Annotated in this window: 50 protein-coding genes (2 of these 50 cut by a window edge); 20 read left to right on the top strand and 30 right to left on the bottom strand. The window is 36.2% G+C overall.

The window, feature by feature from the left end; all coding sequences use genetic code 11:
* Positions 1-1,735, bottom strand: the 5' portion of a protein-coding gene (locus FH036_RS18030) for a (Fe-S)-binding protein (RefSeq protein WP_001086786.1). It extends 377 nt beyond the left edge of the window; 1,735 of the gene's 2,112 nt are visible here — the first part of the coding sequence; its start codon is at positions 1,733-1,735; its stop codon lies off the left edge, out of view.
* 306 nt (positions 1,736-2,041) lie between these two features.
* On the opposite strand from FH036_RS18030, the gene cls reads away from it, so the two are divergent.
* The 3 genes from cls (at position 2,042) to FH036_RS18015 (ending at position 7,028) form a co-directional block, all read left to right on the top strand.
* Positions 2,042-3,235: a cardiolipin synthase gene (gene cls, locus FH036_RS18025; RefSeq protein WP_070807230.1), complete on the top strand. Its 1,194-nt coding sequence runs from the start codon at positions 2,042-2,044 to the stop codon at positions 3,233-3,235.
* Between the two features lie 32 nt (positions 3,236-3,267).
* Positions 3,268-4,221 (top strand): UV DNA damage repair endonuclease UvsE, encoded by a 954-nt coding sequence (gene uvsE, locus FH036_RS18020; RefSeq protein WP_000605892.1) that lies wholly within the window; start codon positions 3,268-3,270, stop codon positions 4,219-4,221.
* Between the two features lie 128 nt (positions 4,222-4,349).
* Complete coding sequence (locus tag FH036_RS18015; protein ID WP_139896047.1) at positions 4,350-7,028, top strand: DUF4084 domain-containing protein; 2,679 nt, start codon at positions 4,350-4,352, stop codon at positions 7,026-7,028.
* Between the two features lie 17 nt (positions 7,029-7,045).
* Here FH036_RS18015 and papR read toward each other — a convergent pair whose 3' ends face one another.
* A complete protein-coding gene (gene papR / locus FH036_RS18010) occupies positions 7,046-7,192 on the bottom strand; it encodes a quorum-sensing peptide PapR (protein WP_000734741.1) in 147 nt (48 codons plus the stop codon).
* Positions 7,193-7,280: 88 nt separating this feature from the next.
* Positions 7,281-8,138, bottom strand: coding sequence for a transcriptional regulator PlcR (plcR, locus tag FH036_RS18005; RefSeq protein WP_000542922.1), 858 nt, complete (start codon positions 8,136-8,138; stop codon positions 7,281-7,283).
* A gap of 415 nt (positions 8,139-8,553) precedes the next feature.
* Between plcR and FH036_RS17995 the strand changes: the two genes are divergently transcribed.
* Positions 8,554-8,877, top strand: coding sequence for a bacillolysin (locus FH036_RS17995; RefSeq protein ID WP_139896052.1), 324 nt, complete (start codon positions 8,554-8,556; stop codon positions 8,875-8,877).
* A gap of 12 nt (positions 8,878-8,889) precedes the next feature.
* Here FH036_RS17995 and FH036_RS17990 read toward each other — a convergent pair whose 3' ends face one another.
* From FH036_RS17990 to FH036_RS17975, 4 genes are read right to left on the bottom strand one after another with little or no spacing between them, the layout of a single operon-like run.
* On the bottom strand, positions 8,890-9,492 hold the full coding sequence (locus tag FH036_RS17990; RefSeq protein WP_098670904.1) for a response regulator transcription factor: 603 nt from the start codon (positions 9,490-9,492) through the stop codon (positions 8,890-8,892).
* Entirely contained in the window at positions 9,489-10,619 is a 1,131-nt protein-coding gene (locus FH036_RS17985) for a sensor histidine kinase (RefSeq protein WP_139896046.1), read from the bottom strand. The genes FH036_RS17990 and FH036_RS17985 overlap by 4 nt, the downstream gene beginning before the upstream one ends.
* Positions 10,620-11,354 (bottom strand): ABC transporter permease, encoded by a 735-nt coding sequence (locus FH036_RS17980; RefSeq protein WP_061131882.1) that lies wholly within the window; start codon positions 11,352-11,354, stop codon positions 10,620-10,622.
* Entirely contained in the window at positions 11,351-12,253 is a 903-nt protein-coding gene (locus FH036_RS17975; protein WP_139896045.1) for an ABC transporter ATP-binding protein, read from the bottom strand. Before FH036_RS17975 ends, FH036_RS17980 begins: the two co-directional genes overlap by 4 nt.
* A 158-nt stretch (positions 12,254-12,411) precedes the next feature.
* Here FH036_RS17975 and map point away from each other — a divergent pair, with 158 nt between their 5' ends.
* From map to FH036_RS17955, 4 genes are all read left to right on the top strand, one after another.
* Positions 12,412-13,206, top strand: coding sequence for a type I methionyl aminopeptidase (gene map / locus FH036_RS17970; RefSeq protein ID WP_139896044.1), 795 nt, complete (start codon positions 12,412-12,414; stop codon positions 13,204-13,206).
* A 726-nt stretch (positions 13,207-13,932) separates the two neighbouring features.
* Positions 13,933-24,222, top strand: a complete 10,290-nt coding sequence (locus tag FH036_RS17965) for a SpaA isopeptide-forming pilin-related protein (RefSeq protein WP_139896043.1) — start codon at positions 13,933-13,935, stop codon at positions 24,220-24,222.
* Positions 24,223-24,712: 490 nt separating this feature from the next.
* A complete protein-coding gene (locus tag FH036_RS17960; protein ID WP_070807236.1) occupies positions 24,713-26,113 on the top strand; it encodes a M28 family metallopeptidase in 1,401 nt (466 codons plus the stop codon).
* A gap of 146 nt (positions 26,114-26,259) precedes the next feature.
* Positions 26,260-26,634: a hypothetical protein gene (locus FH036_RS17955; RefSeq protein WP_000738205.1), complete on the top strand. Its 375-nt coding sequence runs from the start codon at positions 26,260-26,262 to the stop codon at positions 26,632-26,634.
* Positions 26,635-26,659: 25 nt separating this feature from the next.
* On the opposite strand, the gene FH036_RS17950 is transcribed toward FH036_RS17955, so the two are convergent.
* From FH036_RS17950 to FH036_RS17930, 5 genes are all read right to left on the bottom strand, one after another.
* Positions 26,660-27,331, bottom strand: a complete 672-nt coding sequence (locus tag FH036_RS17950; protein ID WP_000568889.1) for a hypothetical protein — start codon at positions 27,329-27,331, stop codon at positions 26,660-26,662.
* Complete coding sequence (locus FH036_RS17945) at positions 27,315-27,629, bottom strand: anti-sigma factor (protein ID WP_139896042.1); 315 nt, start codon at positions 27,627-27,629, stop codon at positions 27,315-27,317. Before FH036_RS17945 ends, FH036_RS17950 begins: the two co-directional genes overlap by 17 nt.
* Positions 27,610-28,143 carry an RNA polymerase sigma factor gene (locus FH036_RS17940; protein ID WP_001980638.1) on the bottom strand — a complete coding sequence of 178 codons (534 nt, stop codon included), beginning with the start codon at positions 28,141-28,143 and terminating at the stop codon, positions 27,610-27,612. Before FH036_RS17940 ends, FH036_RS17945 begins: the two co-directional genes overlap by 20 nt.
* A gap of 398 nt (positions 28,144-28,541) precedes the next feature.
* A complete protein-coding gene (gene argS, locus FH036_RS17935) occupies positions 28,542-30,212 on the bottom strand; it encodes an arginine--tRNA ligase (RefSeq protein ID WP_001086449.1) in 1,671 nt (556 codons plus the stop codon).
* Positions 30,212-30,649, bottom strand: a complete 438-nt coding sequence (locus FH036_RS17930; protein ID WP_000414868.1) for a YwiB family protein — start codon at positions 30,647-30,649, stop codon at positions 30,212-30,214. The genes argS and FH036_RS17930 overlap by 1 nt, the downstream gene beginning before the upstream one ends.
* Positions 30,650-30,851: 202 nt before the next feature.
* Between FH036_RS17930 and FH036_RS17925 the strand changes: the two genes are divergently transcribed.
* Complete coding sequence (locus tag FH036_RS17925; protein ID WP_139896041.1) at positions 30,852-31,838, top strand: S66 family peptidase; 987 nt, start codon at positions 30,852-30,854, stop codon at positions 31,836-31,838.
* Positions 31,839-31,872: 34 nt separating this feature from the next.
* On the opposite strand, the gene FH036_RS17920 is transcribed toward FH036_RS17925, so the two are convergent.
* On the bottom strand, positions 31,873-32,235 hold the full coding sequence (locus FH036_RS17920; protein WP_016719024.1) for a YxeA family protein: 363 nt from the start codon (positions 32,233-32,235) through the stop codon (positions 31,873-31,875).
* Between the two features lie 224 nt (positions 32,236-32,459).
* Between FH036_RS17920 and FH036_RS17915 the strand changes: the two genes are divergently transcribed.
* Positions 32,460-33,497, top strand: a complete 1,038-nt coding sequence (locus FH036_RS17915; RefSeq protein ID WP_000996323.1) for a PTS sugar transporter subunit IIC — start codon at positions 32,460-32,462, stop codon at positions 33,495-33,497.
* A gap of 349 nt (positions 33,498-33,846) precedes the next feature.
* Here FH036_RS17915 and speB read toward each other — a convergent pair whose 3' ends face one another.
* The 4 genes from speB to FH036_RS17895 form a co-directional block, all read right to left on the bottom strand.
* Positions 33,847-34,719, bottom strand: coding sequence for an agmatinase (speB, locus tag FH036_RS17910; RefSeq protein WP_001209831.1), 873 nt, complete (start codon positions 34,717-34,719; stop codon positions 33,847-33,849).
* 217 nt (positions 34,720-34,936) lie between these two features.
* A complete protein-coding gene (gene speE / locus FH036_RS17905) occupies positions 34,937-35,764 on the bottom strand; it encodes a polyamine aminopropyltransferase (RefSeq protein WP_000424698.1) in 828 nt (275 codons plus the stop codon).
* Between the two features lie 164 nt (positions 35,765-35,928).
* A complete protein-coding gene (locus tag FH036_RS17900) occupies positions 35,929-37,092 on the bottom strand; it encodes an MFS transporter (protein ID WP_000444219.1) in 1,164 nt (387 codons plus the stop codon).
* A gap of 5 nt (positions 37,093-37,097) precedes the next feature.
* A complete protein-coding gene (locus FH036_RS17895) occupies positions 37,098-37,505 on the bottom strand; it encodes a MerR family transcriptional regulator (protein ID WP_000276568.1) in 408 nt (135 codons plus the stop codon).
* Between the two features lie 152 nt (positions 37,506-37,657).
* Here FH036_RS17895 and FH036_RS17890 point away from each other — a divergent pair, with 152 nt between their 5' ends.
* Together FH036_RS17890 and FH036_RS17885 are read left to right on the top strand one after the other, a co-directional pair.
* Positions 37,658-38,383 (top strand): glycerophosphodiester phosphodiesterase, encoded by a 726-nt coding sequence (locus FH036_RS17890; protein ID WP_139896040.1) that lies wholly within the window; start codon positions 37,658-37,660, stop codon positions 38,381-38,383.
* 99 nt (positions 38,384-38,482) lie between these two features.
* Positions 38,483-40,534, top strand: coding sequence for a transglycosylase domain-containing protein (locus FH036_RS17885; RefSeq protein ID WP_138320658.1), 2,052 nt, complete (start codon positions 38,483-38,485; stop codon positions 40,532-40,534).
* Between the two features lie 203 nt (positions 40,535-40,737).
* Here FH036_RS17885 and FH036_RS17880 read toward each other — a convergent pair whose 3' ends face one another.
* Both FH036_RS17880 and FH036_RS17875 read right to left on the bottom strand, forming a co-directional pair.
* Positions 40,738-41,247: a YwhD family protein gene (locus FH036_RS17880; RefSeq protein WP_000136688.1), complete on the bottom strand. Its 510-nt coding sequence runs from the start codon at positions 41,245-41,247 to the stop codon at positions 40,738-40,740.
* A gap of 25 nt (positions 41,248-41,272) precedes the next feature.
* Positions 41,273-41,947, bottom strand: a complete 675-nt coding sequence (locus FH036_RS17875; protein WP_044791900.1) for a site-2 protease family protein — start codon at positions 41,945-41,947, stop codon at positions 41,273-41,275.
* Between the two features lie 111 nt (positions 41,948-42,058).
* Between FH036_RS17875 and FH036_RS17870 the strand changes: the two genes are divergently transcribed.
* Positions 42,059-42,244 (top strand): 2-hydroxymuconate tautomerase, encoded by a 186-nt coding sequence (locus FH036_RS17870; protein WP_001147171.1) that lies wholly within the window; start codon positions 42,059-42,061, stop codon positions 42,242-42,244.
* A gap of 39 nt (positions 42,245-42,283) precedes the next feature.
* Here FH036_RS17870 and FH036_RS17865 read toward each other — a convergent pair whose 3' ends face one another.
* From FH036_RS17865 to FH036_RS17840, 6 genes are all read right to left on the bottom strand, one after another.
* Entirely contained in the window at positions 42,284-43,588 is a 1,305-nt protein-coding gene (locus tag FH036_RS17865) for an HD domain-containing protein (protein ID WP_000262739.1), read from the bottom strand.
* Between the two features lie 144 nt (positions 43,589-43,732).
* The gene (locus FH036_RS17860; RefSeq protein ID WP_000787739.1) at positions 43,733-44,677 is read right to left on the bottom strand and encodes an ABC transporter substrate-binding protein; all 945 of its coding nucleotides are present in this window, start codon (positions 44,675-44,677) and stop codon (positions 43,733-43,735) included.
* Between the two features lie 197 nt (positions 44,678-44,874).
* Positions 44,875-45,687 carry an ABC transporter ATP-binding protein gene (locus FH036_RS17855; RefSeq protein WP_000212064.1) on the bottom strand — a complete coding sequence of 271 codons (813 nt, stop codon included), beginning with the start codon at positions 45,685-45,687 and terminating at the stop codon, positions 44,875-44,877.
* A 15-nt stretch (positions 45,688-45,702) separates the two neighbouring features.
* A complete protein-coding gene (locus FH036_RS17850) occupies positions 45,703-46,719 on the bottom strand; it encodes a FecCD family ABC transporter permease (RefSeq protein ID WP_001260491.1) in 1,017 nt (338 codons plus the stop codon).
* Positions 46,716-47,771, bottom strand: a complete 1,056-nt coding sequence (locus tag FH036_RS17845) for a FecCD family ABC transporter permease (protein WP_000388276.1) — start codon at positions 47,769-47,771, stop codon at positions 46,716-46,718. Before FH036_RS17845 ends, FH036_RS17850 begins: the two co-directional genes overlap by 4 nt.
* 319 nt (positions 47,772-48,090) lie before the next feature.
* Positions 48,091-48,315, bottom strand: coding sequence for a YuzB family protein (locus FH036_RS17840; RefSeq protein ID WP_000526077.1), 225 nt, complete (start codon positions 48,313-48,315; stop codon positions 48,091-48,093).
* 387 nt (positions 48,316-48,702) lie between these two features.
* On the opposite strand from FH036_RS17840, the gene FH036_RS17835 reads away from it, so the two are divergent.
* Positions 48,703-49,395: an RsfA family transcriptional regulator gene (locus FH036_RS17835; protein ID WP_139896039.1), complete on the top strand. Its 693-nt coding sequence runs from the start codon at positions 48,703-48,705 to the stop codon at positions 49,393-49,395.
* Between the two features lie 28 nt (positions 49,396-49,423).
* Here FH036_RS17835 and FH036_RS17830 read toward each other — a convergent pair whose 3' ends face one another.
* A complete protein-coding gene (locus tag FH036_RS17830; protein ID WP_139896038.1) occupies positions 49,424-50,014 on the bottom strand; it encodes a lipoprotein BA_5634 family protein in 591 nt (196 codons plus the stop codon).
* Between the two features lie 165 nt (positions 50,015-50,179).
* Here FH036_RS17830 and lipL point away from each other — a divergent pair, with 165 nt between their 5' ends.
* The gene (lipL, locus tag FH036_RS17825) at positions 50,180-51,025 is read left to right on the top strand and encodes an octanoyl-[GcvH]:protein N-octanoyltransferase (protein WP_000071956.1); all 846 of its coding nucleotides are present in this window, start codon (positions 50,180-50,182) and stop codon (positions 51,023-51,025) included.
* A gap of 48 nt (positions 51,026-51,073) precedes the next feature.
* Here lipL and pta read toward each other — a convergent pair whose 3' ends face one another.
* The gene (pta, locus tag FH036_RS17820) at positions 51,074-52,045 is read right to left on the bottom strand and encodes a phosphate acetyltransferase (protein ID WP_000067214.1); all 972 of its coding nucleotides are present in this window, start codon (positions 52,043-52,045) and stop codon (positions 51,074-51,076) included.
* Between the two features lie 254 nt (positions 52,046-52,299).
* On the opposite strand from pta, the gene hemQ reads away from it, so the two are divergent.
* The 4 genes from hemQ to gerQ all read left to right on the top strand — a co-directional run bounded on the left by hemQ (position 52,300) and on the right by gerQ (position 55,717).
* On the top strand, positions 52,300-53,043 hold the full coding sequence (hemQ, locus tag FH036_RS17815) for a hydrogen peroxide-dependent heme synthase (RefSeq protein WP_001287585.1): 744 nt from the start codon (positions 52,300-52,302) through the stop codon (positions 53,041-53,043).
* A gap of 345 nt (positions 53,044-53,388) precedes the next feature.
* Positions 53,389-54,666 carry a serine hydrolase gene (locus tag FH036_RS17810; RefSeq protein ID WP_179192333.1) on the top strand — a complete coding sequence of 426 codons (1,278 nt, stop codon included), beginning with the start codon at positions 53,389-53,391 and terminating at the stop codon, positions 54,664-54,666.
* Positions 54,667-54,841: 175 nt separating this feature from the next.
* Positions 54,842-55,264, top strand: a complete 423-nt coding sequence (gene cwlJ, locus FH036_RS17805; protein WP_000538156.1) for a cell wall hydrolase CwlJ — start codon at positions 54,842-54,844, stop codon at positions 55,262-55,264.
* A 27-nt stretch (positions 55,265-55,291) separates the two neighbouring features.
* Complete coding sequence (gene gerQ / locus FH036_RS17800) at positions 55,292-55,717, top strand: spore coat protein GerQ (RefSeq protein WP_139896037.1); 426 nt, start codon at positions 55,292-55,294, stop codon at positions 55,715-55,717.
* 29 nt (positions 55,718-55,746) lie between these two features.
* Here gerQ and FH036_RS17795 read toward each other — a convergent pair whose 3' ends face one another.
* The 3 genes from FH036_RS17795 to FH036_RS17785 all read right to left on the bottom strand — a co-directional run bounded on the left by FH036_RS17795 (position 55,747) and on the right by FH036_RS17785 (position 57,463).
* Positions 55,747-56,115, bottom strand: coding sequence for a DUF423 domain-containing protein (locus FH036_RS17795; protein ID WP_000688322.1), 369 nt, complete (start codon positions 56,113-56,115; stop codon positions 55,747-55,749).
* 64 nt (positions 56,116-56,179) lie between these two features.
* A complete protein-coding gene (locus FH036_RS17790) occupies positions 56,180-56,464 on the bottom strand; it encodes a YwdI family protein (protein WP_001167356.1) in 285 nt (94 codons plus the stop codon).
* 6 nt (positions 56,465-56,470) lie between these two features.
* Positions 56,471-57,463 (bottom strand): potassium channel family protein, encoded by a 993-nt coding sequence (locus FH036_RS17785; protein ID WP_000994000.1) that lies wholly within the window; start codon positions 57,461-57,463, stop codon positions 56,471-56,473.
* Between the two features lie 95 nt (positions 57,464-57,558).
* Here FH036_RS17785 and FH036_RS17780 point away from each other — a divergent pair, with 95 nt between their 5' ends.
* Positions 57,559-57,671 carry the start of a purine/pyrimidine permease gene (locus FH036_RS17780; RefSeq protein ID WP_044791896.1) on the top strand. 1,171 nt of this gene lie beyond the right edge of the window, so the window shows 113 of its 1,284 coding nt (coding positions 1-113); it begins with the start codon at positions 57,559-57,561; the stop codon falls past the right edge of the window.

The raw sequence follows: 57,671 nt of genomic DNA, 5'->3' as shown, positions 1-57,671 counted from the left end.
CAATAGCGTGAACCGGTTTTAAGCGTCCTTCTTTCACCCACTGAGCTAACAGTTCTGTATGATGATAGACTTCTGCTTGCAAGCCAAAGTCCGGATACTCATTTTTAAATGTGTTATAAGCATGAGGGTCAATCGTAACGATTTTCTTCACTCCTGCTTTTTCAAATTCCTCGATATTTTTTGTCGCCATCTCTTGGAAGACAAATTCATTTCCAAGGCGGCGCGGTGTATCTCCAGAGTTCTTTTCCTTATTACCGAGTATCGCAAATGAAATGCCTGCTTCGTTCATCAACTTCGCAAACGATATCGCAATCTTCTGACTACGATTATCATATGATCCCATTGAACCAACCCAGAATAAATATTCGAACTCCTCGCCAGCTTTCGATTTTTCTTTTACAGTTGGAACCGTTACTTCATCATCACCTTGGCGCCAAGTTTCACGCTCTTTACGGTTTAGACCCCACGGATTCCCTTGACGCTCGATGTTTGTCATCGCACGTTGCGCTTCCGCATCCATTTTTCCTTCTGTTAAAACGAGATAGCGGCGTAAATCAATAATTTTATCAACGTGCTCATTCATAACCGGACACTGATCCTCACAGTTACGACACGTTGTACAAGCCCAAATCTCTTCTTCTGTAATAATATCTCCGATTAAACTTGGATCGTAAGCGAGTGTTGCAGCCGCTGATTCTTGTTGCCCTTTCCCAGCCGCCATCATCGCTAACTGATTTCCTTGTGTATTATTAAAAGCAACTACTGGAACCCAAGGCGCTTTTGATGTTACTGCTGCTCCTTTGTCAGTTAAATGATCGCGAAGTTTTAAAATTAAATCCATCGGCGATAACATTTTCCCTGTTCCTGTTGCCGGACACATATTTGTACAACGACCACACTCTACGCAAGCGTATAAGTCAATAAGCTGATTTTGTCTAAAGTCTTCGATTTTACCAACACCAAATGTTTCTTGTGTTTCATCTTCAAAGTCAATCTTTTCAAGTTTCCCTGGATTTGAAAGACGGCCGAAGAAAACGTTAGCTGGTCCAGCAATTAAATGCGCGTGTTTCGATTGTGGAACATAAACTAAAAACGTTAACAAAATTAGTAAATGCACCCACCAAGAGAAATAGAACACAGAAATGGCTGCGGTTTCATTTATCCCCGAGAAAACGTAAGCGATTGCAGAAGCGATTGGCTCACTCCATGAAAGCTCCTCGCCATGCCATATAATTCCCATTCCATTACCGAGTAGCACAGAAATCATTAAGCCACCGATAAAGATAAGAACAAGACCTGATTTGAAATTACGTTTTAAACGAACTAACTTTTCAACATAGCGTCGATGAAAAGCCCAAAAGACTGCAATTAAAATAACAAGTGTGACAATTTCCTGGAAGAATGTAAATGCAGGGTATAGTGGTCCAAGTGGAAGATGTGATCCTGGTGCGAGTCCTTTCCAAACGAAGTCAATTGCTCCAAATTGGACAAGAATAAATCCGTAAAAGAACATAACGTGAATAATGCCGCTCTTTTTATCTTTCAGCAGCTTTTTCTGACCGAAAACATTGACCTTAAGGAGATCCCAACGCTCTTTAAAACGACGGTCAAATTCAATCTTTTTTCCTAACTGTATGTAGGCCATCCTCGTTCGTATAAGATACACAAACAAATATCCCGCATAAGCAATAACAGCAATGGCAGCCAGCCAATTCATGATCAGTAAGCTATTCATTTTTATGCTACCCCTCTCTTTGTAAGCCCTCTTTCTTTTTTAGAATCTTCAAAAACATATAATTTTCTGAATTTTATCCCCTACCTTCATTATATAATGAGTGAGCATTCAGTCAACAGTTTTTTGTTATACAACAACATATTTTTTAATAAAGCTGTTTATTTCGGTGAAACTATAAAGTGAAACTTTAATCATTAGAAGTTATTTACTCCCTACTAATTATTAGCCCACAAATAACCGGATAAAATGAATGTTTGATTTATAAAAAACAAATGGTGAAAAGACCGTGAAGGAGGGAATTTACTCATGTTCTTCTTACCTCTCTTATTAATAGGTATTGCTCTCTGGATTGTAATCGATCTTTCTTATGGGAGAATTGTTCATTTAAGGCGTGTACGTTCTCGTTCTTTCCCTTTACGTCAAAGTGATTTTCACCTTTATACATACGGAAAAGATTTGTATGACACTCTATTTACTGATATAAAACAGGCGAAACACCATGTGCATGTTTTGTTTTTCATTGTAAAAAACGATAAAATCAGCCGAGAATTTTTAAAGTTACTTATTGATAAGGCAAAGGAAGGAATTGAAGTAAGACTTTTACTCGATAGATTGGGAAGCCATCATTTATCAAACGAGGCCGTTCGCTCCCTGCAAAAACATGGTGTCTCTTTTTCATTTTGTCACAAAGTAAAGTTTCCTTTTCCTTTCTTTTCTGCAAATCAAAGAAACCATAGAAAAATTACAGTTATCGACGGGAAAATTGGTTACATTGGAGGATTTAATATTGGTGAAGAGTATTTGGGACATAATGAGCGGTTAGGATTATGGAGGGACTATCATTTACGTCTTACAGGCGAAGGAGTACAAGATTTACAAAAGCAATTTTTACATGACTGGTTTGATGATACAAACCAAAATTTATTGGACGCTTCTCTTTATTTTCCGAAACAGCAACCCGGTACTATCGAACATCAATTTATTCCAACTGATGGTGCCTATTTACAACATACTTTTTTACATTTAATTGAAGGTGCAAAAAAGGAACTCTTTATCGGTACACCCTATTTCATTCCTGGAAGAAAAATTATGAACGCATTATTAGAAGCTCGAAAACGCGGGGTTCAAATCACGATTCTCGTTCCAGAAAAAGCGGATCACCCCCTTGTTCGAGAAGCAAAATTCCCATATTGCCGAAAGTTAATACAAGCTGGCTGTAATATTTACGCATTTCAACAAGGTTTTTTTCACGCTAAAGTTATTATAGTTGATGACTATATCTGTGATATCGGAACTGCAAACTTTGATATGAGAAGTTTATATATTAACCATGAAATCAACTGCCTTTTATATGATGAACATTTTATACAAACAGTAAAAAATAAATTCCACGAAGATCTAGAAAATGCGTCATTACTTTCCTTGAAAGATGTTAGTCCGAATTCTCTCATTAATAGAGGCAAAGAATGGATAGGAACAATACTTGCTTTCTTCCTATAGGAAAGATAATGCATAAAGGAGATGTATTCATTATGATTATGCGTTTCGGATATGTCTCACATGCAATGGCACTCTGGGACTGTTCTCCGGCTAAAACGATGACATTTACAAGCTTTCAAAAGCTTAGTAAACAAGAACGAGAAGATAAATTATACGATGTTACGCGGCAGAATCTTGAGCATACAATACGTATTCTTCACTACAATATAGCGCATGAAATTCCATTATATCGCTTATCTTCTTCCATCGTCCCACTTGCAACACATCCCGAAGTCGAGTTTGATTACATCGGATTGTTCACACCGCTTTGGCGTACAATTGGGGCATTAATTAAAGAACATAATTTACGAGTAAGTTTTCACCCAAATCAATTTACGCTATTTACAAGTGATAAGCCACACATTACAACTAACGCTATTACAGATATGACCTATCATTATAAAGTATTAGATGCAATAGGCATTGCAGATTCTTCTTATATTAACATCCATGTAGGTGGGGCCTACGGAAATAAAGAAAAAGCGGTTGAGCGTTTCCATGAAAACATAAAAAAACTTCCTGCACATATAAAGAGGCAAATGACACTTGAAAATGATGATAAAACATATACAACTGCTGAAACTTTATCTATTTGCCAAAAAGAAAAGATCCCATTCGTATTTGATTATCACCATCACATGGCAAATCTTTGCGAGGAACCGTTAGAAGAGTTACTTCCTGCAATTTTTGAAACTTGGTCACATACAAATATTGTTCCTAAAGTTCACATTTCCTCTCCTAAATCAAAAAAAGAATTTAGGGCTCACGCGGAATATATTGATTTAGAGTTTATTAAACCTTTCTTACACGTTGCAAAAAAAATCAATCATAATTTCGATATTATGATTGAAAGTAAACAGAAAGATTTAGCGATGCTGCAATTCATACATGAATTATCCTCTATAAGAGGGGTAAAAAGAATAAGTAGCTCAACATTACAATGGTAAATTGTAATGTTGAGCTATTTTTTTCAAAAAAAGTAATTTTTTTAGTAAAAAACACCCTATTTTATATGCTATGATTGGAATTAGCATTTTCCACCTGTGATTCAACTTTATTGAAACGGAGTCATAATATGATTAATCAAAAAAAATACGTACACTTTGTCATAATGTACATAATTATATTTTCTCTTTGGATATTTCTTATCCCTAAGGACTTAAATATAAAAGAAATTGGAATTCTCTTCTTATTTTGTTTCGCTACACTCTTTTCTTGCTATTGCCTATATAAAGCAATTAAGAAAATGAAGCGCGGTGACAAATTATTTTGGGTTTTGGTACTATGCACTTGCCTATGTGGATTGACAATGGAGATAACTCTATTTCTTCATTCACTTTCTATATATGACCAAGTCATATTCTCATATAAGGCATTGCCCTTTTTTATCGTACAATATATTTTGCTCTTTTCTGGCTTTGCTATAAAGTTCATAAAACATTACTCTATTAGAGGACTAGCTCAATTTTCATTCGATAGCATCTTTATCGTTATTATGAATATTTATTTTACCTTAACTTTTATTTTGGACATTTCAAGCTTTCGTATGTTAACAACAGATACCTGGGTTTTAATTGGATATTTTATTGCACAATCATTAGTAATCTACGCCGTAATTAGTCTATATAGAAGAGAAGAATATTCTTCTAGCAGAATTTCATTAATTATCGGCTTTACTATTATACTCGTGTACGGATATATACACCTGTTTCAATTAAACGCAGGGATAAAACCTTCTTCTGAAGTCTCTTACTTAATACATACTGCTTCGATTTTATTAATTGGTTTGTCATCCATACTATATATTTTAGATAAACCAATACAGCATGAAACGAAAACAAAATATTATCGGTTTGATTATGTGCGCTTTATATTACCTTATTTTAGTATAATCATTACTTTTTCTTTTATTATCTTTCAACCTTGGGATGATAAGTTCATGTTGATCGGTCTAGTATTATCTCTTATCTTATTATTCTTACGACAACTTTATATGTGGAAAGATAATCAGGCACTAATCGATACATACGAGCAGTTGACTACACAACTAGAAGATAAAGTAGAAGAAGGTGCATCTGCGTTATCAAAAAGTGAACAACGTTATAAATCTTTATTCGAAGATCACCCGGATGCTGTTTTCTCTTTAAATATGTATGGTATTTTCCAGCAGTCTAATACAGCTTGCGAAAGCTTATTTACTGCCTACTATTGTGAAGTAGAAAGCTATTCCCTTTTACACTTTATTGACTTAAAAGACCATGATTTACTAAAGAAAGCTTTACAACTAACGAAAGAAGGTAGACCACAAACTTTAGAAGTTCGCACAAAGGAAAAAGAAGGTTACTACTATTACCTTCACATTACACTCATCCCTACTTTCATAAACAAGGAAGTTGTCGGGATGTTTGGCATAGCACGTGATATTACAACTTTATATGAAAAACAAAAACAAGTAGAACATTTAGCCTTTCATGATGCACTTACTGGACTACCAAATCGCCGTAAGTTCGAAAAGGATTTAAAAAATATTTTAAATACAGCTCAAACTAGCGCAAATGATGTTGCCGTCATGTTTCTTGATTTAGATCGATTCAAAAAAATTAACGATAGACTCGGTCATGACGTCGGAGACTTGTTATTAATTGAAGTAGCAAAACGATTACGCAGTTGCCTACGTTCAAAAGATGTCGTTGCTCGCCAAGGCGGAGATGAGTTTACAATTCTATTACCAGATATGTACTCAGAAAAAAGTGCAGCCTTTATAGCTGAACAGATTTTAACCATTTTAAACAAACCATTCTTCATTAAAGATGAAGAACTGTCTATTACGCCAAGTATCGGAATTGCAATGTACCCTGATTGTGGAACTGACGTAACAGAATTAATGAAAAATGCTGATATGGCTATGTATCGCGCGAAAGCAAATGGTAAAAATCGATTTGTTTTCTTCTCAAAAGAAATGAGTATCGCTCAAAATGAGAGTAACTTCTTAGAAGGAGAACTTTCAAAAGCATTACAACAAAATGAATTTTTCCTTGAATACCAGCCGCAAGTAAGCACAAAAACAAAACAAGTTATTGGTTTTGAAGCATTAATTCGTTGGAAACATCCAAAGCTCGGTATCGTATCCCCAGCCCAATTTATCCCTCTAGCAGAGGAAACTGGATTCATTATTGAACTTGGAAATTGGATTTTACGTACTGCTTGCTTAGAAGCGAAAAGATGGCATAATCAAGGTTTCTCTCACTTAAAAGTCGGTGTAAATTTATCTGTAGTTCAATTTAATCATGCAGATTTAATCCCAACTATTTCAAAAGTTTTAGAAGAAACAGAGTTAAAACCAGAAGCACTAGATATCGAAATTACAGAAAGTATCGCCATTAACCAAAATCAATCTGTAGTTGCAAAACTAGAACAACTTCAAAATCTCGGTATTCAAATTTCAATTGATGACTTTGGAACTGGTTATAGTTCTTTAGCTTATTTAACAAAATATCCAATTAATACATTAAAAATTGCTCGAGAATTTATTTGCGGAATTACAACTAGTCCTTTAGAGGAAGCGATTATTTCTTCCATTATTACACTATCAAAAGAACTAAATTTAGAAGTTATCGCAGAAGGTGTAGAAACCGAAGAACAATGGAAGTTTTTATATGAGCAAAACTGTGACCACATTCAAGGATTCTTTATTAGCAAGCCCGTTTCTAGTAAAGACGTTTGGAGGTTACTCCACAAAAAAACAACCGTCTAAGTAAGACGGTTGTTTTTTTAATATTCAAAAGGTAGGTCCGAAGCTAATTGTACCTCTTGATCATTATGAGAAATTACTTGGCTTTTCTCTAAAGCTGTATCTGTTAATGAAATACCCCATGCCATTGCTAACGTTAATAAACTACCAATAAGTAATTTTTTCATATTCCATCACCCACATTTTTTCTTTTAATATATCATGAAAATTTATCCATGCCGTATGCAATTATGCATATCCATTTTTTAGGGTTATTCATTGATTGATTTTATTTACGATTGCCTCTTTATATGCATGCATTTCTAATATATCAAAAAAGAAACTTGCTTTCTTATATGTATCTTCAATCTCTGCCTCATCATACTCCAACCTTTCTAGACATTCACCTCTTTGATAGTACAGCTGCCCAATTAATGCCATACTATTAATTCGGCAAGATATTTCAATCGCCTTATTCACTTGATATAAGGCTTGTTCATATTGATTATCTAAGTATAATGCTTTTGCATGATTATATCTTACCTTCACGTCGAATTCTTCATTATCATGCAATGACTCTAATTGTTTCAATATACCTTCAAATAACTCAATACTCTTCTTAAAATAGCCATTTTCAGCATAAATATTTGCGATTGCATTTTCTATATAGAGGTTTTGGTATACATCTATTCCAGCTAATTGTTGGTTTAACAATTTTTTCAATTCTAAAATACAATATTCGTAATCAATTTTCTTCAACATGTAAGCTGCTACATGATATTGCCATTGAAGAAACTGCTGGAATTCGGGATGATATTCTTCCTTTTTCAGCTCATTCCATACTCTATTATAAATCTCTTTATATTTTTTTTGCTTACATAGCGTAATGACTTGATCTTTAAACTGCTTTTTTCTCTCAATATCTGAATAAATGAGTACCTCATAAAAATGAATAATGGGAACTTGTAACTTTGCTGCAATACCTTGCAATATATCCATACTTGGGTATACTGCGCCTGATTCAATTCGGCTCACTTCCGATTGATGACATATGTTCTCTGATAACTGTTTTTGTGTTAATCCCCGCATTACCCTAATTTTCTTAATTTCACTTCCTAATTTTTCTGCGTGCATACTTACTCACCATCCCATTATAACAATATAATTTGTTAAGTTGTCATACCACTACAATAATGTGAGTTCGACAATTTTTGACATGAAATAATGCATAATATATATAAAATTCGGCAAATTCTTCATACAATTCGTCTCACATATAATAATAGATTAGTGGTTTTATAAATAAATTATAGAAGATTCGTCCGTGCCTTCGTTACATTCGGTCTTCTTTTTCCTTTATTAGCAGTAGCAGAAGTTATTCACACCCAAGAATTAGACAGAAATGAAGTAAAATTTGAAATTACTTAGCCTAATTTAACGCTTAAAAAATTACACAACCTCAAAATGATACGAAAAAAACATACTGAAAAAGTATTTAAAAGGTGAGATAAATGAGGCAGAAGCTCAACAAAAGTGAATGACAACTGAAATGAATATAGATTCCCAACCTACAAATAAAGCAACAAAAGAAAATCAAACCGAAGCTCGCCTTGCACAAACATATAAAAACTATAAAGTATATGGCCAAGATCTCATTGTAAAAGTAGATAAAAATGGAGTAATCACAACTATTAGTGGTAAAGTTGTCCAAAACTTAGATCAACAACCTAATCTTACTATAACAAATTTTTTGTCGAAAAATGAAGTAAAATCTAAATTACACGATATACTTCAAACCCTGAGCGATGTGACTGTGACGAAACTCTCTATTGAAATACTTGTTTATAAGAAAAAAGAAGCTTACCACTCATAGGTAAACTTCTTTTCATATCCATCCCTTTTCTTCTGCAATTGTAATGGCCTCAATTCTATTTTTCGCATCGAGCTTCGTTAATACTTCAGAAATATAATTACGCACTGTGCCAGGTGAAAGATAAAGTGTCTTCGCAATTTCATTTGCCGTCTTTCCTTCTTTCGCGAGTAGCAATACTTCTTTTTCACGATCTGATAACGGATTTTGCTCCTGCCATAAGCCGAACATTAAATCTTGAGAGACTTCTCGCTTTCCTTTCATTACGTTACGAATCGATGCAGCTAAATCTTCACTCGGGCTATCCTTTAATAAATATCCTTGTACGCCAGCTTTCATTGCTCGTTCAAAATAACCAGGACGCGCAAATGTTGTTAAAATCATTACTTTACATGCTGATTTTTCTTTCTTTAATGTTTCCGCAACATCTAATCCGCTTTGAATTGGCATTTCAATATCCATAATGCTTACATCAGGTTGTAACGATTCAATTAGTTTTAGTGCCTCTTCCCCGTTCGCAGCTTGCCCAATTACTTCGATATCATCTTCTAGATCAAGCAAGGCTCCTAATGCACCACGAAGCATCCGCTGATCTTCTGCAATAATAATTCGAATCATGCCTTCACCTCATCTTTTCCTGTTCTAATAACAACTGGAACTTTTACTGTTAATAGTGTTCCTGGATTAATCGTACCCAGTTCAACAAATCCATCAATAAGAGCGATTCGCTCCTTCATACCACGAATACCATTCCCATCGTGATTTTGATCCGCTAAACCAATTCCGTTATCTTCTACTGTCAAAATCAATTCACCTTGTAATTCTCGTACAGAAACTATGCACCGCGTCGCCTTACTATGCTTTACAACATTCGTAACAGCTTCACGTAAACACATTCCTAAAATATTTTGTTCAATGGGTGATAGCGAACTTGCACTCGTTTCTTGTTTGATCTCTAATTCAATATTAGCAGCTTGTAAGATCGCTTTTATTTGCTCAAGCTCTTCTTCTACCGTAATCATGCGCATATCAGAAATTAATTCCCTTAGCTGTTTTAAAGCAGTTCGAGATGTTTGTGTAATCTCCTTTGCTTCCGTACTTGCGCGCTCTGGATTTTTGACGATTAGCTTTTCAACAAGCTGACTTTTTAATGTAATAAGAGATAGCGTATGCCCGAGCGTGTCATGAAGGTCCCTTGCAATACGCTGCCTCTCTTCACGTTTTACTAAGTCCTTAATTTGCTCGTTCGCTTCGTTTAATTGATTTCTTAACATCTTTTTCTGATTAAAATTGCGCATACCAAATGGTGTAAGAAGCATTAAAATAAACATCGGAACGATATTTACTAAACTTGTCGGTGTTAGTTGATTCATATTTATAAATACAAATACTCCAAGCACTACAACTAACAAACATAGTAATATCCGAAATACTTTCTTACTTGGTGCAAACCCCATTGCACTTGCTGTGAAAAAGCCAAAGAATATCATGAAGGGATTATAAAATAAAGCAAATAAAAGCGTAAGTATCATTTGAATACAAGCCCACAAAATGAACGTCTTCTGAACAAAATAAAGTTGACGGTATGTGATCATGAAAATTATCAACATACCGCTTCCTATTACAAGCTTCCATCCCGATACTTGTGTTAAATTATAAATTGGAAATAACAAATAAACGAGCCACATATACGGAAAGAATCCCATATGTTTCGGAAAAATCTCAATCCTCTTCTTCTCTGTCATTTATACCGCTTCCTGTCTTTTTCTTATATATATTGATACTACAACAAATATAAGGAAATAGCCTCCTAATACCGCGATATTTTCCCAACCAATTGATTTTCCAGCTACAATATCCCATGCACCACTTCCGAAGTGATATGTTGGTGTCCATTCACCGATAGATCTTAATATTTTCGGGAATACTTCGATTGGCATCCATAGACCGCCAATTACAGCTAAACTCATATTTAAAATATTCGCTAAACCCGCTGCTGCATCCGCCTTCTTAATAGAACCTATTACTGTTCCTAATGCTAAAAATGGTGTTACACCTAACAACAACCATAATCCAGCACCAATCCATTGCCCTACCGTTAACTCAACATGATTAATTAATATTCCTGCAATAAAAATAACTAAGATTGAAAAAGCATTTACTACTGTTTGAGCGATGATCTTTGCTGTTATATACGCTCCCTCTGGAAGTGGTGTAATTTTCAACAAATGTGTCCACCCTTGCCCTTTTTCCTGAGAAATCCTTACACCGAAACTAAAAAGTGCTGTCCCTACAATACTAAACGTCGCCATTGAGATTAAATAATGCGCTTTCCACGCATCTCCGTTTTGTGGCACTTGAATAACATTAGTGAAAATGTAGTAAAACATAACTGGCATTAATAATGAGAAAAAGATAAATAATTTATTGCGGAACGTACGTAAAATTTCTATTTTGCATTGCATCCATAAAGCTTTCATGCGATTTCCCCCTTCTGATTTGCGACAAACTGTTCAAATGCTTCATCAAGACTTCCACGTTCAACTGAAATATTTGTTACAGGTAAGTTCTTTTCATAAATTGCTTTTAAGGTTGCATCCGTATCTTCAGTTATTAAAGTGAAGTGACCTTCGTTTGATTGTACTTCTGTTACGCTTGGTAACTCTTTTAATAATTTTGCAGGAATACGTTCCTTCGAATAAAATGTAATTGTTTTTCGTGAAATCGTCGCTTTCATCTCATCTGGTGTACCATCTGCGATAATCTTTCCATTTGCAAACAGTAAAATACGATTCGCCAATGCATCCGCTTCTTCTAAATAGTGCGTCGTTAAAATAATTGTTTTCCCTTCACTTGCTAACTTTCGAATCGTTCCCCAAAACGTTCTTCGAGACGTAATATCCATTCCAACCGTCGGTTCATCTAAAAATAGCAAATCTGGATTTCCTGCAAGTGCGAGTGCAAAATTTAACCTTCTCTTTTGACCTCCTGATAATTTCTCACATCTTTGCTTTCGTTCCGATTTTAAATTCGATAACTGTAGCAACGTTTCTTTCGCTACCGGATTCGTATAATAACTACGGAATAACTCAATTGCCTCTTCCACTGTAATGCTATCAATGACACTTACTTCTTGTAACATCGCGCCGAGTCTATTACGAACATCTCTATGCTTTGGACTCTTTCCAAATATAGAAACCGTTCCTTCCGTCGGATCCTTTAATCCAAGCATCATCGACATCGTCGTCGTTTTCCCTGCACCATTCGGTCCAAGCAATGCTACGATTTCTCCTTTATTCACATGAAATGAAACGTTATTTACTGCTTTTATATGTTTAAATGTTTTAGAAACACTATTTACTTCAATAATCTTTTCCATCTCTCCACCCCCGCTGTTTCTTATATTTACATTGTATTCCTTGGAAAACTTAGGAAACAGTATGATGCGTCATGACATCGATATGACAATTGTCATGTATTCTTTATGAGAGGAATCAATCCGCCATACTGCAAGCGAGTAGCAGGACGAAAATAAACATGATACAATCGGGTAAGATATATATTCGAGGAAGGACAGTGGTTTTCATGATTATTCGTAATGAACAAGATTTAGAAGGCTTACGAAAAATCGGCCGCATCGTTGCGCTTGCACGTGAAGAAATGAAAAAAGAAGCGAAGCCAGGCATGACAACGAAAGAGCTTGATTTGATCGGTAAAAAAATATTAGATGAGCATGGTGCTATTTCTGCACCTGAAAAAGAATATGATTTCCCTGGCGTAACTTGCATCAGTGTAAACGAAGAAGTTGCTCACGGTATTCCAGGTGATCGTGTATTAAAAGAAGGCGACCTTGTAAATGTCGACGTATCTGCAGCACTTGATGGTTATTATGCAGATACAGGTATTTCATTTGTACTTGGAGAAGATGAAGCAAAAGAAAAGCTTTGCCAAGCAGCTGTTGATGCCTTTTGGGCAGCAATGAAAAAGGTGAAAGCTGGTTCAAAACAAAACCAAATTGGTCGTGCCGTTTCAAACTTTGCACATAAAAATGGATACAATGTTATTCAAAACTTAACTGGTCACGGTATTGGTCTTAGCTTACATGAAGCACCAAACCACATTTTAAGCTATTTTGATCCAATGGATAATGCGCTTCTAAAAGACGGTCTTGTTATCGCTGTAGAGCCATTCATTTCTATGAAAGCTGATCATATTATCGAACGTGGCGATGATGGTTGGACATTCGTTACACCTGATAAAAGCCTTGTTGCACAATGTGAACATACAGTTGTCGTAACACGCGGCGAACCGATAATTTTAACAGAAATATAAAAAGAACCGCTTCTTAATAGGGAGCGGTTCTTTTTACATACTATTTTGAAAAGAAGCAATACGGTTGAACTCTTTTTCATTTACGTATATAATTTTTAACGAAGGTTATTGATGATTATCTCTTATAGAAGATAATCAAGGGAGTACCTTCTTTTTTTATTGAATAACATCGATTAAAGTAATGCGTTCTATTTATTATAAAACGCTGTCTTCACTTTGATCTACGAATTGTATACTCTTTTAGATAGTACATATTTTCTTCATTCTGACCAAATTCAAGCTACATTTTATTACTACCTCAATACGAAAGAATTTTTACAATGGGATACATTATTTTGGTTAGTATGTATCGTAAAACTCACCTTTATAACGATTCTTTACACATTGCAAGAATACAAATCCTTATAAAATAGTTTAAGCATTTCACTGCATATTTTTTGTATGTACCTATTTTATAAAGAACCACATAACAATTCACATTCTATAAAGGTCTGATATCATTCCTTATCAGTATTTCATTCGACATTTTTTGTCGAAATTTGTATATTCACTCCCTATATTATTAAAATATACATTTGTTTTACGTTACAAGACATCGAATATGAACACTTTTCCTATAGGAGTATACGTAGTAAAGGAGGTATCACGTAAAGTACATTGATCTATGACAAATAATCTCTTCATAAAGCATTGTTATGCAATAGAAGGATTCATAAAGGAGGCACAATGAAAAAACTTTTCAATATATGTTTAATTGTATTCGTACTATTTTCGCAACTTGCTAGTTTTCCATACAATCAAGTAAAAGCGGAAACCTTAGCAGGGAATTCATTATTTGACACTGTTGAAATGAAAGATGCAACAAATCATATTATTGACGAAGCATTAAATCCTAAAAACTTAATACAAGTAGGATCAACCATTCACCTAGAATATGCTTGGTCAATAAAAGATCAACAAACAGACTCAGCAGTGCTCCAAATGCCTAACGCATTAAAAGTAAAAAGTGACCAACAGGGAAATCTGATGGCAGAGCAACAAATTATTGGTCAATATTTTGTTAAAGCAAACGATAACAAAATGAAACTAGTATTTAACGACCAAGTAAAAGATTCCAAAGGTGCTAACGGAAAAATCAGTATTGATGCAGTATTCAATCCAGATTTAAAATCTGGTGCAAAATCTGTTCAACTCTCTTTCCCTTTAGGTGCAACAGCTAAGTCTATTTCAGTTCCTGTTCAAGTAGATAACCCAGCTTCACCTACTACGGATAAGGATGCTACTCAGCAACCTGTGGAAGAGCAAAAGAATGGTGAGGCTCAACCGGCAGAAGAGCAAAAGAACGGTGAGGCTCAGCAACCGGCGGAAGAGCGAAAAAATAATGAGGCTCAGCAACCGGCAGAAGAGCAAAAGAATGGTGAGGTTCAGCAACCGGCAGAAGAGCAAAAGAATGGTGAGGCTCAGCAACCGGCGGAAGAGCAAAAAAATAATGAGGCTCAGCAACCGGCAGAAGAGCAAAAGAACGGCGATTCTCAGCAACCTACGGAGAATCCTGGTGATAACACAACAGAACAGCCTGTTGATAATTCAGATCCATCACCTAAGCAAATTACAGAAAATATCTTAACAGGTGTCACATTAACGGATAAAGACGGTAAACCATTTAATAATACGGATAATCGTCCAAATCCAGATTCTATTACCAAAATCGATTTCACATGGGAAGTTTTAAAGTCGCTGAACGTCAAAACAGGTGATTACTACACTTTCCAACTCCCAGAATACTTTATTGTCCACAATACCATCACAGAAGATTTAATAGATGGTAAAGGACATACAATTGGATCATTCACTGTTACGCCTGATGGCAAAGTAACGATGACTTTTAACGAATATATTGAAGATCACCCTAATATAGCTGGAAATTTAAATATTCGTACGGAGTTTAATGAAGTAAAAATTACAGGGACTACCGAAAAACAAATCCCATTCCCTATTAAAGAAAAAGACGTTATTATTGAGCTTGATTTCAAGCCTAAAGTAAAAAAATCTATAGATAAAAAAGGTGTACCTGATAGACCAATTAATACGAATCAAATTAATTGGAAAGTAGAGATGAACAAGACAAAAGATAAGCTTACAAATGCCGTCTTTCAAGATGATATTCCAAATGGGGCTATTCTCAACGAAGATTCTATTAAGGTTTACTATTTAGAAGTAGATATTAATGGGAAAACAACTCGTGGTGCAGAAGTTCCTAAAGAAGAATATGAACTTACTTCATCCTCTAATAAATTAAATATCGCTTTCAAAAAAGAAACGAATAAAGCATATGAAATTGAATATGCAACAAAGATTACAGATGAAAGTGTTACTAGTTTCAAAAATAACGCAAAAGTATCCAGTAAAAATCAAAAAGATATATCTGCGAATGCAACTGTAACTGTTTCACGCGGTACACATCTAGCGAAAAATAGTAGATACAATCCAAAAACACAGACGATTGAATGGACGATTACTTTTAACGGTGACCAGCGAGATATTAAAAAAGCTGATGCGCTTTTAAAAGATGTTTTGGATAAATCTCATAAAGTTGATAAAAATTCTATCGTGGTAAAAAATGCTTCTTATGATGATGCAGGAAAACTTGTTACAGGTGACAACGCCACAAACTTTACTGTAAAGGAAACCGATGAGGGGTTTGATTTACAGTTTAACGAAGATATTAATAGTGCCTATGTGATTACTTATACATCGAAAGCTACGAATGATGTCATAAAAGATGGCGAAATCGAAAATAAAATTATTGCAGATGGTAAATGGAGTCAAACAAACAAAGTTACGTTAAAGCAACAAAACATCATAAAGAAACATAATAAAAAAGATACGGATTACAATAAGAAAACAACAACATGGACAATTATTGTCAATGATAACAACTACGTGTTAAATGATGCTGTTATCAAGGATACGTTTGACTATGGTGGCCTAACGTTACAGAAAGATAGTTTCAAAATTACAGACGGATCAAGAACGCTTGATCCAAATTTTGATTACACACTTGATGTAACAGATAAAGGATTTGAAGTGAAACTAACTGGTGATTATAAGTCTAATATGGATAAAACTTTAACTATCACATACACAACAGACTTTAATTATGAAAATTTATCCAAAGAGAATGATAATAAATCATTCAAAAATACAGCAAATTTATCATGGATAGACATAAATGATAAAAAGAACAATAGTTCCTCCAATGATACATTCGATCCTGATTACTACACAAAAGGAAATGGATTTAAATATGGTTCTTACAATGCCCAAACGAAAGAAATTAAATGGGACATAGGGTTTAACTATAATAATAGACCGATTAAGGATCCTTCTATCGTTGATGTATTAAGAGATAATCAAAAATTAATACCGGAATCTATTGAAGTTCGACATATGAAATTAACTGGTGGTGCACATGGATTTGAAATAGGCGATCCTGTTTCACCTAGCGAATATACGATAGAAAATCCAACAAAAGATAACAACAATACATTAACGGTGCATTTTAAAAACGAAATTAATTCTGCATATTATATTAGCTTTAAAACTTCACTTGTAGGTGAACAAATTAATAAACGCTACGATAATTATGCCGATTTAAAAGATGGATCGGAAACTGTTACTACTATCCATGGTGCATTTGAAATCACGAACGGTGGTAGCGGTATTACGAAAACAGCGAAACAAAATGACAAGTATATTGATTGGAGTGTTTCTATTAACGCAAGTCAGTCAACTATTGAAAATGCTGTCGTAACAGACGAACCGACAGACAATCAAATGCTTGATGAAAAGTCCTTCCATCTATATCCGACAACAGTAGCCGTAGATGGAACTTTGACGAAAGATACAGCAAATGAATTAAAAGAAGGAACAGACTATAAACTCAAAGTAATAACAGACAACGATACAGGGAAACAACAATTTAAAGTTGAATTTCTTCATACCATTGAACGGGCTTATATTTTAGAATATCGCTCACTCATTAATGCAGACCATAATGAAAAGGTAAGTAATAAAGCGACGATTACTGGTCACCGTTTAACATTAACGAAAGTGGAAGATGTTAAGTTCGTTGAAGTTAAAGTATCTTCTGGATCTGGAGGTGGTTCTGCTAATAAAGGACGCGGAAGCCTTCAAATTATGAAAGTTGATGACAAAGATCAAAAAGTACGATTAGCTGGAGCAGAATTTACTTTATATGATCAAACAGGTACAACCGCTATTCGACCAATTACAACAGGTGATGACGGTGTCGCTAAGTTTAACAACTTACGACGTGATAAATATTTAATTAAAGAAACGAAAGCACCTACAGGTTATGTAATTAGTAAAGAATTAAGAGAAGGTATACTTGTTGAGCTAGGCTCTGAAGAAATCACAAAATATACTTTTACAAATAAAAAGTTTGTCGGGAAAGTAGTACTGACAAAGACTGACGCGAAGAGCAGGGAAAGACTTGAACATGCAGTTTTCTCTTTACTTGATCAAAACAAACCAGTTATTCCTGAACATAAAGAATTAACAACAAATGATAAAGGACAAATTACTGTAGATAATTTAAAACCAGGAACTTACTACTTAAAAGAAACAAAGGCTCCTGAGCATTATAAATTAGATGATCGACTGATTGAGGTTAAAATCGCGGAAGATCAAACAACAGTAATAAACCGCACTGCAACAAACAGCTTGATTCCAGGCGCGGCCATTTTAACAAAAGTCGATAAAGATGGAAAAACTTTAGCTGGTGCGGAGTTCAGTGTAAGAGACCGGAATAACATAAAAATTCCTGGTTATGAAAAGTTAACGACAAATGATCAAGGACAAATCGAAGCAAAAGATTTACGCCCTGGAGACTATCAATTTGTCGAAGAAAAAGCACCGAAAGATTACGACATAGATAAAAAACCGATTGAGTTTACAATTGTAAAAAGTCAAAAGAAAGCAGTTACTGTTACTGCGACAAATCACCTCATTAAAGGTGGCGTCACTTTAACAAAAACTGATGATATCGATGGTACAGCTCTTGCAGGTGCTGTATTTAAAATTGTCGATGCTAATGATGAAAAGAAAGTCATTCGCGAAAATGTAACAACTGGTGCGGATGGTAAAGTAACTGTTAAAGACTTAGAGCCTGGTACGTATAAATTTATTGAAACAGAAGCTCCTAAGGATTATGTGTTAAATACAAATCCTATCGAGTTTACAATCGATAAAAGCCAACAGTCATTTGCTACTGTTACGGCAACTAACAGTTTAAAAACAGGAGAAGTTGAATTATTAAAAGTTGATGAATTCGGTGATAAAAAACCTCTAAAAGGTGCCGTATTTAAAATTGTTGATGTAAATAATAATGATGTTCGTACTGACCTAACTACAGATGCTGATGGAAAAACAAAAGCTGATAAGCTACGTCCTGGTACGTATAAATTTATTGAAACAGCTGCTCCTGAACATTACGTTTTACGAGCAGAACCTATTGAATTTACAATCGATAGAAGTCAGAAAGAAACTCTACTTGTGAAAGCTGAAAATGCTTTAAAACCAGGAGATGTTGAATTAACGAAAGTTGATGATATTGATGGTACAGCTCTTGAAGGTGCGGTATTTAAAATTGTCGATGCTAATGATGAAAAGAAAGTCATTCGCGAAAATATAAAAACTGGTGCGGATGGTAAAGCTATCGCTACTGGCTTACGCCCTGGCGATTATAAATTTATCGAAGTAACAGCACCGAAGTATTACGATAAAAATACAAATCCGATTAAATTTACGATCACAGAAAGTCAAACGACGTCGGCTACTGTTACTGCTAAAAACAGCTTAACAAAAGGCGGTATTGAATTAATAAAAGTGAATGCTGCAGATGAAAAGGAAACACTTGAAGGTGCGGTATTTAAAATTGTTAATAGAGATACAAATGAAGATGTTCGTGCGGAACTTGTTACGAATAGTGAAGGAAAGTTAGTTGTAGACGACTTACGCCCTGGTAACTATAAACTTATCGAAACAAAGGCCCCAACTTATTACGATGTAAATGTAGAACCTATTGAATTTACAATCGAAAAAGGACAACAAAAACTTCTGCCACTTACATTTAAAAATAGTTTAACGAAAGGAAAAGTTAAACTTATTAAAGAAGATGATGTGGAAAGTAGTATCGCTCTTGCCGGCGCAGTGTTCACATTACAAGACGCAACTGGCAAAGAAATTGCGAAAGATTTAAAAACAAATGATTACGGAGTACTAGTTATTCCTGATTTAGCACCAGGAGATTATCAATTTATTGAAACATCAGCTCCTGAACATTATAAATTAGATCAAACACCTATTAAGTTCACAATTAAAAAAGGTAGCAAGGATGATCTTCCAGTCCCTGTCACTGTAACAAATAGTTTACTTACAGGTGGCGTTACTTTAACAAAGGTTGATGACGTTGATGGGGCTACTCTTGAAGGTGCAGAATTTATCATTGTTGATGCTCATGATACGAAAAAGGTAGTTCGCAAAGGATTAACTACTGATGAACATGGTAAAGTTTCTGCTTCTGATTTACGTCCAGGTGACTATCAATTTATTGAAGTAAAAGCTCCAAAAGACTATGACTTAAGACAAGATCCTATTCCGTTCACTATCGGAAAAAGTCAAAAAGAAAATATTAGCGTTACCGCTACTAACAGCTTAACGAAGGGTGGCGTCATTTTAACCAAAATCGACGACATCGATCGTACAATGCTGAAAGGTGCAATCTTTAAAGTTGTTGATATGAATGGTAACGAAGTTCGCACAAACCTTGTTACAGACGACAATGGTGACATCTCGGTTTCTGATTTACGTCCAGGAAACTATCAATTTATTGAAACAACGGCACCTGAGCATTATGTATTAGACGAAACACCGATTCCATTTACAATTGAAAGAAGTCAAACGAAAAAAATTACTGTTACGGGTAAAAACACGTTGAAAAAAGGTAGCGTGGAATTAACAAAGATTGATGATATCGATACAAACACTAAACTTGCTAATGCTGTATTTGATTTATTAGATGCAGACGGAGAGATAGTTGAAAAAGGTTTAAAAACAAATAATGAAGGGAAAATTGTTGTTGAAAACCTACGTCCTGGCACGTATCAATTCGTTGAGACAATAGCTCCTGAACATTACGATTTAAATAAAAAACCGATCAAATTTACAATTAAGAAAAGCCAAACTGAAACGCTTCATGTTACGGCTAAAAACGCTCTAACAAAAGGTGGCGTTGAACTTTCTAAAGTAGATGACATCGATGGTACTAAACTTGAAGGTGCTGTATTTAACATTGTTGATATGAACGGTAATGTAATTCATAAAGACCTTGTTACAAATAGTAAAGGAAAAATCGAAATCGATGACCTACGTCCGGGTGATTATCAATTCATCGAAACGAAAGCTCCTAAGCATTACGTTTTAGATGAAACGCCAATCCATTTCACTATTGAAAAAGGACAGAAGAAAGCTATTTCTTTAACTGCTAAAAATAGCTTACAACAAGGTAGTATTGAACTACTTAAAGTAGATGATCTAAACGATCAAATGAAACTTTCTGATGCGGTATTTAATTTACTAGACCAAAACGGAAAAGTACTTAAAACAGATTTAAAAACAAATAATGAAGGAAAGATCGTTGTTGAAAATTTACGTCCTGGTACGTATCAATTTGTCGAAACAACCGCTCCGAAACATTATGATTTAGACAAAAAACCAATTGTAGTTACAGTTGAAAAAAGCCAAAAAGATATTGCTACTGTTACTATGAAAAATAGTTTAACTAAAGGTGGCGTTGAACTTTCTAAAGTCGATGACGTCGATGGTACTACTCTTGAAGGTGCTGTATTTAACATTGTTGATATGAAGGGTACTGTAATTCGCAAGAATCTTACTACCAATTCACAAGGTAAAATTAGCGTTCCTGACCTACGTCCGGGTGATTATCAATTCATCGAGACAAAGGCTCCGAAACATTACGATTTAAATAAAGAACCAATTCCTTTCACTATCGAAAAAGGACAAGCCGAACCGATTTCGGTTACTGCTAAAAATAGTTTAACTAAAGGTGCGGTAGAACTTTCTAAAATGGATGATATCGACGGTACAGCTCTTGAAGGTGCGGTATTTAAAATTGTTGATATGAACGGCAATGACGTTCGTACTGGCATTACGACAGATGCGAAAGGGAAAGTTTCTATTCCTGATTTACATCCTGGAGACTATCAATTTATTGAAACAAAAGCTCCTAAGCACTATAAACTAGATGATACACCAATTAAATTTACAATTGAGAAAAGCCAAGCAGAGAAATTACAAGTCACTGCTAAGAACAGCTTAATTGAAGGTGCGGTAGAGTTAATTAAAGTGGATGATATAAATCCAGATACAAAACTTTCTGATGCAGTATTTAACATCATTGATGCGAAAGGTAAAATTGTTCGCACAAATTTAACTACTGATAAAGACGGGAAAGTTTCTGCTTCTAATTTAAGACCAGGAGATTATCAATTCGTGGAAACGAAAGCTCCGAAACATTATGATTTAAATAAAACACCTATTCCTTTCACTATCGAGAAAAGCCAAACAACTCACGTTTCTGTTACTGCTAAAAATGGCTTAACTAAGGGTGGCGTTGAATTAACGAAAGTTGACTCTTTAGATGCGAAAGAAACGCTAGAAGGTGCGGTATTTAAAATTACTGATATGAACGGTAATGATATTCGTACGAATTTAGTTACCAATAAAGATGGAAAAATCATCGCTAAAGACTTACAACCTGGAGACTATCAATTTATTGAAACGAAAGCTCCGAAACATTATGACTTAAATGAAGATCCGATTAAGTTCACAATTGAAAGAAGTCAAACAAAACATGTCTTCGTTACAGCTACTAACAGCTTAACGAAAGGTAGTGTGGAGTTAATTAAAGTGGATGATGTTGAAGAAAACACAACACTCGAGGGTGCGGTATTTAAAATTGTTAATAAGGATGGACACGACGTCCGTACTGATTTAACTACTAATAAAAACGGCCGCTTAGTTGTGGATGAATTACCACCAGGAGACTATGAGTTTATCGAAACAAAAGCTCCTACTCATTATGACTTAAACGAAACACCTATTAAGTTCACAGTTAAAAAAGGACAAGAAAAAATTGCTTCTGTTACCGCTAAGAATAGCTTAACAAAAGGTGCTGTGGAATTAACGAAAGTTGATGACGTCGACGGCGCTACTCTTGAAGGCGCAGTATTTAAAATCATTGATATGAATGGCAATGACGTTCGCACTGATTTAACTACTGATAAAGATGGCAAGATTTCTGTTTCTGATTTACGTCCGGGAGACTATCAGTTTATTGAAACGAAGGCTCCTACTCATTACGACTTAAATCAAACTCCTATCAACTTTACTGTTGAAAAGAGTCAAACCACTACTGCTTCTGTTACTGCTAAGAATAGCTTAACAAAAGGTGCTGTGGAATTAACGAAAGTTGATGACGTCGACGGCGCTACTCTTGAAGGCGCAGTATTTAAAATCATTGATATGAATGGCAATGACGTTCGCACTGATTTAACTACTGATAAAGATGGCAAGATTTCTGTTTCTGATTTACGTCCGGGAGACTATCAATTCGTTGAAACGAAGGCTCCTACTCATTACGACTTAAATCAAACTCCTATCAACTTTACTGTTGAAAAGAGTCAAACCACTACTGCTTCCGTTACTGCTAAGAATAGCTTAACGAAGGGCGCTGTGGAATTAACGAAAGTCGATGACATCGACGGCTCTACTCTTGAAGGAGCTATCTTTAAAATCGTTGATATGAACGGCAATGACGTTCGCACTGATTTAACTACTGATAAAGATGGCAAGATTTCTGTTTCTGATTTACGTCCGGGAGACTATCAGTTTATTGAAACGAAGGCTCCTACTCATTACGACTTAAATCAAACTCCTATCAACTTTACTGTTGAAAAGAGTCAAACCACTACTGCTTCTGTTACTGCTAAGAATAGCTTAACGAAGGGCGCTGTGGAATTAACGAAAGTCGATGACATCGACGGCTCTACTCTTGAAGGAGCTATCTTTAAAATCGTTGATATGAACGGCAATGACGTTCGTTCTGATTTAACTACTAATAAAGATGGAAAAATTTCTGTTTCTGATTTACGTCCGGGAGACTATCAGTTTATTGAAACGAAAGCTCCTACTGGATACGATTTAAACGCTAAGCCAATTCCTTTCACTATTACGAAAGGACAATCTCAAGTTACTTCTGTGACTGCTTTAAATAGTTTAACAACAGGTTCAATAGAATTAACTAAAGTTGATATGGATCACAATGGAACACTTGAGGGTGCCATTTTCAATATTTTAGACCAAGATGGAAAAGTAGTACGAGAAGGCTTAAAAACAGATGGTCATGGTAAATTAATCATAAATGATTTGAAACCTGGCAATTATCAACTAGTGGAAACAAAAGCTCCTGAAGGCTATCAATTAGATGCATCACCAATAAGCTTTACAATTGAAAAAGCCCAAGCTGCACCACTACAAATTACAGTTTCAAATAAAAAGATTGAATCTTCATCAGGTGGAGATAATGAATCAATTACTCCTCCGAATAAAGAAGAGAAACCAGGTAAGGAAACTTCCGAAGAACTAGAAAAAGGAAATCCTGAAACACCTGGTACAGAAACTTCTGAAGAACTAGAAAAAGGTAATCCTGAAGCACACGGTAAAGGAACTTCCGAAGAACTAGAAAAAGGTAACCCTGAAACACAAATAAACAAACAGCAAGATGACCGAAATACGGGTAAAGAACTTCCAAATACAGGTCACAAAAAAGATTCTACTCAAACAGTAGGTATCTTACTTCTACTAGCTGGTTTGTTAAGTATTTTAGTTACAAAACGAAAAAAATATTATTAATAGTTTTTCACACACAATCAAGTGAACATTTGATTGGGTGTTTTTTTATACAAAAAAGGACGATACATAGAGTATCGTCCTTTTAACGGGGTGAGGCTGTCCAAAAGTACGGAAAACCTTTGAACAGCCTCGTATTTTCATATGGATGCCTTACATATATCACTGATGATAATTATGAAATGCGGAAACATATTTATCATCACATGATTCAAACACGAGAAAAGAAACCCTACAGTGGATTCTTTTCTCTACATAATCTAAAGTTTGGGTACACTAGATTCATGCAATGTAGGAGCTTTCCAAATAGAAAGCGAACCTTCGTTTAAAATGATAGCATACATATCTCCGTCAAAAATATGCAAATGTGCATATAGCGTTTTTTATTTCTAAATGTCAGAATATTGAAAAACAATAAAGATAAGGGTAAAATGAAGTCGTTATCCGTCTTCTTTTGTCAGTCAGAGAGAATAGAAGAATAGGAGAGGAAAAAATGAAAAAATCTTTGAAACAAAAAATAGTAAGCTCTTTGCTTGCTGTATCACTCGCTGTTAGCATAGCTCCAGTCGGACAAGCCAAAGCTGATTCCACGTCAGAAATCACACAAACTTCACCTATCACAAAACAAGTTGATGCAAGCCGCGCTATCGAACACATCCGTTTCTTATCCGAAACAATTGGTCCTCGCCCTGGTGGAACAAAATCAGAAGAATGGGCTTCTCGCTACGTTGGTATGCAGCTTAAATCAATGGGCTATGAAGTAGAATATCAACCATTCCAAGTGCCGGATCAATACGTTGGATTTATTGAATCACCATTATCCACAAAGCGTAATTGGCAAGCTGGTGCTGCTCCTAACGCACTAATTTCTACAGAGGCTGTTACGGCTCCTCTTATCTTTGTTCAAGGTGGGACAAAATTAGAGGATATCCCAAATGAAGTAAATGGAAAAATTGTTCTATTCGAAAGAGGAACAACAGTAGCTGACTATAATAAACAAGTTGAAAATGCCGTTAGCAAAGGAGCAAAAGGTGTTCTTTTATACAGTTTAATTGGTGGACGTGGAAACTACGGACAAACTTTCAATCCCCGCCTAACGAAAAAGCAATCTATCCCTGTCTTTGGTCTTGCTTATGCGCAAGGAAATGCATTTAAAGAAGAAATCGCTAAAAAAGGGACAACAATTCTTTCCCTAAAAGCGAGACATGAATCTAATTTAACGTCATTAAACGTCATTGCTAAAAAGAAGCCAAAAAATAGTACAGGTAATGAAAAAGCTGTCGTTGTAAGTTCACACTACGATAGTGTCGTTGGAGCACCTGGAGCAAATGACAATGCTTCTGGTACAGGGTTAGTATTAGAGTTAGCACGCGCTTTTCAAAATGTAGAAACTGATAAAGAAATTCGTTTTATTGCTTTCGGTTCTGAAGAGACTGGCCTACTTGGTTCCGATCATTACGTTAATAGTCTATCCCAAAAAGAACGTGACCGGATTTTAGGTGTCTTTAACGCAGACATGGTTGCAACAAATTACGATAAGGCGAAGAATTTATATGCTATGACGCCTAACGGTTCTCCAAATCTTGTAACAGACGCAGCCTTACAAGCAGGTAAACAATTAAATAATGACCTCGTTCTGCAAGGGAAATTTGGCTCTAGTGATCACGTACCGTTTGCTGAAGTTGGTATTCCTGCGGCTCTATTTATCTGGATGGGTGTCGATAGTTGGAATCCATTAATCTACCATATCGAAAAGGTATATCACACACCTCAAGATAACGTATTTGAGAATATTTCACCTGAACGTATGAAAATGGCATTAGAGGTTATTGGAACAGGAGTTTATAATACACTTCAAAAACCTGTCGCTCAAACTGAACAAAAAGCTGCTTAGTCATTTAAAAGACCACCGATTTTTATCAGTGGTCTTTTATTGAGAAAAAATATATATGCATAAAAGCATATTTTCTCCTACTCATTATCGTATACAATATTAACTGTAACAAAAATGATTACAACAATTAAGGAGGCTTTTCTACTATGAAAAAAATGATTATAGCCGGTGCATTAACTTTAGCAGGAATTACTGGTGCTACCGCGTTTATTCCTGAAACAAAGGCCGCTGCCGCTACTCAAGAACAAAGCTTTACAAAATTTTATTCTTTGCAAACTGGAAGTAGTTCTGAACAAGAACCTGTTTTCCTTCAAAAGGGACAAGAGTTAACAATTCAACCTAACAGTAAAACCCCTAGTTACAGTGTTTATGACTCAAATCATAACCTTATTGGACGTTATTCTGATGGCTATGGCCGAATTTTCACTGCAAAAGCAGATGGGAATATGTACGTTCAATTTCATGCACCTTATGTTTACTATAGTCCTGTTAGCTTTTCGGTTACGTATACAATCCGATAAAATAAAGGGCCCTTCCCAAGGGCCTTTATTTTGTTTCCCAATTCACTTTTACAAAACCATCTTTCACCATTAAACCACTTATACTAAATACATACTTTTCATTCGCTTTCAATGTAGCTTTAAAAGTACCTTTTTTCGATTCACAGATCTCTTTTAACTCTCTTATACCTTCTCCTTGCCTTTCATACAAGCTAAAGCATAAATTCCCACGTTTTGCATCCGTCTCATAAGAAAATGTTACTTCTGTATCTTTTGCATACTCAAGTTCAATATCTTTCTCAGCAATATCCCATGATGAGAATTTTGCCTCGTAACTTGTCTCTCCTTGCTTCTCATTTTCTAAATATACATCTCCTGCTCTCCAGGTATCATCTAACGTCTGTGCAAAAGTAAAGCCACTAAGTAATACAAACATTGTACTTGCCAATATCGCAACTAATGTTACCTTCTGCTTTTTAACAAAATTCATCCTATATTCTCCTTCAACTTTCTTTTTACTTCTTCTCACCATATATAATAAAAATCCAATAAAGAAAGGTAATATAACTGCTAAAACACTCCACCCTTTACTCATTTGATGTGCTTTCGCATCTGTATATACCCATGATGCAACACATATTAACAGTGCTATAAAAGCTAAAAGCATTGTCACTCCAGCTACTTCAAATATTACAAACGGGTTAGCGAACTCTATCATGTAATTTATACTCCTTCTTTAAAAACGACTGTATGACAACATATATAGGAATGTATAGGTGCATCGTAATAATTATCGTTATAATGACAGATATTTTATGCTCCAAATGACTAACAAACTGCTCTAGGGTGACTGTTAATACAATCATCCAAATAGCATGAATGAAAACAACCCATCTCTTCTCTAATTTCCGAGCATTTCGCATGCCCTGCTTCGTATTATTTATTAGCTCTTCGCTAGGAATCATCTCTTCCGCTAAACTACTTTTTATCTTTTGATCAAATTTGTCTTCCTTCATAAACGAACCCCTCCAAATGTTCTCGCATTTGCTTCTTCGCATAATTAAGGCGGTATTTCACCGTACCGATTGGTATATTTAATATTTCACTCATTTCTTTGTAAGAATATTGTTCATAGTAGTAGAGTACGAGCACTGTTTTATATTTTTCATTTAATAACTGTATAACTTCTCGTATCATTTCTGCTTCGACTTTTTGAATAAATTCTTCTGATATATTCACATCGTCTGCATGCTCAATTTCTCCGCCATCTTCTTTATGAAATAAATCCAATACACGATCTTTCCATCTTTTCTTTTTGCGATAAAAATCATAAAATGTACGAACACAAATTGTAGTAATCCACTTTTTATAATTCTCCACGTAAGAAAGTTGGTGCCGCGATGAAAAAACTTTTATCCACGTCTCTTGAAAAATATCTTCCGCGTCTTCTTTCGTCTTCGCTAACTTATAGCATAAGGAATATATTTGCTGCTTATATATATCAATTAATTCTTCTACCTTTTCTTCCATCGGAAACCTCCAGTCATTTATATAAGACGACGCAAATTCTCCTTTTGTTTGATAAAATTTTATTTTTTTATTATTTCCATACAAAAAGGCAATCACAACATCGTGTGATTGCCTTTTACTGAAAGCGAAAAGCCGCTTCCGCTTTTCTTTATGTCCAGCTCTGCCTCCTGGCCCCTCCTGTCTAAGAACCTTCCCCACGAGAAGATAAAATGCACATCTTCTGTGGGAAAGAACCTTAGCCTTCGAGACTAAACAGTCGGCTCCGCTTTTCTTTATTGTCCAGCTCCAGCGGCTAGAATACTCGGTGGCTTCGCGCCTTCCTCCGAGGCAAAGTACGCCTCTCTGTCAGGAGCTCCATCCCCCTCCTATTCTGAACGAGCCGCTTCCGCTTTTCTTAATTACATTTTTTCTGGTGCAGATACTCCTACGATTGCTAATGCGTTTTGAAGTGTAGTGCGTACTGCTTTCATTAACTCGTAGCGAGCTTTACTTAATTCTAAGTTATCTTGGTTTAATACTTTTTCTGCATTGTAGAAGCTGTGTAATGTTGCTGCTAATTCAAATGCATAGTTTGTAATGCGGTGTGGTAGACGTTTTTGTGCTGCATCCGCAACTACTGCTGGGAATTCACCAAGTTTTTTCAGTAACTCTACTTCTTTCTCAGAAGTAACAAGTTTGTAGTTCACATCTCCGCCTGTAGCTAATCCTAACTCTTCACCTTGACGAAGGATACTGCATACACGAGCATGTGCATATTGTGCATAGTATACTGGGTTTTCGTTAGATTTTGATACAGCTAAGTCCATATCGAAATCTAAATGAGAATCACCGCTACGCATTGCGAAGAAGTAACGCATTGCGTCCACGCCTACTTCTTCCATAAGCTCACGAAGTGTAACTGCTTTACCTGTACGCTTACTCATTTTCATTTTCTCACCATTTTGATACAGTTGTACCATTTGGATGATTTCTACTTCTAATGTTTCTTTATCGTAACCTAGCGCTTGAATAGCAGCTTTCATACGTGGAATGTAACCGTGGTGATCAGCACCCCAAATGTTGATTAACTTATCGAAACCACGCTCTAATTTATCACGGTGATACGCGATATCTGGCGTTAAGTACGTGTAAGAACCGTCGTTTTTAATTAATACACGGTTTTTATCATCACCATAAGTCATTGAGCGGAACCAAGTTGCACCGTCTTCTTCAAAAATCTCGTCGCGCTCTTTTAATACAGCAAGAGCTTGATCGATTTTTCCGTTTTTGTATAATGATGTTTCTGAGAACCATACATCAAATTTAACACGGAAACTTTCTAAGTCTTTTTGAAGTTTTGCTAATTCATATTTTAAACCGTACTCACGGTAGAATTCATAGCTTTCTTTTTCATCAGCTTTCGCATAACGATCGCCAAATTCTTCTGCTAAACGTTTACCAATTGCAATGATGTCCGCACCATGGTATCCGTCTTCTGGCATTTCTTTCTCTAAGCCTAAAGCTTGCATGTAACGAGCTTCAACAGAAAGAGCCAAGTTATGAATTTGGTTACCAGCGTCATTAATGTAGTACTCACGAGATACATCGTACCCTGCTTTTGCTAATAGGTTACATAAAGTGTCACCTACTGCTGCACCACGTGCATGTCCTAAGTGAAGGTCACCTGTTGGGTTCGCAGATACGAACTCAACTTGTACTTTTTCACCTTTACCAGTATTCGTTTCACCATAAGCTTCACCAGCATTAACGATTGTTGGGATTAAGTCTGTTAAGTAGCTATTATCCATGTAGAAGTTAATGAAACCAGGACCTGCGATTTCAATTTTTTCAATAGAAGCTTTTGCTTTATCGAAGTTTGCAACTAATTCTTCTGCAATCATACGAGGTGCTTTTTTCGCAACGCGTGCAAGTTGCATTGCCATATTTGTAGAGAAGTCACCATTTGTTTTATCTTTTGGAGATTCTAATACAACGTTTGGAATCTGTTCTTCTGTTGCTAATTCTGCCTTTAATACAGCAGCTTGAATTTCTTCTTTAATTAATCCTTTTACTTGTTCTAAAGAATTCATTATTTTGCCTCCTTCAAATTAAGTGTAATTGTATATCTGCCAGCTTCTTGTTCACTTAGAAGCAATGCGTACGTTAAGAAGAGTTGTCCTTTTTTCTTTTCATCCGACCATTTAAAAAGAACGTTATCAGTCTTTGTTTGCAATGCAAACGTACCAAGTTCACTCGTATACGTACCAGTTGTCCATTCACCTTTCACATGCGTCTGACGCATCGAAACAGCACCTGAACGCATAATGAGAACTTGTTCATCTTGAATTTTAATAATTGTTTTCACTTCGCCTTGTTCGTTCGGCTCTTGGAATGTTACATATGTACCTTGACCTTTTACATAGTATTGACCATTTGCTTCAAAAGCAACGGTTTCCTTCCTCGCCCCTTCACGGATTTCTGTTACGAAATGAACGTGTACCGGCAAGCCTGCAAGTTGTTTCTCCACGTCTTGCACACCTTTCAAATGTTATAGATATTAAATACTACTTATAATAAATCACTTTTCCTATCATATCAAAAAAAACCTCTGTCTGTCTGCTGAAAAATCAGGAAAACTCCATTTCAAAAAATAATTCACTTTCACTTTATTTCATATGCTAAAATATTTTTTAAGTCTAAATATTCTTTCATTTAAAGAGGTGAATTATGTGCTACCAACAAAATTGAAAAAAGGTGATGAAATTAGAGTTATTTCACCATCTTGTAGTTTAAGTATTGTCTCAACTGAAAACAGGAAGCTTGCTGTAAAAAGGTTAACCGAAATGGGCTTTCATGTTACATTTTCAACATATTCTGATGAGATAGACAGATTTGCTTCCTCTTCTATTTCTTCACGCGTTCAAGACCTTCACGAAGCATTTAGGGATCCGAATGTAAAAGCCATTTTAACAACACTTGGCGGATACAATTCTAATGGCTTATTAAAACATCTCGATTACGATTTAATTCGAGAAAACCCGAAATTTTTCTGTGGCTATTCGGATATCACTGCACTAAATAATGCACTTTACACTAAAACAGGACTTGTTACATATTCAGGTCCCCATTTCTCTTCATTGGGAATGGAGAAAGGGCTCGAGTATACAACAGATTACTTTTTAAAATGCGTAACTTCTAATGAGCCGATTGAAGTCCTACCATCTGAAACATGGAGTGATGATTCTTGGTACATTGATCAGGAAAATCGAGAGTTTATTAAGAATGCAGGATACGTTTCGATTCACGAAGGAGAAGCTACGGGAGATATTATCGGTGGTAATATGAGCACATTGAACTTACTGCAAGGTACACCATATATGCCAAACTTAAAGGATAAAATTTTATTTCTTGAAGAGGACAGTTTAACTGGGAGAGCTACTCTTAAAACTTTTGATCGATATTTACATTCTCTTATGCAGCAGCAAGATTTTGAACATGTAAAAGGCATCGTTATAGGAAAGATGCAAAAAGGCGCAGAATGTACGATAGAAGACGTGCAAGAAATGATTGCTTCAAAGCCTGAGCTTGCACATATCCCTATCATTGCAAACGCAAGTTTCGGTCATACAACCCCGATTTTCACTTTCCCAATTGGCGGACGTGCAACAATCATTTCTAACAAAGAAAAAACATCTATCACTATTTTAACGCACTAAAAAAGGAGCGAATGAGTCGCTCCTTTTATCGTTTTTATCGTTTTTCTATTTTTTCCAACGCTTTTTGCGGAATTGATTCTTTCGGGATTTCAGCCCATCCTTTTCCTTGCATACCTTTTGCATAAATTTTTATAAAAGCACCCGTATGCAATTCACGGTTCATCATTCTTTTAATAACCTGTAACTTTCCGTCTTCTGTATACCCTTTAAAAGTATACAAGTATTCTCCGTCTTTTTTCTCACCTTTATCTATAACCGCATAATAATCTTGTATTTCTTTATTTGAAAAGAAGTTGTCTACAAAAGCATGTACACCTTCTGTTTTTGTGTTCAAATAATACGCTGTTCCACCTAGAATAATGGCGAATACAGCTAAAACTTTAATTACCAATTTCATACATGAACCTCCTGTTTGCACTTCTTTTTCCCTAGTCATATAGTATTATACGAAAAATGGCATACTATACTCTATCTAAAAGTCTTACACTTTCCTTACATTATTGTAAGGGATTTTTTCTTGCAGCAAGTTCCCAAGAAAAAATTTTTCCGTTTCATACACTTTTATATTATTATTGAATGATACGAATTTTTATTACAAAAATCAAAGGAGACAGTTTTCAAATGGCTATCTTGCAAGGTTTAGCACTATTACTTGTTGTACTTTGTCTATTTACACTTTTTAGTTACCGTGCTCCTTACGGCATGAAAGCAATGGGTGCTTTAGCTAATGCAGCAATCGCAAGTTTTCTTATTGAAGCATTTCATCGTTATATAGGTGGAGAAATGTTTCATAATGACTTTTTACAATCAGTAGGAGAAGCTTCCGGTAGTATGAGCGGTGTCGCAGCAGCGATTTTAGTCGCATTAGCAATCGGTGTTTCCCCCGTATATGCTGTTTTAATCGGTATCGCTACTAGTGGATTTGGTATTTTACCAGGATTTTTCGCTGGATACGTTTGTGCCTTCGTCGTGAAATTTCTCGAAAAGAAATTACCGGCTGGTGTAGAGTTTTTAGCAATTTTATTTATCGCTGCACCAATCTCACGCGGAATGGCAATGCTTATGGATCCGCTCGTTAACGCAACACTCGGTAAAATCGGTTCTATGATTTCAGTTGCAACTACAGAAAGCCCTATTATCATGGGTATTATGCTCGGTGGATTAATAACAGTTATTTCTACCTCTCCACTGAGTTCTATGGCACTAACTGCAATGCTCGGATTAACAGGTTTACCAATGGCAATTGGTAGTCTTGCCGTAGCAGCCTCAGCCCCAATGAACTTTATTTTCTTTAAACGACTAAAGATTTGTTCAAAGAAAGACACAATCGCTGTAGCAATCGAGCCTTTAACACAAGCCGATGTTGTTTCAGCAAATCCAATTCCTATTTATGCGACAAACTTCGTTGGCGGTGCACTTGCTGGTATTATTACATCACTATTCCAGCTCGTTAATAACGCACCAGGAACAGCATCACCAATCCCAGGACTTCTTGTTTTATTCGGATTTAATGACGTTGTAAAAGTAACGATTGCTGCTGTATTATGTGGAATCGTTACCACGATTGTTGGATACATCGGATCAATCGTGTTCCGTAAATATCCAATTCGTTCTGCTGATGAAATTCGCGGCATTACTTCGGAAGAAAAGGTTGCATAAGAAAAAGAGCTATTCCCGTTGTTTGGGAATAGCTCCTTTTTGTGTTGCGTGATGGTAAATAAAATTATATCGGCGATTTTTTAAATATATCAGCGCAACTCGAATTATATCGGCGATTTTTCAAATATATCGACCGTAACTCGAATTATATCAGCGATTTTTCAAATATATCGACTTACCGACACATATCGACAAAATAAGGCCCCCCTATTCATATAGGGGGGCCCTTGTTTTATCCAGTTACGCCTCCTAGACCCTTGCGTCTAAGAACCTTCCCTGCCAAAAGGTAAAAAGCACCTTTTGCAGGAAAGAACCTTAGTCACCGGGTCTAAACAGTCGGCTTCCGCTTTTATTTCACCCAACCGAGCAGCATTTCCCGCACGAATTTGCTTGCTGCGACTGGTGTTTGATCACTATGGTCGTAGACAGGAGCTACTTCTACTAAGTCTGCTCCAACTACATTTATATTTGAATTTGCAATTGCTACGATGGAATCTAATAATTCTTTAGATGTGATACCACCAGCTTCTAACGTTCCTGTTCCTGGAGCGTGAGCTGGGTCTAATACATCAATGTCGATTGTGACATAGACTGGGCGTCCTGCAAGTTTCGGTAATACTTCTTTTAACGGTTCTAATACGTCAAATTTATATAAGTTCATACCTACTTCTTTCGCCCATTCAAATTCTTCCTTCATTCCAGAACGAATTCCGAAAGAATATACGTTTTCCGGACCAATTAAATCACACACTTTACGAATTGGTGTAGAGTGGGATAAAGGCTCCCCTTCATACGATTCACGTAAATCAGTATGAGCATCCATATGGATGATTGCTAAATCCGGATATTTTTTTGCCATTGCCTTAAAAATTGGCCAAGACACTAAGTGCTCACCGCCGAGACCTAGTGGAAACTTATCGGCATCTAAAAGTTTTGATACATATTCTTCAATCATGTCTAAGCTGCGCTGTGCGTTTCCGAATGGTAATGGGATATCACCCGCATCAAAATATTTTACCTCTTCTAGTTCACGATCTAAATACGGACTATATTCTTCAAGACCGATTGATACTTCACGAATACGTGCAGGGCCAAAACGAGATCCCGGACGGTAACTTACTGTCCAATCCATAGGCATCCCATAAATAACTACCTTTGACTCTTCAAAACTTGGATGACTTTTAATAAATACTTTACCTGAATAAGCTTCATCAAAACGCATATTCTTTTCCTCCTTATGTGGAACTTAAGGTATCCCAACCTTTCATTATTTCTCAAATTTGGAGCGAGTTGCTCCTCTTTCTCGATTTACCGGGTCTTCTATTTCATACAAAGAAGACAATTTTCTTTACAGAAGTGTAAATAGCTAGCATGTTCAAGTCTTCTGGACAAACACCTTAAATGAGCTATTTACACTTTATTTGTTCCGTGCGATTCTCTTACTTAATTAAATCGCCAACAAATTTCGGTAATGCGAATGCTGCATTGTGTAATTCTTTTGTGTAGTATTTCGTTTCAATTTCGTGGAAACGCTCTTCACTTACTTGTAATGGATCATGTTTTTTAGATCCGATTGTGAACGTCCAAAGACCGCTTGGGTAAGTTGGAATGTTCGCTGTGTATAAACGAGTAATTGGGAAAATCTCTTTTACATCTTTAAACACAGTTGTAATTAGTTCTGGCGTAAACCAAGGGTTGTCCGTTTGTGCAACGAAAATACCATCTTCTTTTAACGCTTTTGAAATTCCAGCGTAGAAGCCTTTTGTAAATAGGTTTACTGCTGGTCCTACTGGCTCAGTAGAATCTACCATAATTACGTCATATTCATTTTCGCTTTCTGCGATATGTAGGAAACCATCTCCTACTTTTACTTCTACACGCTCATTATCTAATGCACCTGCAATTGATGGTAAGTACTGTTTAGAGTACTCAATTACTTTTCCATCGATTTCAACAAGAGTTGCTTTCTTTACGCTTGGGTGTTTTAACACTTCACGAATAACACCGCCATCGCCGCCACCTACAACTAATACGTTTTCAGGGTTTGGGTGTGTAAATAAAGGTACGTGCGCTACCATTTCATGATAAACGAACTCATCTTTTTCTGTTGTCATAACCATGCCATCTAAAATAAGCATGTTTCCGAACTCTTCCGTTTCGACCATATCTAGTTTTTGGAATTCTGTTTGCTCCGTATGTAATGTGCGGTTAATACGCGCCGTAATCCCAAAATGTTTTGTTTGTTTTTCAGTGAACCATAGTTCCATCGTACAATCACGCCTTTCAATGCAAATTTATAATAGGGACATCATTAATGTCCCCTAACAAAAATAAAACAAAACATCCAAAATGTATAGTTAAAAGTACAAAAATACCGAAAATATATTTTAGTCAGAGGGTTCTAACATATACATATAAAGAAAGCCCTTTCTTAAGAAAGGGCTTTTGTCTCTATTTCTACTGGTTTACGAATTGGAATTAGGATCATAATACAACCAACTAACACCACGATTCCACCTACTAAAAACGGACTTTGTGGTGAAACAGTATGACCGATAATTCCTGATAAAATCGGAGCAATTGCGCCACCTAACCAACGAACGAAGTTATAAACACCAGATGTAACAGATCTTTCATAAGGTGAAATATCCATTACATAACTTGTAAATAATGCATTATTTAATCCTGATGCTAATCCTGATAGAACAATTAATACAATTTGTAACCACATAATTTTCACGAAGAATAGTGCAATTAAGAACAGCGCAAATACGAGTAAACTGCCTTTCAACAATGTTTTCGGCTCATATTTCCCTTCTAGCTTATGTGCTAAAATTGCAGAACCGTAAGCTAACGCGAGTCCCCATCCACAAAATACAAAACCTAATTGAATAGCAGATAAATGCATAATAAGTGGTGAATATGCTAACACAACGAAAAATCCGTAGTAGTATAACATTCCTGAAATGGCGCCTTGCATAAACGGCTTATACTTCACCAGGTTAAGTAATTCCCCTACGCCTGCCGCTTTACGCTTCACTTTTCGCTCTGGTTCTTTCACAAAGAAGAAAACTAAAATAAATGCTAAGAAAATTAAAATACTCGTCGCAAAAAATGGGTAACGCCAAGAATGTCCACCTAATATCCCGCCTAATAATGGTCCACCTGCCATTCCTAAACCGATAGCTGCTTCATATAACCCTACTGCTTCATGAACTTCTTTACTTAATGCAATCAATAAAGTCATCGCCGTTGCGAAGAACATCGCATTCCCTAATCCCCATCCAGCGCGGAAAAGAGATAACTGAGCAATCGTTTGCGATATACCGCATATAAACGCAAATACAGTCACGATCGCAAGACCGATTGTCATCATTCGTTTATCACCAAATCTCGATGCAAATATTCCAGCTGGTAACATCATAATTGCCATCGTCAAAATATACGCTGTAAATAACATCTCTACTTGCCAATGCGATGCACCAATCTTTTCAGCAATAATTGGCAAAATTGGATCGACTACCCCTATACCTGAAAAGGCAAGGAAAGTAGCCAACACTGTAATCAATCTCCCTAGTTTTTGTTTGCTCTCCATTTTGATTACTCTCCTTTTGTATTCTCTAAAAATGTCACTGCACGATGTAAGCTGTCTTCAAGTTCTCCCTTTACACGCTGCATTTGCTCCATTTTCTCGTCTAGCGTTTGCACTTGTTTTTCAAGCATCTCTTTAATTTCTTGAATCACTTCACGATCACGGGGATTCTCACTATTTCTTCTTTGCTCCATTCTTTCTTTTAACGATAAAAAATGTTGCATTTCTTGAAGCGTAATCCCTAACACTTCTTTCGCTTCCACAATTCTTTTAATTCTAGCGATATCTTCATCTGTATACAGGCGAATGTTCCCCTCACTACGTTCTGGGGGATGAATTAAACCAATTTCCTCATAATAACGAAGTGTACGTTTTGTTAAACCAACTTGCTTTGTAACTTCATCAATCTTATACATGTTTATTCCTCCCTTCACTCGATTATTACATTTTACGTTAACGTTAACTTTTGTGCAACTGTTAGACTTTTGTAAATGTTTGTCATATTAAATTGTATTTTTTCAAAAGCAGTTTCATAATGAAAGAAAAGAAATGATAAGGAGAATTTCACATGAGTAAACCACTTATTTTCGCTCATCGCGGCGTAAAAGGAACACATCCAGAAAATACGATGATTGCCTTCCAAGAAGCTGAACGCATCGGCGTCCATGGCATTGAACTTGATGTCCACCTATCAAAAGATGGTGAACTTGTCGTAATTCACGATGAAACAGTCGATCGTACAACGAATGATGTAGGTCTTGTCTCTGAAAAAACGGTAGAAGAGTTACAAGCTTTAGATGCCGGCAGCCATAAAGATCCTTCTTTCCATGAAGCAAAAATCCCAACGTTACGCGAAGTATTCATTTGGTTATCTACAACAAAGTTACAGCTCAACATTGAGTTAAAGACAGATGTCATTCACTATCCAAACATTGAAGAAAAAGTTGTTGCTCTCGTTCGAGAATATCATCTTTCTAATCAAATTGTATTCTCTTCATTTAATCACGACTCTGTTTCATTATTAGCAGAAATTGCTCCTGAAATCCCAAGAGCAATTTTATATGATACACCACTTGCTGATCCTATCGCCGAAGCAAAAAATAGAGATGCGACTGGTTTACATCCAAACTTTCAACTACTAACAAAGGAATTTGTTCAACTCGCGCAAAAACAAGGGTATGTTTTCCGCCCTTATACAATTAACGAATACAAAGATTTACAAACTATGATTGATTATGGCGTAGATGTCATTATTACCGATTGGCCAGCACGTGCATTTGAGCTTCTTTCTTAATTGAAGGAGCTCTTTATTTTCGAAATTTCATTGTTTAAAATAATCGAAAACCCTCAATACTAATACAATAATGTTTGTATGAATGAGGGGCTGAAAAAGATGGATCAAACTATGAATCCAAAACTTAAAAAATATAAACGTCTTTTCTTCACCGTAATGTTTTCTTCTGTTCTTTTTTTCGTTTTTTCCTTTTTTGTTATTATTATAGTTGCAAAAATTATGGGACCTCCTCCTGTCGCTGTCCCGCAAACAAGTGTCTTTTATGCTAATGATGACACTGTTATAGGACAAAGTAATGAGATGCAAAAACGATACAATGTATCTCTCAATGAAATTTCTCCTTATGTAAAAGAGGCAACACTTTCTATCGAAGATCAAAGATTCTACAAACATCATGGCTTTGATATGAAGCGTATCGCTGGTGCCATTGTTGCTGATTTAAAAGCGATGGCAAAAGTCCAAGGCGCTAGTACGATTACACAACAGTATGCCCGTAACCTATACTTAGATCATGATAAAACGTGGAAACGTAAACTATTAGAAGCAATGTACACAATCCGTCTTGAAGTGAATTATAATAAAAATCATATTTTAGAAGGATATTTAAATACAATTTATTACGGGCATGGTGCTTATGGAATCGAAGCTGCATCCCGTCTATATTTTGATAAAACAGCAAAAGAATTAACATTAGCGGAAGCTAGTATGCTCGCGGGTATACCAAAAGGACCTAGTGTCTACTCTCCCTTTTTAAAAAAAGAGCGTGCGAAAGAACGACAATCTCTTATATTAGATGAAATGGTAGAACAAGGCTATATTACGAAGAAACAAGCAGCTTCAGCAAAGAAAGAGTCACTAACTTTCGCTTCATTAGATACGAAAAAAGTCGCAGAGGTTGCGCCTTATTTCCAAGATGCTGTACAAGCTTCTCTTCTTCGTGATATCGGATTAGATGAGCAAGCCTTACAAAAAGGCGGCTTGCGTATTTATACAACGCTAGACCCGAAATTACAATCGGTTGCAGAACAAGCTGTAAAAGACCACATACCTGACACGACAAACATACAAACTGCGCTCGTCTCTATGAATCCAAAAACAGGTGAAGTAGCTGCCCTTGTTGGTGGAACTGATTATAATACAAGTCAATTTAACAGGGCTACACAGGCCGCTCGCCAGCCTGGATCTACATTTAAGCCATTTCTATATTATGCGGCATTAGAACGAGGATTCACCCCTGCTACGCGCTTAAAAAGTGAATACACTGTGTTCACTTTAGGTGACGGTGTTTCAAAGTATAAACCGAAAAACTATAAAGACTATTATGCAGACGATTTTGTAACAATGGCGCAAGCTCTTGCGGTCTCTGATAACGTATATGCCGTGAAGACCAATTTATTTTTAGGCGAAGACATTCTTACAAAAACGGCGAAGCAATTCGGCATTAAAAGTGCATTAAAAGATGTCCCTTCCCTCGCGCTCGGTACATCTCCTGTAAAACCAATTGAAATGGTTAACGCTTATAGCATGTTCGCAAACGGGGGAAAAGAAGTAAAACCTATTTTCATTCGCCGCATTATGGATCATGAAGGAAATATTTTATACGATGCTCATTTGGAGAGTAAACAAGTTCTTGATAAGAGCAAAGCATTTGTGATGGAAGAAATGATGACAGGCATGTTTAATAAAAAACTAAGCAGTTATGCTGCTGTAACTGGTCAATCAATGTTATCTAAACTATCAAGAACCTATGCCGGAAAATCTGGTTCTACTGAAACAGATAGTTGGATGATTGGGTTTACCCCGCAACTCGTAACTGGCGTATGGGTTGGATATGATCAACCTAAATCAATTTCAAACGTAGCAGAACAAGGCTATGCGAAAAGAATATGGACTGATACGATGGAGAAAGGCTTAGATGGACAACCCAAAAAAGAGTTTAAACAACCAAGTGACGTCGTTGCAGTCGATATTAACCCTGAAAACGGGAAAATCGCTACAAAAAATTGTCCAATTTCAGTGAAAATGTATTTTGCAAAAGGTACAGAACCAACTGAATATTGTATGGATCACGTTGATGATAAAGAGGAATTTGAAAAGACAACTGAAGAAAAGAAAAAAACAAGTTGGTGGAAGAAATATCTTCCTTGGTGACACACGAGGCTATTCCAATAAAATGTGGAATAGCTTTTATTGTCATTCTTTGTTGGTAAATCGATATTCCTTGTCGAATCGTCGATATATTTTAAGTTATGATAGATGTATTCGAAAAATCGTCGATATATCTTCATACAACAAGCCAAAATAAAAAGGATGTCTCACTAGTCAACAATCGACTAGTGAGACATCCTTTTCTTTTATTCACTTAATAATGCACGGCGCAATTCTTCGCTAGACTCGTTCCAAATCGCTTCATTATGTTCTTTTAAGAATGTACCAAGTACTTTTTTAGATGATTCGTCCATATGTTCAACCATAATGTGACGCTTCAATGATTTATCCATTTTGTTTACGTGCTCTGGAAGTGACTTATATCCGCGGCGAATTTCACGGTCAACTGTCATTTCACAAGCTGTTACGCCTGCGTAATACGCACCTGTTGCTGTTCTTTCAATCGTTACCCATACAAGCCAGTATGGTTTTCCGTTTGGAACTTCATCTTTATTTGTTAAAAACTTAATACCTTTTTCTACTGTACTACGTGCATGCATCGCACCGATATCAACAAATGCTGTTTTCTCTAGTACATCGACAAATACAGGTGAAATGTTTTCTAGACTTAATGCCCCAACGCCAAAACCACCATGTCCATCTGTTGAATCATTTTTCACGATATTAAAACCGATTTTTTTCTTTTTCTCTGTCATATGTAAATTCCTCCTCACTTAATGATTATAAAAGGCCAAAGATAGGCGCAATAATACTGTTTAAAAATGCAAATACGTATGGAATGACAACATTAAAAATAGGTTGGATTGTGTAATTGCTAAGCGGTGTAATAACTAGAATTAATAAAGCAATTGCCCCGTATTTTTCATACTGTGTCATTTTCGCACGAATATTTGTTGGTGCTAAATCCTCCACTACGCGATATCCATCAAGTGGCGGGATTGGTAATAAGTTAAAGACAAGTAAAACGATATTCAACATAATAAAAATCCGGAAAAATTGAGCTAGCGTATCTGCTACTGCAAATGGAATTGAGTCTAATACACCAAATGTTAATAAGCTATACCAAATAATTAAACCGATTGCGCTTAAAATCAAGTTACTAATCGGTCCTGCAATTGAAACTAATATACCTGCAAGACGAGGTCTTTTAAAGTTATATGGGTTAACAGGAACTGGTCTCGCCCAACCAAAACCAAGAATTAATACAGCAATCATCCCGATAGGATCTAAATGTGCCATCGGCGATAAAGTTAAGCGCCCTTGTCTCTTTGCTGTATCGTCTCCAAATTTATATGCTACATATGCATGCGCAAATTCATGCACTGATAATGCGATAATAATGGCCATTGCTACCAAAGGAATTTGGTGCAACGGGTATCTAAATAACTGATCCATATTTCATCTCCTCTTCCATATGTCAAAAAAGAAATTATTTGTTTTTTCGATTGTTCTTCCACATAATCCGCTATAATAAGAGTGTAACTTACATAAAAGGAGCGATTATATATGCCATACGTAACAGTGAAAATGCTAGAAGGACGCACAGAGGAACAAAAGAAAGCTCTTGCTGAGAAAGTAACAGCAGCAGTAAGCGAAACAACTGGTGCTCCTGAAGAAAACATCGTTGTTTTCATCGAAGAAATGTCTAAAAACCATTATGCAGTTGGCGGAAAACGCTTAAGCGACAAATAATTTCAAGTTTTTTCATAAGAAGCAGCCATTAGCTGCTTCTTATTTTTTTCCTTCTAGTAACTCGATGATTCTCTCTTTATATTTTCCTTTTCTTCCATCTTCATAGATTAAATCATGCGGGTAGAATAGCTTTTGATCCCTTCTCTTCTTACCAGTAATCGCCTCAACAATATCCGATTCACGTGAAAGCTCTCTAAGCTCCCCATTTGGCATAAGAAGTAAGATTGGCAAACGTTCTTCTTCTTCACCAGCACGGTAAAAGTCGTACGGTAAGTCTGATGTTGAATCAACTACTAAATAATATTCGGGATCAAGTCCAATCTTTTTGAATAAGCTACTTAATTCCATCCAATTATCTAAACCGTGCTTATCTGTAAACTCTACATATTTAAATAGGTTTCGATTCATAAAACGACGGCATAGATCGCTTAAAATTGGATCTTCTTCGTCTTGCCATACTTGGAAGTAATAATACATAACGTTCTCGTCTAACTTTAAATAATCCTCTACTGTTACTTCTTCTTCAAATAAAGAATAGAAATGAACAGGGTGATTTTTAAATGTATAGTACTTCTCGTGCAATGATTTTGCACGGTGTAAAATCTTCGTTAAAATAACTTCAGCACTGCGTGTTACTGGATGGAAATATACTTGCCAGTACATTTGATAACGACTCATAATATAATGTTCAACAGCATGCATACCACTATTTTTAATAACTACTTGATTTCCGTACGGACGCATAACGCGCAGTATACGTTCCATATCAAAGTTTCCATACTTTACGCCAGTGAAATACGCATCTCTTAATAAATAGTCCATGCGATCTGCATCAATTTGACTGGAAATCATGCTAATCGCTAATTTATTAGTAGATGTTTTTGCGATTACATCCGCTACCTTTTGCGGAAAGTCTTTATCCACACGACTTAATACGCGATTAATTTCTGTATCTCCAACGATAATCTTTTGCGTAAATTTCTCATGATCTAATGAAAATACTTTCTCAAACGAATGAGAAAATGGGCCGTGACCGACATCATGAAGTAATGCCGCACATAAGCATAACAATCTATCTTCAGCATTCCAGTTCGGTCTGCCATCAAACACATCATCAATCATACGACGAATAATTTCATATACACCTAACGAATGAGTAAAGCGACTATGCTCTGCACCGTGAAATGTAAAAAATGTCGTTCCAAGCTGCTTAATACGGCGCAAGCGTTGAAATTCTTTCGTTCCGATTAAATCCCAAATAACACGATCGCGCACGTGCACATATTTATGTACCGGGTCTTTAAACACTTTTGTTTCGCTGAGTTTGTCGTTTAAATATACCACCTTCCGACATCCCCCTTTCTTTACTGCATTCTTACTATATATTATAAACGAAATAGGAAACAGAAAGAAATGAAAGACTATATTAATTGCCCTTATATAAAGAAAAAACCACTTTTACCGGAGTAAAAGTGATTTTTTTACACATTATTTCCCTAAAACGAACTCAGCAACTTCATCTAAGATCATTTCTTTACCTAGCGGGAAGTAACCTTTGTTTAAGTCTTCGTTTTTAATTGTAAATACGTGGTTATTTTTAACAGCGTTCATATTTTTCCAAATTGATTCTTCTTGGAATTCTTTTAGACGCTGAGAACCGTCACCAGTCGTAAATACGAATAAGTAATCTGGGTTGTAATCGATTAAAGCTTCTTTTTGTACTTGTACTAAAGGTTTATCAGTTGGTGTACCTTTAACTGCTGGTAATTTTAAATCATTAAAGATTACGCTACCGTAACCGTAGTCACCGTATACGCGGAAAGCGTTTGGATATGCAGCCATTTTCATGAATTTAGCATCGCCAGTTTTCGCAACGATTTTATCATGTAATTTGCTTGCTTTTTCATCATACTGTTTGAACCATTCTTTTGTTTCTTTCTCTTTACCGAAGATTTGACCTACTTCTTCGAATTTTGGACGCCATTGGTCTAATGGAGTTTTTAACATAACTGTAGGTGCGATTTTAGATAATTGATCATAAATCTTTTCTTGACGATTATTTACAAGAATTAAGTCTGGTTTTGCAGCAGCTACTGCTTCGATATTAATTTTATCTCCCCAAGCAGAACCAACTGGTTTTACGTCTTTTAATTTCTTTTCAATATGTGCATCAATTTTTTCTTGAGATGTATTAGCAGTAATAATTGGTTTCATACCAAAGATTAATAATTCTTCTGTTGAACCACTAAGGTCAGCAATTTTCTTTGGATTTGCAGGGATTTTAATTTCCCCTTTTGCATGTTGTACAGTGCGCTCTTCAGTCTTCGCATCTTTCGCATCTGCTTTTTTCTCTTCTTTGTTAGAACAAGCTGCAAATAGTACAGAAGTAACGACTAGTACCATTGCTAATAACGCCATTTTAAAATTCTTCATGTTCCCACTCCTTCTAGCTGTATTTCTCTTATAAGTTACAGTGAACTATAAGAAACAAGGTTAACAATTAATAAATATATATTGATTAATTGTTGCTTATGCCCCGTTCTAACGGGTGTTCAACTTCCCATTTACGAATAAGAAATAAGAAGCTCAACGTCCATTAGAAGCCCCCCTCTTTACGAGGGGGATTCTACTTATGCTTTTTTACGCAATTGATTACTAATCATCGCTAAATCATACGTTAAACAAATTGGTTTACAGTTTACTGGACATGGAACAATTTGAGCTTCAATCTCAAATACACTGCGAAGCGTTTCACTTGTCATCACTTCGTCTGGCGTTCCTTGTTTCATTAACTTACCAGCCTTTAATGCAATCATATGATCTGAGAAACGAGAAGCATGGTTTAAGTCATGGATAACCATAACAATCGTTCTACCTTCTTCTTCATTTAACTTTTTCAATAAGTTTAATACTTCTAATTGATGAGCCATATCTAAGTACGTTGTCGGTTCATCTAATACGAGTAATTCTGTCCCTTGTGCAAGAGCCATCGCAATCCATACGCGTTGACGTTGCCCACCTGATAATGCCTCTGCTGGACGATTTGCGAATTCTGTCATTCCCGTCACTTCAAGTGCCCAATGAATGTAGCGATAATCCTCTTCTTTCAACGTTCCAAATCCTTTTTGATGAGGAAAGCGTCCATATGAAACGAGTTCAAATACAGTAAGGCCAGTTGGTACTTCTGCAGTCTGTGGTAAAATTGCCATTTTCTTTGCGATTTCTTTCGTTGGCTGTTTCTCGATTGCTTTTCCGTCAAGATAAACCGTACCCTTTTTCGCCTTCAAAATACGAGAAGCCGTTTTTAATAATGTGGACTTCCCACAACCATTTGGTCCAATAATTGTTGTAATTTTCCCTTCCGGAATTTCAACTGTTAATCCATCAATAATTAACCCTTCATTATAGCCAACAGATACCGCATCAACTGCTAAAGTTGCCATACAAAAAGCCTCCCTTTATTTTGTCCTCATAAGTAAGTATATGAAATACGGTGCACCAATTACAGAGATAACAAGACCGACCGGTATTTCTGAAGTTGTTAACACACTTCTTGAAATTACGTCTGCGAATAAAAGTAAAAACGTTCCTATTAGTGCAGCCGTAGGCAGCATAATTTGATGTTTACCACCAACAAGGCGCCTCGCTAAATGCGGAGCCATTAAACCGATAAAACCAATTCCTCCAGCAACAGCGACAGATGCACCAGCTAAACAAACTGCAATAAATAATAATTTACGTCTTTCTTTTTCTACATTTACACCAAGGCCAACTGCTGTGGAGTCGCCTAGGTTCATTACGTTTAATATGTGAGCTTTACTAATGGCAAGTGGCATGAAAATAACCATCCATGGAAGTACACTTAGTACAAACTTCCAATCTGTGCCCCATAGACTTCCTGCTAACCAAATCGTAGCAAAACGGAAATCGTTAGATGTCATCTTCATAGAAAAAATTAAACTAACAGCACCAAACCCGGCTGCAACAGCGATACCAACCAGTATCAATCGAGTCGATGAAACACCATCTTTCCATGCTAGTAAATAAATAATAACAGCTGCTAATATCGCTCCAACTAGTGCGAAGAACGGAAGAATGAATACAGATAAAAATGTACCAGTTCCTACTTTCCCGAAGAAAAAGTAGACAAAGATAACAACTGTTAATCCCGCTCCAGCGTTAATACCGATAATACCTGGATCAGCAAGTGGATTTCGTGATAACCCTTGCAAAATCGCACCTGACATCGCTAAAGCAGATCCAACTAATATAGCAATGACCATACGCGGCATACGGAATTCAAATAAAATAACAGACTGATCTTCAGCCCCGAGTCCAACCAATGACTTTAATACGTCCATTGGCGGTATTTTAAATGTCCCTGTATTTAAACTCACTAAAAATACAGTAACGATTAATCCTACTAAAATTGTTAAAACCGAAATGTTCTTTTTTGTTAAGGCACTTGTCCTCACATTTTTCCTCTCCCTTCGTTACGTGCTAAGTAGAGGAAGAATGGAACCCCAATTAGCGCTGTAATTGCTCCAATTGGCGTTTCAAACGGCGGATTAATAACGCGAGATAACATATCTGCACATTCAATTAACAGCCCGCCTAAGACCGCAGAACATGGAATAACCCATCTATAGTCTGAGCCTACAAGGAAACGAGTCATATGTGGGATGACAAGGCCAACAAATCCAACCGATCCTGCCATAGAAACTGCCGAACCTGTTAACACAAGAACAAGTACTGTCCCGATAAATTTAATTAATGTCGTATTTTGACCAAGTCCAATCGCAATTTCTTCACCGAAGCTTAAAATTGTAATATACCTCGACATCATAATTGCAATGAAGAGACAAACTAGACCAATCGGTACTAACATATTAATACTTTCCCATTTCACTCCAGCAACTCCGCCTGCATTCCACATACTTACCTCTTGGGCAAGATTGAAATATAGCGCAATTCCAGATGAAATGGCCCCTAATAAAGCACTAATCGCGGCACCCGCTAAAGCTAATTTCACAGGCGTTAATCCACCTGGTGAAGAAGATCCAATTCCATATACAATGCTCGCTCCAAACGCAGCACCAATAAAAGATGCGATAACGAACATTAAATAAGGTGAATTAGGGAAGAATGCATACATAATTGCAATTCCAAATACAGCCCCATCTGTAATCCCCATTAACGATGGTGATGCAAGTGGATTTCGCGTCATACCTTGCATAATTGCTCCTGATACCGCTAAAAAGGCACCTGCTACTACGCCCCCTATTGCTCTAGGCATGCGAAGTTCTTGAATTACATTATGATGCGTAATAGAACCGTCAAACTGAAATACAGCTTGCCATACAGTCTTTAAACTAATATCTGCAGCACCAAACGAAATAGACAGTGCCATGCTTAAAGCTAACAAAATTGTACCTGCTACTAAAATAATAGAAGCAATGAGCGGCCTGCTCTTAATCTCTTTAACATTCACATCTTGCTGTTCTATACTCCTTGCGCTCGCTTCCATCCCTCAACCATCCTAACCAACAACATATGTTTAATTTAATGAAATGAAATTTATTCTCAAATAGCAATAAAAAAATTAAATGAATCGGCCCTTTTCTGATAATGATTCTCAGAATCAGACACCTTCTATTCTACCTATCGCTTCAAAAGACTGTCAACCATTATTTTGAAATACAAATTCATATAGGTTGAGACCTTAATAAATAGATAATGCCTATCTGTCATGAACTATTATCATCACCAGTTAAGCTTTCTCAGAATAGATTCTTCCTCTTATGGGCATAAAAAAAAGAAGAGTAATCTGTTCACTCTTCTTTTCCTTACTTATTTAACTTTGCCTCAATTTTTACAATTAATTCATCTTCTGTTGGCGCTGCAACTGGACGATTATTTACAAATGCGAATGATTTTTTACGGCCAGGGCCACAGTAAGACTGACATCCAACTTCAATCGTTGCACATGAATCTACTTTTTTTAGCTTTGGAATCAGCGTTTTAACGTTCGTTGCCTGACAATCATCACACACACGAAATTCGTTTCCCATTATATAACACTTCCTCTATTTTAAACTTTTCTCAAGTACATTTAAAAATAAACACTAAATGGTATTTTACCGCTCTTTGAAGCTCGTTGCAAGTTTCCTTTCGACGCTCTTTCCTCATATAATGCTACATATTTATATGTTTTCCTACAGCACCTTCCATCATTCTTGGCAAAATTTATCCCGCTTTAATGGGCAGTAAGATCCCCACCTTAAAATTCAGCGAAAGCAAAGAAGTTAGGTGGGGGATGAAGAACCTCCCCACTGATTAAAGTTTCACTTTATACCTCTCATCGAAATCTACCATATTTTTAAAAGCTTTGTATAAAAGCTCACTTTTTTGCCCATTATAAAAATAGGAAGTTCATAAAAAGAAAGGGAGTTGAATCTATGAAAGTAAGACAAGATGCTTGGACGGATGAGGATGATTTATTACTTGCTGAAACTGTACTTCGTCACGTTCGAGAAGGAAGTACCCAATTAAATGCATTTGAAGAAGTAGGAGACAGATTAAATCGTACATCGGCTGCCTGTGGTTTCCGTTGGAATGCTGTTGTTCGCTATAGCTATGAACAAGCTCTTCAACTAGCAAAAAAACATCGTAAAGATAAAATGCGTGCTGCAAGTGGTGAACAAGCGAAAAAACGTTTACTTTATACACCACCAGCTTCAGATCCGATAACTAATTATGAAGAGTTCGTACAAGAGGAATCAATTGTACAATATAAAGAAGCTACTCCATATCAAGAAACTACCGTTCCTACTGCAAAAGGCTCTATGACAATGCAAGATGTTATTTATTTTTTACAAACAGTCGGATCTTCAAATATAAAAGTGACAGCTCTTGAAAACGAGAATACGAGATTGAAACAAGAAATTAAATCACAAATCCTTCGAAATGAAGAACTAGAAAAGAAACTGGAAAAATTAGAAAAACAATCTCATACTGTACAAGAAGATTACGAAACACTTATGAACATTATGAACCGCGCTCGTAAGTTGGCAGTCATGGATGAAGAAGAACGTTCTCAAACATCTTTCCGAATGGATCGAAACGGTAATTTAGAAAAAATTGCAGAGTAAAAAGGATGCATTACATGCATCCTTTTTGTTATTTCACTTCAACCATATGTGCTTCTTCTACTTTAGAATCCCTCTTTATATCTGGGAAAATCTTTTCCTTTGGATTCTCTTTAAAGGATGCTAAACCAATTGTTTTTACCGGTTCACTTATTTTTGCATATTCTGCATCACTAACAACTGCATACATATCTGTATATTTACGTGCATCACCAATTACTACCTTGCCTTCGTACTTCATTTTCTTTCCATCAATTACTACATCTTTTTGTTCCTCTTTAGCAAATACAATTCCAGCTTCATCAGAAATAGCCGGCAATGCTTTAATAGGTTCTACATCTTCTTTCACTACTTTTTTCAGCATGTTTTCCTTTACCATCTTCTCAGCCGTTGTTTTATTCATGATTAAAACCTTTTTCTCATTAACAGTACCTAGTTTAGCTTCAAATTTATTTTGAGATTCAATTTTATCTTTATATTGATCCATTGTTTGTTGAACGCCTGTTTCATCTCCGTACATAACAACACCCGTTGCTTGTGGTGCAATCATATCCATAATAGAACAGCCACTAAATACAGCAGCTGACATAATCGCTACGATTCCTAATTTAACATTTTTCATTTGTATGCCTCCTAAAATCAATAATTACATCTCTTAGTTTAGCCATCTTAGATCATTTAACCAATTCACTTTCCTTACAATTCAGTAAGGTTTTCTCTTAAAAACTACTTTCATTATTTTTTGCTATAATAGAGATTGTCATTTTAAAGATAAGGGGTTAGTTATATGAGCAATTCCCGTTCCATTTTATCTCAGCCAGAGTGGCGTATTGTAGATCAGTCTAGTTTGGGACCAACATTCCATGCATTGCAGTCATTCGCAATGGACGACACATTATGCACAAGTATCGGAAATGGTCAATCAGCTGCAACAATGCGTTCTTGGGTTCATCACAATACAATTGTTCTTGGCATTCAAGATTCACGCCTACCGCACTTGGAAGAAGGAATTTCCTTTTTAAAAGAAAACAACTTCAATGTTATCGTTCGTAATTCTGGCGGACTTGCAGTCGTACTTGATGAAGGTGTGTTAAACGTATCGCTTTTATTCCAAGAGACGGAAAAAGGTATCGATATTGATCTTGGATACGATACAATGTGGCATTTAATTCAGGAAATGTTAAAGGATTACGATGTTACAATTGAGGCAAAAGAAATCGTTGGTTCTTACTGCCCTGGTAGCTACGATTTAAGTATTCGCGATCAAAAATTTGCTGGTATTTCACAGCGCCGTATTCGCGGTGGTGTCGCTGTCCAAATTTATCTCTGTGCTACAGGAAGTGGCTCTGAACGTGCCGCACTCGTTCGTGATTTCTACAACCTAGCCATTCAAGGAGAAGAAACACGCTTTACTTATCCTGAAATTGTACCGAGTACGATGGCTTCACTTTCAGAATTACTTGGCGAAACCATTACAGTACAAGATTTAATGATGCGCCTTTTAAAAACATTGCAGCAATTCGCTCCAAAGTTAACACCATCTCAATTAACAATAGATGAAATACCTTTATATGAGACGAATTTACAACGTATTATTGATCGTAACAATAAAGCACTTGGCTTAGAAAAATAAAGACCGTCGCTATTTTAGCGACGGTCTTTATTTCAATTCGTTATAGAATTAAAGTGCTTGAGCTGCTGTAATTAAAGCTAACTTGTACACTTCTTCTTCGTTACATCCACGAGATAGGTCGTTTACAGGCATGTTTAAACCTTGTAAGATTGGTCCTACTGCTTCGAAGTTACCTAAACGTTGAGCGATTTTGTAGCCGATATTACCAGCTTCTAAGCTTGGGAATACGAATACGTTAGCATCACCTTTAATTGTAGAACCTGGAGCTTTTTTCTCAGCTACAGATGGTACGAATGCAGCATCGAATTGGAATTCTCCATCTAGAGCTAATTCTGGAGCCATTTCTTTTGCAATGCGAGTTGCTTCTACAACTTTTTCTGTTTCTGGAGATTTCGCAGAACCTTTTGTAGAGAAGCTTAACATAGCAACGCGTGGATCAATGCCGAATAGTTCAGCAGTTTTCGCACTTTCGATACCAATTTCAGCTAAATCTTGGCTATTTGGTGCAATGTTAATTGCACAATCAGCGAATACATATTTCTCTTCTTCACGTACCATGATGAATACGCCAGAAGTTTTTGTAACGCCTGGTTTTGTTTTAATGATTTGAAGTGCTGGACGAACTGTATCAGCTGTAGAGTGAGCTGCACCACTTACTAAACCGTGTGCTTTGCCCATGTATACAAGCATTGTACCGAAGTAGTTTTCGTCTTTAAGGATTTTGCGAGCGTCTTCTTCAGTTGCTTTACCTTTACGGCGTTCAACGAAAGATGCTACCATTGCATCCATTTCTTCGTATGTAGCTGGATCGTAAATATCAACGCCTGCTAATGTTAAATTCATGCTAGCAGCTTTTGCGCTAATTTCTTCTTTATTACCAACTAAGATTGGTTTTACTAACTCTTCTTTTGCTAAACGCTCTGCAGCGCCTAAAATTCTTTCATCAGTTCCTTCAGGAAGTACGATAGAAATGCCTTTTCCTTGAACTTTTTCTTTTACTGTTGTAAATAAGTTGCTCACGAATAAACCCTCCTACATATGTTAAAAAACTCTATCTTTAAGAATACTTCTTTTCCTCTATATTTTAAACTTATAGCTCCCAAAAAATAGATAAAATAAAAATGATTATATTTTCATAAAATTCAGCCGTTAAATTCACCTTGCTTAAACACTTAAATGTGACAATTTTATGCGCCAAGGTTTTATATAGATGATTTTAAAACTATATATGCTATAGTTAACGTGTAAAACTATCATTAACTGAGGTGAATAGAATGAGTGAAGCAACAACAACGTTAGATGGCTGGTATTGTTTACATGATTTACGTTCTATTGATTGGGCTGCATGGAAAACATTATCTAGCGACGAACGCGGACAAGCTGTGTCTGAATTTTTAAATGTCGTTGAAAAATGGAACGACGTAGCTGCTGCAAAAAAGGGCAGTCACGCAATGTATACAGTTGTTGGCCAAAAAGCTGATATTATGCTTATGATTTTACGTCCAACAATGGAAGAGTTAAATGAAATTGAGACAGAATTGAATAAAACAACTTTAGCTGAATATATGGTTCCTGCATACTCTTACGTATCTGTTGTTGAACTAAGCAACTACCTTCCAGCTGATGAAGATCCATACCAAAATCCACAAATCTTAGCTCGCTTATATCCTGAGTTACCGAAAGCAAATCATATTTGCTTCTATCCAATGGACAAGCGTCGCCAAGGTGATGACAACTGGTACATGCTTCCGATGGAGGAACGTAAGAAAATGATGTACAGTCATAGTAAAATTGGTCGCCAGTATGCAGGTAAAGTACGCCAAGTTATTTCAGGATCTGTTGGATTCGACGATTTTGAGTGGGGCGTAACATTATTCGCTGACGATGTTCTTCAATTTAAAAAGCTTATATATGAAATGCGCTTCGATGAAGTAAGTGCTCGTTATGGTGAATTCGGAACATTTTTCGTCGGAAACATTTTACCAGACGAAAAGGTAGAGAAATTTTTACACATATAAAGTGAAACTTTAATCAGTGGGGATTTTGTTCATCCCCACTGATTATTAGTTGAACCAATCGGGCTTTTACGGGCAGTTGATCGCCTACCTAATCCTTGCTTTTGCTTAATTTTGAGGTGGGGATCTTACTGTCCGTTAATGCGGGGTAAATCGTGAAAAAGGAACGAAATTCGTTCCTTTTTTGATTCCCCTCTATATTTCTCCTCAAAAAACTTCTTTTTTCCGCAAATTTGAACAAAAATCGACAAACCCCTTTTAAATACCTTACAAAATTGTAACCTTTCTATATCCAAATTTATGCTAAAATGGTACGAGCTATATGCTAATAACGATGCGAAGGTGATAATGTATATGAAGAAAATCTTTTCTATTTTACTAGTGTTCCTATTGTCAATTTCTTCCTTAGGAGTAACAACATCCCATGCGGAAGAAAAAATACACATTGAGGCAGCTGCTGCACTTCTATTTGATGCAGATACAGGAAAAATACTGCATGAACAAAATCCAGATGAATTACTAGCTATCGCTAGTATGTCAAAATTAATTGTTGTTTATGCCGTGTTAGAAGCAATTAAAGAAGGAAAAATCACTTGGGATACAAAGGTAAATATTTCCGATTACGCTTATGAAGTTTCACGTAATAATGAATTCTCTAACGTGCCGTTCGAAAAAGGACGTCAATATACTGTAAGAGAACTATATCATTCTATCGTTATCTTCTCTGCAAACGGATCTAGTATTGCCTTAGCAGAACTTCTTGCAGGAAGTGAGAAAAACTTCTTAAATCTTGCAAATGAACATGCAAAAAAACTAGGGTTAAAGAAATATAAATTTGTAAACGCTACTGGTTTAAATAACGCTGACTTAAAAGGAAAACATCCTGAGGGTACTGATCCAAATGCAGAAAACTCTATGTCAGCTCGCGATATGGGTATACTTTCAAAAGCAATGATTACAAAGTATCCAGAAATGCTAGAGGATACAAAACAAAGATTTAGAAACTTCCCAGATAATCATCCGAAACCAATTCGTATGGAAAACTGGAACTGGATGTTACCAGGAGCTGCTTTCGCTTATGAAGGTACTGATGGTTTAAAAACCGGAAGTTCTGATACAGCTGGGTACGGATTTACTATTACTGCTAAACGTGGTGATGTACGTCTTATTTCGGTTATTATTAAAACAAAATCAATGGACGAGCGCTTCACGGAATCTCGTGAGTTAATCGAATACGGGTTTAATAACTTCGAAAAACAAAAACTAAAGGTCGATAAAAACAATACACTCTCTGTAGTACAAGGGAAAGAAGACCAAGTCACTGTTGCACCGGAAAAAGAAATAACCGTAATTGCGAAAAAAGGTAGCAAAGATCCTTATAAAATTGGAACTGAAGTTGATAAATCTCTTGCTGAAGATGGTCATTTAGTTGCTCCTATTAAGAAAGGTGCCAAAGTAGGATCGATTACTTTAGAATCAACTGATAAATATGGTTTCTTAGACGGTAGTAAAAGTATGAAAGTTACCGCAAAAACGACAGAAGAAGTTGAAAAAGCAAACTGGTTTGTGTTATCAATGCGCTCTATTGGAGATTTCTTCTCAAACTTATGGTCTAAAGTATTTTAATGATGAAAAGCTAGCTCACGCTAGCTTTTTTTATATTCCCCTCTCAATGTAAAACTTCGTTTGGTTGTCATATCTGAGTCCTTTTTCTCATACGTATGAACTAGTAATTGTTACACACTTCATCTAGAGATAAACCTCTTTCCAAAAGGTATTCCAAAAACAGAGGTGACACATAATGGGTGTTATTGCTTATAACGAAGAAGATGTTAAGTTATTAGCTAGATTGATGCGTGCTGAAGCTGAAGGAGAAGGACAACAGGGGATGTTAATGGTCGGAAATGTTGGGGTAAATCGTGTCCGCGGAAATTGTTTAGATTTTAAAAAAATACGTAATTTACGTCAAATGGTGTATCAAAACCCTGGTGGTTTTGAGGCAACACAAAAAGGATATTTTTATCAACGAGCAAGGGAGCAAGATATCGCCTTAGCAAGGCGAACGATTCAAGGACAACGTTTCTGGCCTGCCAACTTTGCCTTATGGTTTTTTAGGCCTGAAGGTGCATGTCCACCAACTTGGTATAACCAGCAAAACTCTGGTCGCTTCAAGAAGCACTGCTTCTTCCAGCCAAATGCTGGGGATTGCCCTAGCATATATTAAGGAATGAAAACAAGGAGGGATTTTTAAATGGCACAGCAACAAAATCCGTATTACGGAACAGGTTTCTATCAACCATCTGGAACATATGTACAACCGCAACAAATGACGCAACAGCAACAGCAACAGCAAGCAATGCAACAACAAGCTGCGCAAGCTCAATATGCTGTTTCTCAAGGTATGTTACCTCTAGAACAGTCATATATTGAAAATATTCTCCGCTTGAACAAAGGCAAGCAAGCCACAGTTGTAATGACTTATGAACGTGGTAGCTCACTTGGTACACAATCGTACACGGGTATTATCGAAGCTGCTGGTCGTGATCATATTGTAATTAGTGAGCCACAATCAGGGAAACGTTATTTACTACTAATGATTTACTTAGATTATGTGGAATTCCCAGAAGAAATTACGTATTTACCTAGTCAACAAGCTACTTATGCTCCAAGACCATAAAAAAAGCTGGCATATGCCAGCTTTTGTTTTTATAATCCTTTTACAACTGCAGTTCCGACTAAGATCCATGCCACAATAAACGCCACACCACCAAGAGGTGTAATTGGGCCAAAGAACTTAATACCCGTCGTACTTAATGCATACAAACTACCTGAAAACATAATAATCCCGGCTACCATAAGCCAGCCAGCAGTAGTTAAAAGTGATGATTGAATTTTATCCATCAATAAAGCAACTACAAATAGTCCACCTGCATGAAACATTTGATATGTAACACCTGTTTTCCAAACCTCTAACATTTTTGCAGAAACTTTATTTTCTAAACCGTGTGCTCCGAAAGCCCCTAACGCAACAGATAGCCCCGCTGCAATACAACCTAGTAAAAAGAAAATTTTCATCTTAATTCCCCTTTTTTACTTTTATCATAAGCAATTTTTTCATATAAGCCAAACGATTTATCCTCTAAAAATCAAATAAAGAATTACCGTTTGCATCACTTTCTTTTATATATACTGGCTCATTAGAAACCGGTGCAATTGGTTGCATCGTGATTGGTTTTGATCCAATTATTTGTGATTGAACTTGTGGCTCTCTATACGTAGAAGATTCAACTTGCTCATCTAATAATAAATCACATAAAGCACGCACAACTAATACATGTTCTTTTGATTTTTGTCCTTCACTACTTTTTGCCTTTGCAATTTCATTCGCCATTTTATTTAAAATCTTATCGCTTGATATTTGCATCCCTTATCACCTCGTACTTTGTAGTTCTTTCTCAAATTGTCCCAGCTTCTCTACTGAACCAAATACTATTATCATATCATGTTCTTGCAACTTTTCCTGCCCTGTTGGATTATGTATAACATTCCCATTTCTCAAAATCGCTAAAATTGTTACATCAAATTGATTTCTAACATCACTCTCTAATAATGATTTATTAGCTAAAATAGAGCCCTCACCGACTGCAATTTCTTCAATTACAAATGACTGCTCCACGCCATACAGTACTGTATCAATATAATGAACTGTTAGCGGATTCGCAATACCTTTTGCAATATGAATCCCTGCCATACTAGATGGATTAATCACCTTATTTGCACCAGCCCTCTTTAATTTGTCTTCGGTTTCTGGTTTTTCTGCTCTTGCCACAATTTTAATTGCATCGTTTAATCCTCTTGCAGTTAACGTAATAAATACATTTTCAGCGTCATTTGCTACGATAGCAACTAAACCAGCTGCCTTTGAAATCCCAGCATGATGTAACACTTGGTCTTCTGTTGCATCTCCATGTACATATAAAAGCTTTTCCTTCTCTAATATGCTTTCATCCTTATCCACGACGACAAATGGAATTTTCTTTTCTTGCAATTCATGTACAACTTGAAGCCCTACTCTACCGCAACCACATACGATAATATGATTTTGTAACTGTGCTATTTGTTTATCCATCTTCTTCCTCCGTACTGCATGAAATAGGTTCCCTTCAATAATCATAGCTGCCACTACACCGATTGCATATGTAACGATACCGACTCCAATCGGTATGATAAGGAGCGCAAAAACTTTTCCTGCCTGTGTTACAGGAATGGCATCTCCGTATCCAACAGTTAATACAGTAATCATCGTCATCCAAAATGCTTGAAACAAACTAATCTCTTCAATCGTCATAAATCCTAGCGTTCCTAAAATTACAACAAAAGTCATACATATAACTGCTATCCATAATTGCTTACGTGCATTCATATCATGTTTCAACTCTTTTCTCTATCTACAATCTTTGCCAGTGGAAATGAAATACATATATACTAGATACGGAATCTATGAAAGAGGTTGATATAATGAAAACATTTCTTTCCGCCTTACAATGGGCACTATTTATTTTAGCTGGGAGTCTTATTGTACCAATTAGCGTCGCAACTAGTTATGGTCTTGATGGCGCTGAAGCTATCGC

Source organism: Bacillus sp. CD3-5 (genome assembly GCF_006349665.1).
Classification (GTDB): Bacteria; Bacillota; Bacilli; order Bacillales; family Bacillaceae_G; genus Bacillus_A; species Bacillus_A paranthracis.
The sequence above is the reverse complement of the archived record's forward strand: the minus strand, read 5'-3'. Positions and strand labels throughout refer to the sequence as shown.

Bases quoted from the DNA above. Each gene is read 5' to 3' on its own strand.
- cls (WP_070807230.1), top strand. From the start codon at position 2,042: ATGTTCTTCTTACCTCTCTTATTAATAGGTATTGCTCTCTGGATTGTA.
- uvsE (WP_000605892.1), top strand. From the start codon at position 3,268: ATGATTATGCGTTTCGGATATGTCTCACATGCAATGGCACTCTGGGAC.
- FH036_RS18015 (WP_139896047.1), top strand. From the start codon at position 4,350: ATGATTAATCAAAAAAAATACGTACACTTTGTCATAATGTACATAATT.
- papR (WP_000734741.1), bottom strand. From the start codon at position 7,192: ATGAAAAAATTACTTATTGGTAGTTTATTAACGTTAGCAATGGCATGG.
- plcR (WP_000542922.1), bottom strand. From the start codon at position 8,138: ATGCACGCAGAAAAATTAGGAAGTGAAATTAAGAAAATTAGGGTAATG.
- FH036_RS17995 (WP_139896052.1), top strand. From the start codon at position 8,554: ATGAATATAGATTCCCAACCTACAAATAAAGCAACAAAAGAAAATCAA.
- FH036_RS17990 (WP_098670904.1), bottom strand. From the start codon at position 9,492: ATGATTCGAATTATTATTGCAGAAGATCAGCGGATGCTTCGTGGTGCA.
- FH036_RS17985 (WP_139896046.1), bottom strand. From the start codon at position 10,619: ATGACAGAGAAGAAGAGGATTGAGATTTTTCCGAAACATATGGGATTC.
- FH036_RS17980 (WP_061131882.1), bottom strand. From the start codon at position 11,354: ATGAAAGCTTTATGGATGCAATGCAAAATAGAAATTTTACGTACGTTC.
- FH036_RS17975 (WP_139896045.1), bottom strand. From the start codon at position 12,253: ATGGAAAAGATTATTGAAGTAAATAGTGTTTCTAAAACATTTAAACAT.
- map (WP_139896044.1), top strand. From the start codon at position 12,412: ATGATACAATCGGGTAAGATATATATTCGAGGAAGGACAGTGGTTTTC.
- FH036_RS17965 (WP_139896043.1), top strand. From the start codon at position 13,933: ATGAAAAAACTTTTCAATATATGTTTAATTGTATTCGTACTATTTTCG.
- FH036_RS17960 (WP_070807236.1), top strand. From the start codon at position 24,713: ATGAAAAAATCTTTGAAACAAAAAATAGTAAGCTCTTTGCTTGCTGTA.
- FH036_RS17955 (WP_000738205.1), top strand. From the start codon at position 26,260: ATGAAAAAAATGATTATAGCCGGTGCATTAACTTTAGCAGGAATTACT.
- FH036_RS17950 (WP_000568889.1), bottom strand. From the start codon at position 27,331: ATGATAGAGTTCGCTAACCCGTTTGTAATATTTGAAGTAGCTGGAGTG.
- FH036_RS17945 (WP_139896042.1), bottom strand. From the start codon at position 27,629: ATGAAGGAAGACAAATTTGATCAAAAGATAAAAAGTAGTTTAGCGGAA.
- FH036_RS17940 (WP_001980638.1), bottom strand. From the start codon at position 28,143: ATGGAAGAAAAGGTAGAAGAATTAATTGATATATATAAGCAGCAAATA.
- argS (WP_001086449.1), bottom strand. From the start codon at position 30,212: ATGAATTCTTTAGAACAAGTAAAAGGATTAATTAAAGAAGAAATTCAA.
- FH036_RS17920 (WP_016719024.1), bottom strand. From the start codon at position 32,235: ATGAAATTGGTAATTAAAGTTTTAGCTGTATTCGCCATTATTCTAGGT.
- FH036_RS17915 (WP_000996323.1), top strand. From the start codon at position 32,460: ATGGCTATCTTGCAAGGTTTAGCACTATTACTTGTTGTACTTTGTCTA.
- speB (WP_001209831.1), bottom strand. From the start codon at position 34,719: ATGCGTTTTGATGAAGCTTATTCAGGTAAAGTATTTATTAAAAGTCAT.
- speE (WP_000424698.1), bottom strand. From the start codon at position 35,764: ATGGAACTATGGTTCACTGAAAAACAAACAAAACATTTTGGGATTACG.
- FH036_RS17900 (WP_000444219.1), bottom strand. From the start codon at position 37,092: ATGGAGAGCAAACAAAAACTAGGGAGATTGATTACAGTGTTGGCTACT.
- FH036_RS17895 (WP_000276568.1), bottom strand. From the start codon at position 37,505: ATGTATAAGATTGATGAAGTTACAAAGCAAGTTGGTTTAACAAAACGT.
- FH036_RS17890 (WP_139896040.1), top strand. From the start codon at position 37,658: ATGAGTAAACCACTTATTTTCGCTCATCGCGGCGTAAAAGGAACACAT.
- FH036_RS17885 (WP_138320658.1), top strand. From the start codon at position 38,483: ATGGATCAAACTATGAATCCAAAACTTAAAAAATATAAACGTCTTTTC.
- FH036_RS17880 (WP_000136688.1), bottom strand. From the start codon at position 41,247: ATGACAGAGAAAAAGAAAAAAATCGGTTTTAATATCGTGAAAAATGAT.
- FH036_RS17875 (WP_044791900.1), bottom strand. From the start codon at position 41,947: ATGGATCAGTTATTTAGATACCCGTTGCACCAAATTCCTTTGGTAGCA.
- FH036_RS17870 (WP_001147171.1), top strand. From the start codon at position 42,059: ATGCCATACGTAACAGTGAAAATGCTAGAAGGACGCACAGAGGAACAA.
- FH036_RS17860 (WP_000787739.1), bottom strand. From the start codon at position 44,677: ATGAAGAATTTTAAAATGGCGTTATTAGCAATGGTACTAGTCGTTACT.
- FH036_RS17855 (WP_000212064.1), bottom strand. From the start codon at position 45,687: ATGGCAACTTTAGCAGTTGATGCGGTATCTGTTGGCTATAATGAAGGG.
- FH036_RS17845 (WP_000388276.1), bottom strand. From the start codon at position 47,771: ATGGAAGCGAGCGCAAGGAGTATAGAACAGCAAGATGTGAATGTTAAA.
- FH036_RS17840 (WP_000526077.1), bottom strand. From the start codon at position 48,315: ATGGGAAACGAATTTCGTGTGTGTGATGATTGTCAGGCAACGAACGTT.
- FH036_RS17835 (WP_139896039.1), top strand. From the start codon at position 48,703: ATGAAAGTAAGACAAGATGCTTGGACGGATGAGGATGATTTATTACTT.
- FH036_RS17830 (WP_139896038.1), bottom strand. From the start codon at position 50,014: ATGAAAAATGTTAAATTAGGAATCGTAGCGATTATGTCAGCTGCTGTA.
- lipL (WP_000071956.1), top strand. From the start codon at position 50,180: ATGAGCAATTCCCGTTCCATTTTATCTCAGCCAGAGTGGCGTATTGTA.
- hemQ (WP_001287585.1), top strand. From the start codon at position 52,300: ATGAGTGAAGCAACAACAACGTTAGATGGCTGGTATTGTTTACATGAT.
- FH036_RS17810 (WP_179192333.1), top strand. From the start codon at position 53,389: ATGTATATGAAGAAAATCTTTTCTATTTTACTAGTGTTCCTATTGTCA.
- cwlJ (WP_000538156.1), top strand. From the start codon at position 54,842: ATGGGTGTTATTGCTTATAACGAAGAAGATGTTAAGTTATTAGCTAGA.
- gerQ (WP_139896037.1), top strand. From the start codon at position 55,292: ATGGCACAGCAACAAAATCCGTATTACGGAACAGGTTTCTATCAACCA.
- FH036_RS17795 (WP_000688322.1), bottom strand. From the start codon at position 56,115: ATGAAAATTTTCTTTTTACTAGGTTGTATTGCAGCGGGGCTATCTGTT.
- FH036_RS17790 (WP_001167356.1), bottom strand. From the start codon at position 56,464: ATGCAAATATCAAGCGATAAGATTTTAAATAAAATGGCGAATGAAATT.
- FH036_RS17785 (WP_000994000.1), bottom strand. From the start codon at position 57,463: ATGAATGCACGTAAGCAATTATGGATAGCAGTTATATGTATGACTTTT.